This is a genomic window from Billgrantia ethanolica (assembly GCF_021404305.1).
GTDB classification, from domain to species: Bacteria; Pseudomonadota; Gammaproteobacteria; order Pseudomonadales; family Halomonadaceae; genus Halomonas; species Halomonas ethanolica.
The window spans coordinates 54675-111198 of the sequence record NZ_JABFTX010000003.1 but is presented as its reverse complement, the minus strand read 5'-3'; the positions used below and the strand labels follow the sequence as shown (position 1 = coordinate 111198).

The 56524-nt window shown below is 66.1% G+C and carries 53 protein-coding genes (2 of these 53 only partly in view); 16 read left to right on the top strand and 37 right to left on the bottom strand.

The window, feature by feature from the left end:
* Positions 1-658, bottom strand: partial view of a transcription termination factor Rho gene (gene rho, locus HOP53_RS13515; RefSeq protein WP_234270523.1) — the 5' portion only. 602 nt of this gene lie to the left of the window's left edge; 658 of the gene's 1260 nt are visible here — the first part of the coding sequence; its start codon is at positions 656-658; its stop codon lies off the left edge, out of view.
* A gap of 444 nt (positions 659-1102) precedes the next feature.
* Between rho and HOP53_RS13510 the strand changes: the two genes are divergently transcribed.
* The gene (locus tag HOP53_RS13510; RefSeq protein ID WP_338073304.1) at positions 1103-2086 is read left to right on the top strand and encodes a Ppx/GppA phosphatase family protein; all 984 of its coding nucleotides are present in this window, start codon (positions 1103-1105) and stop codon (positions 2084-2086) included.
* An 11-nt stretch (positions 2087-2097) separates the two neighbouring features.
* Here the strand turns inward: HOP53_RS13510 and tilS are convergent, their stop codons facing one another.
* The 18 genes from tilS to rpsB form a co-directional block, all read right to left on the bottom strand.
* Positions 2098-3366, bottom strand: coding sequence for a tRNA lysidine(34) synthetase TilS (gene tilS / locus HOP53_RS13505; RefSeq protein WP_234270522.1), 1269 nt, complete (start codon positions 3364-3366; stop codon positions 2098-2100).
* A 19-nt stretch (positions 3367-3385) separates the two neighbouring features.
* Positions 3386-4339, bottom strand: coding sequence for an acetyl-CoA carboxylase carboxyl transferase subunit alpha (gene accA / locus HOP53_RS13500; protein ID WP_234270521.1), 954 nt, complete (start codon positions 4337-4339; stop codon positions 3386-3388).
* Between the two features lie 292 nt (positions 4340-4631).
* Positions 4632-8135: a DNA polymerase III subunit alpha gene (dnaE, locus tag HOP53_RS13495; protein WP_234270520.1), complete on the bottom strand. Its 3504-nt coding sequence runs from the start codon at positions 8133-8135 to the stop codon at positions 4632-4634.
* Positions 8136-8347: 212 nt separating this feature from the next.
* Positions 8348-8959: a ribonuclease HII gene (gene rnhB, locus HOP53_RS13490; protein WP_086509335.1), complete on the bottom strand. Its 612-nt coding sequence runs from the start codon at positions 8957-8959 to the stop codon at positions 8348-8350.
* Positions 8956-10179, bottom strand: a complete 1224-nt coding sequence (gene lpxB / locus HOP53_RS13485; protein ID WP_234270519.1) for a lipid-A-disaccharide synthase — start codon at positions 10177-10179, stop codon at positions 8956-8958. Before lpxB ends, rnhB begins: the two co-directional genes overlap by 4 nt.
* A 23-nt stretch (positions 10180-10202) precedes the next feature.
* Entirely contained in the window at positions 10203-10970 is a 768-nt protein-coding gene (lpxA, locus tag HOP53_RS13480) for an acyl-ACP--UDP-N-acetylglucosamine O-acyltransferase (protein WP_234270518.1), read from the bottom strand.
* Positions 10967-11410 (bottom strand): 3-hydroxyacyl-ACP dehydratase FabZ, encoded by a 444-nt coding sequence (fabZ, locus tag HOP53_RS13475; protein WP_234270517.1) that lies wholly within the window; start codon positions 11408-11410, stop codon positions 10967-10969. Before fabZ ends, lpxA begins: the two co-directional genes overlap by 4 nt.
* Before the next feature lie 122 nt (positions 11411-11532).
* Positions 11533-12573 carry a UDP-3-O-(3-hydroxymyristoyl)glucosamine N-acyltransferase gene (gene lpxD, locus HOP53_RS13470; RefSeq protein ID WP_234270516.1) on the bottom strand — a complete coding sequence of 347 codons (1041 nt, stop codon included), beginning with the start codon at positions 12571-12573 and terminating at the stop codon, positions 11533-11535.
* A 44-nt stretch (positions 12574-12617) separates the two neighbouring features.
* Positions 12618-13124 carry an OmpH/Skp family outer membrane protein gene (locus tag HOP53_RS13465; protein WP_234270515.1) on the bottom strand — a complete coding sequence of 169 codons (507 nt, stop codon included), beginning with the start codon at positions 13122-13124 and terminating at the stop codon, positions 12618-12620.
* A 25-nt stretch (positions 13125-13149) separates the two neighbouring features.
* A complete protein-coding gene (gene bamA / locus HOP53_RS13460) occupies positions 13150-15492 on the bottom strand; it encodes an outer membrane protein assembly factor BamA (protein ID WP_234270514.1) in 2343 nt (780 codons plus the stop codon).
* A 122-nt stretch (positions 15493-15614) separates the two neighbouring features.
* Positions 15615-16973 (bottom strand): sigma E protease regulator RseP, encoded by a 1359-nt coding sequence (gene rseP / locus HOP53_RS13455; protein WP_234270513.1) that lies wholly within the window; start codon positions 16971-16973, stop codon positions 15615-15617.
* 67 nt (positions 16974-17040) lie between these two features.
* Positions 17041-18234, bottom strand: a complete 1194-nt coding sequence (ispC, locus tag HOP53_RS13450) for a 1-deoxy-D-xylulose-5-phosphate reductoisomerase (RefSeq protein ID WP_234270512.1) — start codon at positions 18232-18234, stop codon at positions 17041-17043.
* 16 nt (positions 18235-18250) lie between these two features.
* The gene (locus tag HOP53_RS13445; protein ID WP_234270511.1) at positions 18251-19051 is read right to left on the bottom strand and encodes a phosphatidate cytidylyltransferase; all 801 of its coding nucleotides are present in this window, start codon (positions 19049-19051) and stop codon (positions 18251-18253) included.
* Complete coding sequence (uppS, locus tag HOP53_RS13440; protein WP_422677613.1) at positions 19044-19820, bottom strand: polyprenyl diphosphate synthase; 777 nt, start codon at positions 19818-19820, stop codon at positions 19044-19046. Before uppS ends, HOP53_RS13445 begins: the two co-directional genes overlap by 8 nt.
* Positions 19821-19878: 58 nt before the next feature.
* Positions 19879-20436, bottom strand: a complete 558-nt coding sequence (gene frr / locus HOP53_RS13435) for a ribosome recycling factor (protein WP_234270510.1) — start codon at positions 20434-20436, stop codon at positions 19879-19881.
* 4 nt (positions 20437-20440) lie between these two features.
* A complete protein-coding gene (gene pyrH / locus HOP53_RS13430) occupies positions 20441-21202 on the bottom strand; it encodes a UMP kinase (RefSeq protein WP_234270509.1) in 762 nt (253 codons plus the stop codon).
* A 115-nt stretch (positions 21203-21317) separates the two neighbouring features.
* Positions 21318-22187 (bottom strand): translation elongation factor Ts, encoded by an 870-nt coding sequence (tsf, locus tag HOP53_RS13425; protein ID WP_234270508.1) that lies wholly within the window; start codon positions 22185-22187, stop codon positions 21318-21320.
* 175 nt (positions 22188-22362) lie between these two features.
* Positions 22363-23109, bottom strand: a complete 747-nt coding sequence (rpsB, locus tag HOP53_RS13420; protein WP_010630160.1) for a 30S ribosomal protein S2 — start codon at positions 23107-23109, stop codon at positions 22363-22365.
* A gap of 322 nt (positions 23110-23431) precedes the next feature.
* Here rpsB and map point away from each other — a divergent pair, with 322 nt between their 5' ends.
* The 7 genes from map to HOP53_RS13385 all read left to right on the top strand — a co-directional run bounded on the left by map (position 23432) and on the right by HOP53_RS13385 (position 31301).
* Entirely contained in the window at positions 23432-24223 is a 792-nt protein-coding gene (gene map, locus HOP53_RS13415) for a type I methionyl aminopeptidase (RefSeq protein ID WP_234270507.1), read from the top strand.
* An 11-nt stretch (positions 24224-24234) separates the two neighbouring features.
* Positions 24235-26916, top strand: a complete 2682-nt coding sequence (locus HOP53_RS13410) for a [protein-PII] uridylyltransferase (protein WP_234270506.1) — start codon at positions 24235-24237, stop codon at positions 26914-26916.
* A gap of 181 nt (positions 26917-27097) precedes the next feature.
* The gene (dapC, locus tag HOP53_RS13405; RefSeq protein WP_234270505.1) at positions 27098-28297 is read left to right on the top strand and encodes a succinyldiaminopimelate transaminase; all 1200 of its coding nucleotides are present in this window, start codon (positions 27098-27100) and stop codon (positions 28295-28297) included.
* On the top strand, positions 28297-28641 hold the full coding sequence (locus tag HOP53_RS13400; RefSeq protein WP_086509349.1) for a Spx/MgsR family RNA polymerase-binding regulatory protein: 345 nt from the start codon (positions 28297-28299) through the stop codon (positions 28639-28641). Before dapC ends, HOP53_RS13400 begins: the two co-directional genes overlap by 1 nt.
* A gap of 44 nt (positions 28642-28685) precedes the next feature.
* On the top strand, positions 28686-29711 hold the full coding sequence (dapD, locus tag HOP53_RS13395; protein WP_234270504.1) for a 2,3,4,5-tetrahydropyridine-2,6-dicarboxylate N-succinyltransferase: 1026 nt from the start codon (positions 28686-28688) through the stop codon (positions 29709-29711).
* Positions 29698-30870 carry a succinyl-diaminopimelate desuccinylase gene (gene dapE, locus HOP53_RS13390; protein WP_234270503.1) on the top strand — a complete coding sequence of 391 codons (1173 nt, stop codon included), beginning with the start codon at positions 29698-29700 and terminating at the stop codon, positions 30868-30870. The genes dapD and dapE overlap by 14 nt, the downstream gene beginning before the upstream one ends.
* Positions 30871-30893: 23 nt before the next feature.
* Positions 30894-31301, top strand: coding sequence for a hypothetical protein (locus HOP53_RS13385; RefSeq protein WP_234270502.1), 408 nt, complete (start codon positions 30894-30896; stop codon positions 31299-31301).
* A 169-nt stretch (positions 31302-31470) separates the two neighbouring features.
* On the opposite strand, the gene HOP53_RS21625 is transcribed toward HOP53_RS13385, so the two are convergent.
* The gene (locus HOP53_RS21625; RefSeq protein WP_276574622.1) at positions 31471-31935 is read right to left on the bottom strand and encodes a cold-shock protein; all 465 of its coding nucleotides are present in this window, start codon (positions 31933-31935) and stop codon (positions 31471-31473) included.
* A 48-nt stretch (positions 31936-31983) separates the two neighbouring features.
* Between HOP53_RS21625 and HOP53_RS13375 the strand changes: the two genes are divergently transcribed.
* Positions 31984-32298: a SlyX family protein gene (locus HOP53_RS13375; protein ID WP_422677612.1), complete on the top strand. Its 315-nt coding sequence runs from the start codon at positions 31984-31986 to the stop codon at positions 32296-32298.
* Positions 32299-32371: 73 nt separating this feature from the next.
* On the opposite strand, the gene trxB is transcribed toward HOP53_RS13375, so the two are convergent.
* A complete protein-coding gene (gene trxB / locus HOP53_RS13370; RefSeq protein ID WP_234270501.1) occupies positions 32372-33325 on the bottom strand; it encodes a thioredoxin-disulfide reductase in 954 nt (317 codons plus the stop codon).
* Positions 33326-33480: 155 nt separating this feature from the next.
* Positions 33481-33690, bottom strand: coding sequence for a zinc ribbon domain-containing protein (locus tag HOP53_RS13365; RefSeq protein ID WP_234270500.1), 210 nt, complete (start codon positions 33688-33690; stop codon positions 33481-33483).
* A 170-nt stretch (positions 33691-33860) separates the two neighbouring features.
* Between HOP53_RS13365 and acnA the strand changes: the two genes are divergently transcribed.
* Positions 33861-36611, top strand: coding sequence for an aconitate hydratase AcnA (gene acnA, locus HOP53_RS13360; protein WP_234270499.1), 2751 nt, complete (start codon positions 33861-33863; stop codon positions 36609-36611).
* Positions 36612-36694: 83 nt separating this feature from the next.
* Here acnA and HOP53_RS13355 read toward each other — a convergent pair whose 3' ends face one another.
* The 11 genes from HOP53_RS13355 to radC all read right to left on the bottom strand — a co-directional run bounded on the left by HOP53_RS13355 (position 36695) and on the right by radC (position 46730).
* Positions 36695-38371 (bottom strand): NAD-dependent malic enzyme, encoded by a 1677-nt coding sequence (locus HOP53_RS13355; RefSeq protein ID WP_234270498.1) that lies wholly within the window; start codon positions 38369-38371, stop codon positions 36695-36697.
* Positions 38372-38495: 124 nt separating this feature from the next.
* A complete protein-coding gene (locus HOP53_RS13350; RefSeq protein WP_234270497.1) occupies positions 38496-39698 on the bottom strand; it encodes a YeeE/YedE family protein in 1203 nt (400 codons plus the stop codon).
* Positions 39699-39863: 165 nt separating this feature from the next.
* Positions 39864-40889 (bottom strand): tryptophan--tRNA ligase, encoded by a 1026-nt coding sequence (locus HOP53_RS13345; RefSeq protein WP_234270496.1) that lies wholly within the window; start codon positions 40887-40889, stop codon positions 39864-39866.
* Between the two features lie 110 nt (positions 40890-40999).
* Positions 41000-42112: an alanine dehydrogenase gene (gene ald, locus HOP53_RS13340; protein WP_234270495.1), complete on the bottom strand. Its 1113-nt coding sequence runs from the start codon at positions 42110-42112 to the stop codon at positions 41000-41002.
* A 182-nt stretch (positions 42113-42294) separates the two neighbouring features.
* Positions 42295-42735, bottom strand: coding sequence for an acyl-CoA thioesterase (locus HOP53_RS13335; protein ID WP_234270494.1), 441 nt, complete (start codon positions 42733-42735; stop codon positions 42295-42297).
* 19 nt (positions 42736-42754) lie between these two features.
* Positions 42755-43069, bottom strand: coding sequence for a putative signal transducing protein (locus HOP53_RS13330; RefSeq protein WP_234270493.1), 315 nt, complete (start codon positions 43067-43069; stop codon positions 42755-42757).
* A gap of 1 nt (position 43070) precedes the next feature.
* A complete protein-coding gene (locus tag HOP53_RS13325) occupies positions 43071-44261 on the bottom strand; it encodes a class I SAM-dependent rRNA methyltransferase (RefSeq protein WP_086509016.1) in 1191 nt (396 codons plus the stop codon).
* A gap of 22 nt (positions 44262-44283) precedes the next feature.
* Positions 44284-45120: a bifunctional DNA-formamidopyrimidine glycosylase/DNA-(apurinic or apyrimidinic site) lyase gene (mutM, locus tag HOP53_RS13320; RefSeq protein WP_234270492.1), complete on the bottom strand. Its 837-nt coding sequence runs from the start codon at positions 45118-45120 to the stop codon at positions 44284-44286.
* A gap of 132 nt (positions 45121-45252) precedes the next feature.
* A complete protein-coding gene (gene rpmG / locus HOP53_RS13315; RefSeq protein WP_086509014.1) occupies positions 45253-45408 on the bottom strand; it encodes a 50S ribosomal protein L33 in 156 nt (51 codons plus the stop codon).
* Between the two features lie 26 nt (positions 45409-45434).
* A complete protein-coding gene (gene rpmB / locus HOP53_RS13310) occupies positions 45435-45671 on the bottom strand; it encodes a 50S ribosomal protein L28 (RefSeq protein ID WP_010630182.1) in 237 nt (78 codons plus the stop codon).
* A gap of 384 nt (positions 45672-46055) precedes the next feature.
* On the bottom strand, positions 46056-46730 hold the full coding sequence (radC, locus tag HOP53_RS13305; protein WP_234270491.1) for a RadC family protein: 675 nt from the start codon (positions 46728-46730) through the stop codon (positions 46056-46058).
* A 132-nt stretch (positions 46731-46862) separates the two neighbouring features.
* Here radC and coaBC point away from each other — a divergent pair, with 132 nt between their 5' ends.
* The 5 genes from coaBC (at position 46863) to slmA (ending at position 51774) form a co-directional block, all read left to right on the top strand.
* Positions 46863-48122, top strand: coding sequence for a bifunctional phosphopantothenoylcysteine decarboxylase/phosphopantothenate--cysteine ligase CoaBC (coaBC, locus tag HOP53_RS13300; protein ID WP_234270490.1), 1260 nt, complete (start codon positions 46863-46865; stop codon positions 48120-48122).
* 41 nt (positions 48123-48163) lie between these two features.
* Positions 48164-48646 carry a dUTP diphosphatase gene (gene dut / locus HOP53_RS13295; RefSeq protein ID WP_234270489.1) on the top strand — a complete coding sequence of 161 codons (483 nt, stop codon included), beginning with the start codon at positions 48164-48166 and terminating at the stop codon, positions 48644-48646.
* Between the two features lie 102 nt (positions 48647-48748).
* Entirely contained in the window at positions 48749-50146 is a 1398-nt protein-coding gene (locus HOP53_RS13290; RefSeq protein ID WP_234270488.1) for a phosphomannomutase/phosphoglucomutase, read from the top strand.
* A gap of 31 nt (positions 50147-50177) precedes the next feature.
* Positions 50178-51098, top strand: coding sequence for an acetylglutamate kinase (gene argB / locus HOP53_RS13285; RefSeq protein ID WP_086509007.1), 921 nt, complete (start codon positions 50178-50180; stop codon positions 51096-51098).
* Between the two features lie 61 nt (positions 51099-51159).
* Positions 51160-51774: a nucleoid occlusion factor SlmA gene (slmA, locus tag HOP53_RS13280; protein WP_234270487.1), complete on the top strand. Its 615-nt coding sequence runs from the start codon at positions 51160-51162 to the stop codon at positions 51772-51774.
* A gap of 121 nt (positions 51775-51895) precedes the next feature.
* Here slmA and rpoH read toward each other — a convergent pair whose 3' ends face one another.
* The 4 genes from rpoH to ftsY form a co-directional block, all read right to left on the bottom strand.
* Entirely contained in the window at positions 51896-52762 is an 867-nt protein-coding gene (gene rpoH / locus HOP53_RS13275; RefSeq protein ID WP_234270486.1) for an RNA polymerase sigma factor RpoH, read from the bottom strand.
* A 113-nt stretch (positions 52763-52875) separates the two neighbouring features.
* Positions 52876-53880 carry a permease-like cell division protein FtsX gene (gene ftsX, locus HOP53_RS13270; RefSeq protein ID WP_234270485.1) on the bottom strand — a complete coding sequence of 335 codons (1005 nt, stop codon included), beginning with the start codon at positions 53878-53880 and terminating at the stop codon, positions 52876-52878.
* Entirely contained in the window at positions 53877-54545 is a 669-nt protein-coding gene (gene ftsE, locus HOP53_RS13265) for a cell division ATP-binding protein FtsE (RefSeq protein ID WP_234270484.1), read from the bottom strand. The genes ftsX and ftsE overlap by 4 nt, the downstream gene beginning before the upstream one ends.
* Positions 54542-55879 carry a signal recognition particle-docking protein FtsY gene (gene ftsY, locus HOP53_RS13260; RefSeq protein ID WP_234270483.1) on the bottom strand — a complete coding sequence of 446 codons (1338 nt, stop codon included), beginning with the start codon at positions 55877-55879 and terminating at the stop codon, positions 54542-54544. The genes ftsE and ftsY overlap by 4 nt, the downstream gene beginning before the upstream one ends.
* 90 nt (positions 55880-55969) lie before the next feature.
* Here ftsY and rsmD point away from each other — a divergent pair, with 90 nt between their 5' ends.
* Positions 55970-56524, top strand: the 5' portion of a protein-coding gene (gene rsmD, locus HOP53_RS13255; RefSeq protein ID WP_234270482.1) for a 16S rRNA (guanine(966)-N(2))-methyltransferase RsmD. The gene runs 78 nt beyond the window's last position; 555 of the gene's 633 nt are visible here — the first part of the coding sequence; its start codon is at positions 55970-55972; its stop codon lies beyond the right edge, outside the window.

Sequence of the window (56524 nt, the reverse complement as noted above, 5' to 3'; positions counted from 1 at the left end):
ACATCTCGGTCACTTCTTCCGGGCGCTCGTCGATCAGCAGCACGATCAGGTGACACTCGGGATTGTTGCGTGTGATCGAGGTGGCGATGTTCTGCAGCATCAGCGTCTTGCCCGCCTTGGGCGGCGAGACGATCAGGCCGCGCTGGCCTTTGCCGATGGGTGCCGTGAGATCGATGATGCGGGCGGTGAGATCCTCGGTGGAGCCGTTGCCGATCTCCATGCGCAGCCGCTCCTGGGGGAACAGCGGCGTGAGGTTCTCGAACAGGATCTTGTGCTTGGCGTTTTCCGGCTTGTCGAAGTTGATCTGGCTGACCTTGAGCAGCGCGAAGTAGCGCTCCCCTTCCTTCGGCGGACGGATCTTGCCGGAGATCGAATCGCCCTTGCGCAGGTTGAAGCGGCGGATCTGCGACGGCGAGACGTAAATGTCATCGGGACCAGCCAGGTAGGAGCTGTCGGCGCTGCGCAGGAAGCCGAAGCCGTCCTGGAGGATTTCCAGCACACCGTCGCCATAGATGTCCTCGCCGCTCTTGGCATGCTTCTTGAGGATGGCGAAGATGATGTCCTGCTTGCGTGAGCGGGCCAGGTTGTCGATGCCCATTTCGCGGGCGAGCTCCAGGAGCTCTGGCACGGTTTTTTGCTTGAGTTCGGTAAGATTCATCGGTGTGTTCGGAAGTTGCTCATGTCAGCGTGGCGGCACGGCGGCCGTAGGAGTGTGCGAATAAAGAACGGTACGCCGCTTGGGTGCGTTCAGAGCCCGATGGAGCTGCCGCTCATGAGCGATGCTCGTTGCGCTACGACCGCTCTGCGCAAGGGGTCGAGGCACGGTATCGTGTAAGAGGGAGCAGCGCTTCGTGTCGCATGGATTCATCGCCTGTGCGTTTCAAGTGCCACATGGCTTCGGCACATGACAACGAGCGACAAGAAGGGGCTGTCTGACGACTTGATGTTGACCGCGACGCGGTCGGAAAGCATTCGGAACAGGCGAACGTCTCGATGTTAGTCAAGGCCGGCGACGAACGCAACCCCATCGATCAACCCCCGCGCGATTGACACGCTCGCGCCGGCGCCGCAACCTTTAGCCATCCTCTATCAGGACGCTTCGATGACTGCACCCAAGGATCGGCCTCAAACCGCCAGCGATGACGCCGCCATGCACCAACGGCAAGACCCACGGCAACTGGCAGCCATCGATCTGGGCTCCAACAGCTTTCACCTGCTGGTCGCCCGCTATCAGGACGACCGGCTGCAGGTGGTGACGCGCTGCGGTGAAAAGGTGCAACTCGCTGCCGGACTGGATAGCCGCAATCATCTGGACGATGCCGCTATCCAGCGTGCGCTGACCTGCCTTGGCCGCTTCCTGCCCTACCTGGCGGGCGTGACCCGCGACCGTCTGCGCGTGGTGGGCACCAGCGCGCTGCGCACGGCACTCAATCGGCAGTCCTTCGTCGAGCGTGCCGAAGCCTTGCTGGGCTGTCGCGTCGAAGTCATCTCCGGCGAGGAAGAGGCTCGCCTGATCTACCTGGGGGCATCCCACACGCTGGCCGCGAACGGGCGCCGACTGGTCGTCGACATCGGTGGCGGCTCTACCGAGTTCATCATCGGGGATCCATCGGGGCCCCTGCTGCTGCAGAGTCTCGACGTTGGATGCGTCACTCACACTCGCCGACACTTCAGCGACGGTACGGTCAACGAGGCCAACATGCGTCGGGCGGAAGCGGACGTGCGGGCTCGACTCGAGGTCATTCAGGCCAACTATCGCGAGCTGGGCTGGAGCGAAGCGTTGGGCTCCAGCGGCACCATCAAGGCGGCCGCCTCGGTGCTGGCCACCAGCGGCGGCCAACCGGACGTCATAACCCGCAGCGGCTTGCAGACGCTACGCCAGCGCCTGATCGAGTGCGAGCGCTTGGACAACGTCACACTGGCGGGACTCAAGCCGGACCGCTCGCGCATCTTCCCCGCAGGCGTGGCCATTCTCGGGGCCATCTTCGAGACATTCGAGCTGACGACGATGACCTATGCCGATGGTGCCCTGCGTGAAGGTGTGCTGCACGACATGCTGACTTGCGCACCGTTGCAGCAGGCATAGCGCAACACCGCTTACTCCGCTCTCGCCGCAGAACACCACCCCGCCGCCACGGCCAGCCAGCGCCCTTCCGGCAGCAGTAGCGCCGCTACCGGCGTCTGCTCGTGCCACACCACCGCGACACGCTCCCGCGCCCAGGGCGGCACCTGGGCCTCCTGCAGCAGACGCTTGAGGTCGCGGCTGCCGCGCCCGGCAAGGCGCAGCCGCTCGCCGCCCTGGCGAGCCTTGAGCGTCAGCCGCGCCGGATGGCCCTCGACGGGTGCCAAGCCGACGTCGATCTCGCCCCAGGGTGACAGCAGCGGTGCCCCGCCGTCCCATTCGACAGTCCATTCCGGCATCAGCGAATCCCTAGGGGGCAGCAGGTAGAGCTGGCCGCGCCAGATGCGCGCCTCGGCGCCGCTCCAACTCACCCGTACCTGGGCGTCGCTGCGCGCCTCGAGCTGCTCGAGCAGCGTTTCGAGGCGGCCTGCCGGCGGCGTGGGCAATCCCAGCCGGCGGCAGGCGTGACGCAGCAGCGAGCGCCGCCGCGGCGTAGCAAGCGCCAGCAGCGCCTCAACGTCGAGGCACCCCGGGTCGTCGCCCAGGGCAGCGAGGTCGCCCGCGGCCAGCTCCTCGAGCAATTGCTCCGCCTCGCCGGCAAGCCGGGCGCTGCCGGCCAGGGCGGTGGCCGCCTGGGGCCACCGCGACTGCAGCAGCGGCAACACGCTGCGACGCAGGAAGTTGCGATCCAGCGCCTCGTCGGTGTTGCTGGGGTCGTCAGCCCAGCGCAGCCCGAGACGCGCCGCCTCGGCTTCGAGCTCGTTTCGTGAGCATGTCAGCAGCGGGCGCACGAGGCGTCGCCCTTGCCACTCGCGCTCCGCCGGCATTGCCGCCAGGCCGCGGACGCCGCTGCCACGCAGGGCGGCGAGCAGGAAGGTCTCGGCCTGGTCGTCACGATGCTGGGCCAGCCACAGCGTCTCGCCCGGCGCCACACGGCGGGAGAACGCCGCGTAACGCGCCTGCCGCGCTGCTCCTTCAAGCCCCAGCCCAGCGTCGAGCTCGACCGCCACGCGCTCGACGAAGTGCGGCACGCCGAGCCGGGAGGCAAGCCGACGGCAGTGCCGCTCGAAGCCGTCGGCGGCACTCTGAAGGCCATGATGAACGTGCAGTGCGTAAAGCGGGCGAGGGTGACGCCGACAGGCCTGGGCCGCCAGCGTGAGTAGCAGGCTCGAATCCAGCCCGCCGGAGAGTGCAACCCAGACGACACGCCCCGGCGGGGTCTCCGCCAGGGCGTCGTCGATCATGACTTGCAGCGACTCTCTCTTATGCCGGGGCGCCATAGCTCATCAGGCGCTCATACCGGCGCTCCAGCAGGGCGTCGGTCTCCATCGCCTCGAGCCGATCCAGGCTCGCCAGCAGCGACTCCTTGACCCGCTCGGCGGTGACGAGAGGCTGACGGTGAGCGCCGCCCAGCGGCTCCTCGATCAGGGTATCGACGAAGCCCAGCTCCTTGAGACGTTCGGCGGTAATGCCCATGGCCTGAGCCGCATCAGCGGCTCGCTCGGCGCTCTTCCACAGGATCGAGGCGCAGCCTTCCGGCGAGATGACCGAGTAGGTGGAGTACTGCAGCATGGCGAGCTCATCGCACACGCCGATGGCCAGGGCGCCACCGGAGCCTCCCTCGCCCACCACGGTGGAGAGGATCGGCGTCTTGAGCCGCGACATCACCGCCAGATTGTAGGCGATGGCCTCGCTCTGGCCGCGCTCCTCGGCGTCGATGCCGGGGTAGGCGCCGGGGGTGTCAATGAAGGTCAGCACCGGCATCTTGAAGCGTTCGGCCATCTCCATCAGGCGGCACGCCTTGCGATAGCCCTCGGGACGCGGCATGCCGAAATTGCGCCGCACCTTCTCCTTCACCTCACGCCCTTTCTGATGGCCGATGACCATCACCGGACGCCCCTCGAGACGGGCGACTCCGCCGACGATGGCCGGGTCGTCGGCGAAGCGACGGTCGCCGTGCAGCTCGTCGAAGTCGGTGAAGACGTGCTCGAGGTAGTCGAGGGTGTAGGGGCGCTGGGGGTGACGCGAAATCTGCGAGACCTGCCAGGGGCTGAGGTCCTTGAAGATCGACTCGGTGAGCTTGCGACTCTTCTCCTCCAGGCGACTGATCTCGTCGCTGAGGTTGAGCTGGCTGTCGTTGCCGACCAGGCGCAGCTCTTCGATCTTGGCCTGGAGTTCGGCGATGGGCTGTTCGAAATCGAGGTAGTTGGGATTCATAGTGGCTGGGCCGCCTTGTCATTGCTGTCGCCGGGGCATGATGAACGCTGTTCGTCCCGGAAGCCATAAAATCGAGTGTCGGGCATTATCGCACCCTCAACGCACGGCGCAAGGCAACGTATGCGGACTTCGCCAGCATCGAGGGATGCCGGGGACAGGCCGAAGAGGAGGTCTTTTGCCATGGATGGCAAAAGTAGCGCCCAGGGATGGGTTCACAGCGCCTCCTCGCAGGCCTGTCGCCGGTCAGCCCCGGCGGCCTTGACGAGCAGCCGCCGAAGCCAAGGTGATGGACCTAACGGTATTTGAGACGCACACCATCCTGCCCCTCCACTTCGCGCAGCGCGATCAGCAGCTCGTCACTGGGGGCCACGCGCCACTGCGCGTCCAGCTCCAGCCAGCCGGCGGCGGCCTCGTTGCGGTAGCGCAGGCGCACCGGCAGACCGCCGTCGTCGCGGTGCGGCACGAGGCTCTCGCGCAGGCTCTCCACCAGCCGGCCGTTGACCCGGGTGCCATCGAGCGACAGCTCCACCGCCTCGCCGTAGCGGGCGCGGGCGGCTACCATCGGCGTGACTTCCTTGCCACGCAGGCGCAGGCCGCCGGAGAAGTCGTCGCTGGAGACCTCGCCCTCGACGATCAGCACCTGGTCGGCCTCGATCTGCCCGCGCAGCTGATCGTAGAGCTCGCCGAACAGCGAGGCCTCGATCCGTCCGGTACGGTCGTCCAGGGTGATGAAGGCCATGGTGTCGCCGCGCTTGGACTTCATGGTGCGCACCGCCACCACCAGGCCCGCCACCCGCTGCGGCTCCCGCGACGGCTTGAGGTCGCTGATGCGGGTGGAGACGAAGCGGGCGAGCTCCTTCTCGTACTCGTCGATGGGGTGGCCGGTGAGGTAGAGCCCCAGGGTCTCCTTCTCGCCGGCCAGGCGCTCCTTGTCGGTCCACTCGCGGGCGCGGCGGTAGGCCTCGTAGGGGTCGCTCTCGGCCTGGTCGTCGGCGAAGGCCTCGCCGAACATGTCCATCATGCCCAGGCTCTGGTTGCTCTGGGTCTGCGCCGCGGCCTTGAGGGCATCCTCGAGGGCGGCGCTGAGCACCGCCCGGTTGGGTCCCAGGTTGTCCAGCGCGCCGGAGCGAATCAGCGCCTCCAGGGTGCGCTTGTTCATGCGCTTGGGGTCGACCCGGCGACAGAAGTCGAACAGGTCGCTGAACGGGCCGTCGGCCTCACGGGCTTCGACGATGGCGCCGATGGGCCCCTCGCCCACGCCGCGAATGGCCCCCAGGCCGTAAACCACACGGCCCTCGGTATCGACGGTGAACTTGTAGCCGCCGATGTTGACGTCCGGTGGGGTCACGGTGAGGCCGATGCGCCGCGACTCCTCGATCAGTGGCACCACCTTGTCGAGGTTGTCCATTTCGGTGGACATTACCGCAGCCATGAACGGGCCGGGGTAGTGGGTCTTGAGCCATGCGGTCTGGTAGGAGACCAGGCCATAGGCCGCCGAGTGCGACTTGTTGAAGCCGTAACCGGCGAACTTCTCCACCAGGTCGAAGATGTTGCCCGCCAGCTCCTTGTCGATGCCGTTGGCTGCACAACCTTCCATGAAGCCGCTGCGCTGCTTGGCCATCTCCTCGGGCTTCTTCTTGCCCATGGCACGCCGCAGCATGTCGGCCTGACCCAAGGTGTAGCCGGCCAGCACCTGGGCGATCTGCATCACCTGCTCCTGGTACAAGATGATGCCGTAGGTGGGCTCCAGCACCGGCTTGAGCCACTCGTGCTGATAGTCCGGGTGGGGATAGGCGAGTTCGGCGCGGCCGTGCTTACGGTTGATGAAGTCGTCGACCATACCCGACTGCAGCGGGCCCGGGCGGAACAGGGCGACGAGGGCGATCATGTCCTCCAGCGAGTCGGGCAGCAGGCGCTTGATCAGCTCCTTCATGCCGCGGGATTCGAGCTGGAACACCGCCGTGGTCTCGGCGCGCTTGAGCATCTCGAAGGTGGGACTGTCATCGAGCGGGATACTGTCGATGTCGAGCGGCCCTTCGCCCTTGACTGCGCGGACCTTGTCGACCATCTCCAGCGCCCAGTCGATGATGGTCAGGGTGCGCAGACCGAGGAAGTCGAACTTGACCAGCCCGGCCTCCTCGATGTCGTTCTTGTCGAACTGTACGACCAGGCCATTGCCCTCCTCGTCACACAGCAGCGGCGAGAAATCGGTAAGCTTGGTCGGCGCGATCACCACGCCGCCGGCATGCTTGCCGGTGCCGCGGGTGATGCCCTCGAGCTTGATCGCCATCTCCCAGATCTCGGCGGCTTCCTCGTCGTTCTCGACGAAATCCTTCAGCGCCGGCTCTGCCTCGATGGCCTTGGCCAGGGTCATGCCGACCTCGAAGGGGATCAGCTTGGAGAGCTTGTCACCGAGCGAGTACGGCTTGCCCTGAGCACGGGCCACGTCGCGCACCACCGCCTTGGCCGCCATGGTGCCGAAAGTGACGATCTGCGACACTGCGTTGCGACCATAGCGGTCGGCCACGTACTCGATCACCCGGTCGCGCTTCTCCATGCAGAAGTCGACGTCGAAGTCGGGCATCGAGACCCGCTCGGGGTTGAGGAAGCGCTCGAACAGCAGGTCGTACTCCAGCGGATCGAGGTCGGTGATCTTCTGCGCGTAGGCCACCAGCGAGCCGGCACCCGAACCGCGCCCCGGCCCCACCGGCACGTCGTTGTCCTTGGCCCACTTGATGAAGTCCATCACGATCAGGAAGTAGCCGGGGAAGCCCATCTGAATGATGATGTCGAGCTCGAAGTCCAGCCGCTCGCGATAGCGCTTGTCGATCTCGGCGTACTCGGCGCCGTCGCGGGGGTACTTCTCGGCCGGGTAGAGGAAGTCGAGACGCTCGTCGAGGCCATCGTGGGAGACCTTGCGGAAGAATTCGTCCTGGGTCATGCCCTCGGGGATCTCGAACTCCGGCAGGAAGATCTCGCCGAGACGCACGTCGACGCTGCAGCGCGCGGCGATCATGACGCTGTTTTCGAGCGCCTCGGGGATGTCGGCGAACAGCTCGGCCATCTCCGCCGGGCTCTTGAGGTACTGCTCCTCGGTGTACTTGCGCTCGCGACGCGGGTCGTCCAGCGCCTTGCCTTCGCCGATGGATACCCGGGTCTCGTGGGCCCAGAAGTCGTCACGCTCGAGGAAGCGCACGTCGTTGGTGGCCACCACCGGCGTGCCCGAGGCCACCGCCAGCTCCACCGAGAGGTGCACGCACTCCTCCTCCAGCGGCCGCCCGGTGCGGGTCAGCTCCAGGTAGAAGCGCTCAGGAAAGGCCGCCTGCCACTCCTCGAGCAGCATGCGCGCCTCGTCGCGATGGTCGGCCAGCAGATGGCGGCCAATCTCTCCTTCGCGGCCGCCGGACAGCGCGATCAACCCCTCGCTCTGCGCCAGCACCCAGGCTTTCTCCAGCACTGCCCTGCCCTGGCGCTGCCCCTCCATCCAACCCCGCGAGATCAGCTCGGTGAGGTTGCGATAGCCGGTGTCGTTCATCGCCAGCAGCGTCAGCCGGTAGGGGTGCGTCTCGTCATGCGGGTTGGCGAGCCACAGGTCGGCGCCGATGATCGGCTTGAGCCCGCTGCCCTGGGCGCCGCGGTAGAACTTGACCAGGCCGAACAGGTTGGCCTCGTCGGTCACGGCCAGCGCCGGCATGCCCTGCTCGGCGGTGGCCTTGATCAGCGGCTTGAGCCGGACCAGACCGTCGACCAGGGAGTACTCGGTGTGAACGCGAAGGTGTACGAAGGGCGTGGTCATAAGAGGCTCGGGGCTTGGCGGTAAATGGGCGACACGAAAAACAGGCTATCGGGCCTGCGATATAACTCAAATCCGCTCGGGCTGATCCGGCGATAGGCCTTCGCGGGGGCGCTGTGAATACATCCTTGTAAGCTACTTTTGCCTTCCCTGGCAAAAGACCCCCGCTACGACCTATCCCCGGCGCCCTCGCTGTAGTGGGAGCGGCTCATGGGCTAAAGCAGCTCGAGTTGTCCTTTCAGCGGGGCGAAGGAGCGACGATGCTCGGGCAAGGGCCCGAGGCGCTCCAGTGCGTCCAGATGCTCGGGCGTGGCATAGCCCTTGTGGCGGGCGAAGCCGTACTCGGGGAAGAGCGCGTCGAGCGCCACCATCTGGGCGTCGCGGGCCACCTTGGCCAGGATCGAGGCCGCGGCGATGGCCGGATGGCGGGCGTCGCCCTTGACGACCGCCTGACCGGGTACATGATGCCCAGGCAGTCGATTGCCGTCCACCAGCAGGTACTCCGGTATCAGCGGCAGCGCATCGATCGCGCGACGCATGGCCAGGTGGGTGGCATGGTAGATGTTCAGCTCGTCGACCTCGGCGTGGGACGCCTCGGCCACGGCGAAGGCCAGGGCCTTGTCGCGGATCTCCACATCCAGCTCCGCACGCCGCTGGGGGGTGAGCTTCTTGGAATCGGTCAGGCCGGCGATGGGGCGCAGCGGATCGAGGATCACCGCCGCAGCCACCACCGCGCCGATCAGCGGTCCGCGGCCCACCTCGTCGACGCCGGCCAACAGATGGCCCTGATAGTCGATGATCAGTTGGGGAAAGGGAGACTCGCTCATGTCTCGCTCCTCCTGGCCTCTACCTCGGGTTCGGGTGTCATGGTATCGCTTGCCACCGACTCGGGCAGCGGCCGCCCCGCCACCACGGCTTCGATGGCCTCCACCGCCCTGGCGCTGGCGTTACGCTGCAGCCCGGCGTGCATGGCGGCGAAACGCGCCTCGAGAACGGCGCGCGCCTCGCCGTCGTCGAGCAGCGGACCGATGCGCGCGACGATTGCCTCGGCCGTGAGCGCGTCCTGGATCAGCTCGGGAATCAAGGTCTCCTGAGCGATCAGATTGGGCAGCGAAATCCACGGCGTCTTGACCAGACGCTTGGCCAGCCAGTGGGTCAGCGGCGCCATGCGGTAGCCCACCAGCATCGCGCGATGACACAGCATGCCCTCCAGCGCCGCCGTGCCGGAAGCGAGCAGCACGGCATCGCTGGCCACCATGGCCGGGCGTGCGCGACCGTCGAGCAGTAGAGCGCGCTCACTCAGCAACGGTCGGTGTTCGAGCAGCGCTTCGAGCTCGGCGCGGCGCAGCGGGGTGGCCGCCGGTATCACGACCCGCAAGTCGGGGCGTTCGCGGCACAACCGCTCGGCGGCGTCGAGAAAGGTCTCGCCGAGAAAGCGGATCTCGTTGGCCCGGGAGCCCGGCAGCACGGCCAGCACCGGCCCGCTGAGCGGTAAGCCGATTTCCTCTCGTGCCGCACCGCGATCGTTGGCCAGCGGCAGCTCGTCGGCCAGCGGATGACCGACGAAGGCCACCGGTAGATCGTGCTTCTCGTAGAAGGCGGCTTCGAAGGGCAGAAAGGTGAGCATGGCATCCACCGAGCGGACGATGCCTTTGACCCGCCCCTGACGCCAGGCCCACACCGTGGGGCTGACGTAGTGCACAGTGGTGAGCCCCGCCTCGCGCAGCTGACGCTCGAGGCCGAGATTGAAATCGGGCGCGTCGATACCGATCATCACGTCCGGCTGCCAGGCCAGGGCATCGGCGCGCAGCGCACGGCGCACCCGGATCAGCTCCGGCAGGTGCTTGAGCACCTCGACCAGGCCCATGACCGAGAGCGTCTCGAGAGGAAAACGGCTGTCGATGCCCTCGACGATCATCCCCGGGCCGCCGATACCGCGGAACTCGACACCGGGGTGACGCGCCTTGAGCGCCCGCATCAGGCTGGCGCCGAGCAGGTCGCCGGACATCTCGCCGGCGACGATGTAGACACGCGCTAACTGGCTCATATCGGACCCGTTTCGATGTCCGCTCAGCGAAGGATGCCGCGCGTCGAGACTTCGATGGAAGCGGCAAAGGCCTCGGTTTCCGGCAGGGCGAAGCGGTTGCGGATCTCGTCCAGCGCCTGGGCCACGGTCAAGCCCTGACGGTAGACCAGCTTGTAGCATTCGCCCAGCGCCTTGATCGCCTCGGCCGAGAAGCCGCGGCGCTTGAGGCCGACCAGATTGAGCCCGTGTGGGCTGGCCGGGTTGCCGTTGATCATCAAGAACGCCGGCGTGTCCTTGGTGATGATCGAGCCGCCGCCGGCCATGGCATGGTCGCCGAAATGGCAGAACTGATGGATGGCCGACAGCCCACCGAGTATGACGAAGTTGCCCAGGGTCACATGCCCGGCAAGCGTCGCCTGGTTGGCCAGCACGCAGTCGTTGCCGATGACGCAGTCGTGCCCGACGTGCACGTAGGCCATGAACAGGTTGCGTGAGCCGATGGTGGTCTCGCCACGATCCTGAGCGGTGCCGCGGTGCAGGGTCACGCCCTCGCGGATGACGTTGTCGTCACCCATCACCAGCCGCGTCGGCTCGCCGGCGTATTTCTTGTCCTGGCAATCCTCGCCTACGGAAGCGAACTGGAAGATCCGAGTCCGGGCTCCCAGCACGGTCGGGCCCTTGATCACGACATGCGGGCCGATACGACTGCCGGGACCGATCTCGACGTCCGGTCCGATCACGCTGAAAGGACCGACTTCCACGTCCTCGGCAAGGCGAGCCGAAGGATCGACGATGGCGGTGCTATGTATCAAGAAACCTTCCTCTCGGCACAGATGATGTCGGCCTCGCAGGCCAATTCACCCTCTACGGTAGCACGACAGGCGAACTTCCAGATGCCGCGCTTTTCACGTTCGACCTTCGCCTCCAGCTTCAGGCGGTCGCCCGGCATTACCGGCCGCTTGAAGCGCACGTTGTCGCTACCCACCAGATAATAGACGTAGCCGTCGGCCGGCAACTTGTTGACGGTCTTGAACCCGAGGATCCCGCACGCCTGGGCCAGCGCTTCGAGCACCAGCACACCGGGCATGATCGGATGGTGAGGGAAATGACCGTTGAAGAACGGCTCGTTGATGCTGACGTTCTTGTAGCCCACGATGGATTCGCCAAGGCTCAGCTCCGTCACCCGATCTATCAGCAGAAAGGGGTATCGGTGCGGCAGATAATCACGAATCTCGTTGATGTCCATTACCATCGTAGCGACCTCTGAAATGAAGTAGGGAAGCCTTGGCGAACGTCCAGCAAGCGTCGCGCCCGGCTTCCCGAAAACCGCCTGCAAGCGGCAGGCGGGGAATTATAACGCCGCCCGATCCTGCCTCAACCCTGCTGATCGCGCTTCTCGAGACGCGCCAGACGCCTGGCCATGTCGTCGAGCTGTTTGAAACGCACCGCATTCTTGCGCCACTGGGCATTGGACATGGCACCGGTACCCGACGAGTAGACTCCCGGTTCATGGATCGAGTTGGTGACCAGGCTCATGCCGGTGACCTGCACGCCGTCGCAGATCGTCAGGTGCCCGGAGAGCCCCACGCCGCCGCCCAGCATGCAGTTCCTGCCGACCCGGGTGGAGCCGGCGATGCCCACGCAACCGGCCAGGGCGGAGTGGTCGCCGATACGCACGTTGTGAGCGATCTGCACCTGGCTGTCGATCTTGACGTCATTGCCGATCACGGTGTCGTCCAACGCGCCCCGATCGATGCTGGAACAGCTGCCCACCTCGACGTCGTCACCCAGCACCACCCCACCCAACTGGGCGATCTTGTGCCAGCGACCGCCGTCATGGGCGAAGCCAAAGCCGTCACCACCGATCACGCAGCCACTGTGCAGAATGGCCCGCTTGCCGACGGTCACGCCATGACAGACGGTGACGTTGGCATGCAGTCGCGACTGGTCACCGATGCATGAGCCCGCCCCGATGAAGCTGCCGGCCCCCACCACCACCTCGTCGCCGAGTTCTACCCCGGCTTCGACCACGGCATTGGGGCCGATCTCGACCCGTGCCCCGAGCACCGCGTCCTCCGCCACCACCGCCGTGGGGTGGATCCCCCCCACGGGAGCGGCCAGGAACGGGTCGAACAGCTGAGACAGATGGGCATAGCCGAGATAGGGATTGGCCAGCTCCAGGCGCGCCACCGGGCAGGCCGCACCGTGCTCGGGGTGGAGCAGCACCGCCCCGGCCCGACAGTTGGCGAGGTCCTTGATGTAGGAACGATTGGCGACGAAAGCCACCTGGTCGGGGCCGGCCTCCTTGAGAGTCGCCAAACCGCTGATGCGGCGACTGCCGTCGCCGACCAGTTGGGCACCGAGCCGCTCGGCGAGCTCGGTCAATGTGTATTGCGGAGTAGCAGGGTGCGTCATGGAAACCCGTATCGACAACGTTCGGCAGCGCGCTGCCGAGTGGATCAATTGAGCGAGTTGAGTATTTCGATCACTTCACCCGTCAGGTTGGGCAAGTCCCGCTCGGAGTGCAGCACGCCCTGGGGCTCTACCAGCACCTGCACATTGTGCCGCGAGATCACCTGCTCCACGGCCCGCTCCAGCTTGGGCTCGGCTTCCTGAAGGAAGTTCTGCTCGGCGCGCATCTGCTCTTCCATGATCTGCTGGCGCAGCTGTTCGAAGCGGCTGCCCTTCTGCTGAAACTCCTGGATCAGCGAGCGACGCTGATCCTCGGGCAGGCTGTCGCCCTCCTGCTGCAGGCGCTGCTGCAGCTGGGACAGCTCCTGCCCCAGCGACTGCGCCTCCTGCTGCTGACCGGCAAGCCGGCTCTCGAGCTGCTCCATCGAGCGCTGGGCGGCATCTGAGGAGAGCAGCGCGCCTCGCCAGTCGAGAACGGCCACCTCGGTCGAGTAGGCCGGCGCAGACAGCGCCGCGAACAGACCCATGCACAAAAAGAGCGTTAACTTGCGCATTCAAATTACTCCTTGAGGAGCCGGATCAGAAGGTCTGTCCCAGCGAGAATTGGAAGAACTGGGTATTGTCGCCGCTCTTGTCGTTGAGCGGCTCGGCGATGCTGAAGGTCAGCGGACCCACGGGCGTCAGCCAGGAAAGCCCCACACCGATGCTGTAGCGCAGCTCGCTCAGGTCGACGCCAGAGGAGCAGTTCGACGGCCCGTCGCCTTCCATGATGTCATAGCAACTGGTCAGGAAGGTGTTGCCAGCATCGAGGAAGAAGCCGGTCTGCAGCGAGCGCTGATCCTCGACGAACGGCAGCGGGAAGAGCAGTTCGGCACTGCCTTCGATCAGTACGTTGCCGCCCAGGGTGCGGTCGCGACCGGCCTCTCGCGGGGTGGTACGCTCGCCCAGGGTGTTGGCGGTGAAGCCACGCACCGACCCCAGACCGCCGGCGAAGAAGTTCTCGTAGAACGGATAGGGATCACTGCCGATGCTGTCGGCGTAGCCCAGGGTGGTGCCGAACTTGAGCGCCCAGGTCTCCTCCTCGTTGAGGGCGAAGAGCTGCTGGGCGCGGGCGCGCAGCTTGTAGTAGTCGGCGTCGCTGCCCGGCGCGGCGGTCTCCAGCGACAGGCGCTGATAGTTGCCCGAGGTGGGCATGATGCCACGGTTTAGGTTGTTGCGCGTCCAGCTGGCGGTGAGCTTGAGGCTCTGGGCGTTGTCGCCCTGATCCTCGACGTAGCGCACGATTTCCGACGCCGTGTCGCGATAGGTCTTGACCGTCAGGTCCTCGATGCTGGCGCCGAAGTTGAGGCGCGACAGCTCGCTGACCGGATAACCGAAGTTGATCCCCGCGCCGTAGGAGTCGGTGGAGTAGGTCGAGATGTCCGAGTCTTCGAAATCGGTCTCGCGATAGAAGAGGTTGTAGCCGCGCGAGATACCGTCCAGGGTCCAGTACGGGTCGGTGAAACCGAAGTTGACGCTGGTGAAGGTGTCGCTGCGCTGGGCGCCGATGTTGACCCGGTTACCGGTGCCGAGGAAGTTGTTCTGGGCCAGCGAGGCGCCGTAGATCACCCCGGCGCTCTGCGAGAAGCCGATGCTCGCCGAGATCGAGCCGGAGGGCTGCTCCTCCACCGTGTAGGTGACGTCGAGCTTGTCCGGCTCGCCGGCCACCGGCTGGGTCTCCACCTCGACCTGACGGAAGAAGCCCAGACGCTCCAGGCGACGGCGCGACTGGCTGATCGAGTCGGTAGAGGCCGGCGCCCCCTCCATCTGGATCATCTCACGGCGCAGCACCTCGTCCTGGGTGGTGGTGTTGCCGATGAAGTTGATCCGCCGCACGTAGGCACGACGACCCGGGTCGACACGCACGGTCAGGTCGACGGTGGAGCCGTCGGCCCGCGGCTCGGGTATGCCGTCGACCCGGGCGAAGGCAAAGCCCTCGGCGCCCAGGCGCGAGCGCAGCGCCTCGGTAGAGGCGGTGACGTCACTGCGCGAGAAGATCTCGCCGCTCTCCACCTGCAGCAGGTTGCGTGCCTCACGCTCGCCGATCTGCAGGTCGCCGACGAAGCGCACATCGCCCAGGCGGTACTGGCTGCCCTCCTCGACGTTGACGGTGACGAAGATCTGCGACTTGTCCGGGCTGATCGAAACCTGGGTCGAGGTGATGTCGAAATTGACGTAGCCGCGGTCGAGGTAGAACGAGCGCAGCCTCTCCAGGTCGCCGGCCAGCGCCTCGCGAGAATATTCGTCACGGGAGAACCAGCCGAAGAAGCGCCCGGGCCGGTCGTTGAGCTCGAACACGTCGCGCAGCTCGTCGTCACTGAACTGACGATTGCCGACGATGTTGATCTGGCGAATCTTGGCCACGGCACCTTCGTTGATCTCGATGTCGACCTGGACGCGGCCTTCGTCGATCTCGCGCACGTTGGTCTCGATCCGCGCGCTGTAACGGCCCTGCGCCTGATAGACCCCTTCGAGCTCGCGCTGAATGTCCTCCAGGGTGGAGAGCTGCAGCACCTGCCCTTCGGCCAGGCCGCCCTCGCGCAGACCGCGGCGCAGGTCCTCTTCGGAGAGCCGACGGTTGCCGCTGATGTTCAGGCGCGAGATGGTCGGCCGTTCGACGACCTGGATGACCAGCACGTCACCGTCGCGAGCAAGCTGAATATCGTCGAACAGACCGGTGGCGAACAGGCTGCGCGCCGCCTCGGCCAGCTCGCGATCGTCCACTCGGTCTCGTGCGCTGATGGGAAAGGCGTTGAAGACGGATGCGGCGGATACCCGCTGCAGCCCTTCCACGCGAATGTCGGTTACTTCGAAGGATTCGGCCAGCACCGTACCGGAACCGGCCAGCAGCAGAGCCGCCAGTCCAAGGGTCTTGATATTCATGCAGTCGCTTCGCTCGCGTTGATCCGCCTGCCTGTACAGACAGGCACCATATACATATGTGCGGGTGACTGACAAGGCGGAGCGTAACTCCGCCTCCCTGTGCCCCCAGTGGGAGGCGCACGCTACCAGAGACGCATCAGATCGAAATAGAGCGCCATCAGCATCAGAGTACCGACCAGCGCCAGCCCGATTCGCAACCCCAGCGCCTGAGTCCGCTCCGATACCGGCCGGCCGCGGACGGCTTCGACGAAATAATAAAGCAGGTGGCCACCATCGAGCACCGGTATCGGCAGCAGATTGAGCACCGCCAGGCTGATGGAGAGATAGGCCATGAAGCTGACGAAGGTCTCCAGCCCCGTGCGTGCCGTATCCCCTGCCATCTGGGCGATCGTGATGGGTCCGGAAAGATTGGTCGGCGAGATCAGCCCCACCAGCATCTTGCGGATCGCATCCAGCGTCAGCACCGTCATCTCGCCGGTGCGGCTGACGGCCTGCCCCAGCGCGGCCACGGGTCCGTAGCGGATCTCGCGCCGGAACTCCTCGGGCCACTCCACCGGCTCTACCCCGGCGCCCACATAGCCGATGGCCCCGCCCGTCTCGAGCTCGCGGCTGCCCGGCGTGAGCGTCACCGTCAGCGGCTCGCCGTCGCGCTGCACCTCGAGCTCCAGCGTTTCGCCGGGATTGGCCCGCACCACGCTGACGAAATCCATCCACTCGCCGATGGGCGCCCCGTTGACGGCCAGCACTTCGTCGCCCGGTTGCAACCCCGCCTCGGCGGCAGCCTGGCCATCCAGCACCTGCCCCAGCACCGCAGGAATACGCGGCTGCCAGGGCGTGATGCCCAGCGTGGCCAGCGGCTGGGGTGGGTCCTGGCGCACCAGGTAGTTCTCCACCGGCAGGCGGTACTCCTGCGCGCTCGAGCCGGCGTCGTCACGCGCATCGATGGTCAGCTCGCCGCTGGCCCCGATGTGGGCGATCAGGCGCAGGTTGATCTCGTCCCAGGAGCGTACGGCATTGCCCTGCACCGAGACGATCTCCTGACCGCTCTGCAGGCCGCTACGGGCCGCCGGCGAATCGGGCGCCACCTCGCCCACCACCGGTGCCACCGTGGTGGTGCCGGCGACGAACAGCGCCCAGTAGGCGACGATGGCAAGCAGGAAGTTGGCCAGCGGTCCGGCCGCGACGATGGCGATACGCTGCCATACCGTCTTGCGGTTGAACGTTTCGTGGAGCTGATCGTCGGGTACCGGCGCCTCGCGCTCGTCGAGCATCTTGACGTAGCCGCCGAGAGGAATTGCCGCCACGACGAACTCGGTCCCGTGACGGTCGGTACGGGACCAGATCGCCTTGCCAAAGCCCACCGAGAAGCGCAGCACCCTGACACCGCAGCGGCGCGCCACCCAGTAATGACCGAACTCGTGGAAGGTGATCAACAGCCCCAGCACCACGATGACGGCCAGCACGTTCTGGATCAGGCCCAATACAGCCTCCTTGAAATGACTACTACGTCGTCGGCGAAAAGCGGCTCAGCCTCTCTTCAACCCCGATTCAGCCCCGCTCCAGCCAAGTGTGCGCCGCCTGCCGCGCCCGGGCGTCGGCACCGAGCACGGTTTCCAGGTCGTCGCCACGCTCCGCCGGCAGTGCCGTGAGAACCTCGCCCACCAGCTCACCGATTCCCGGAAAGCTCAAGCGCCCCGCCAGGAAAGCGTCGACGGCCACCTCGTTGGCGCCGTTGAGGATTGCCGGTGCCGTACCGCCCTCCCGCATTGCCTCGCGGGCCAGCCGCAGGCAGGGAAAAGCCGTCTCGTCGGGCGCCTCGAAATCGAGCCGGGCGATCTGGAAAAGATCCAGCGCCTCGACGCCGGCGTCGATCCGCTCCGGCCAGGCCAGGCCATAGGCGATCGGCGTGCGCATGTCCGGATTGCCGAGCTGCGCCAGCACCGAACCGTCGCTGTAGGCGGCCATGGAGTGAATCACGCTCTGCGGATGCACTACCACCTGCACCTGCTCCGGCCGGGCATCGAACAGCCAGCAGGCCTCGATCAGCTCCAGCCCCTTGTTCATCAGGGTGGCGCTATCCACCGAGATCTTGCGCCCCATCGACCAGTTGGGATGAGCGCAGGCCTGCGCCGGCGTCACCGCTGCCAGGCGCTCCCGCGACCAGCCGCGAAACGGGCCTCCCGAAGCCGTCAGCAGCAGCTGCGTCACGCCGTGACGCGCCAGGCCGCCACGGTGCTCGGGTGGTAGACACTGGTAGATGGCATTATGTTCGGAATCGATCGGCAGCAGCGTGGCGCCATGGCGCGATACGGCATCCATGAACAGCGCCCCGGACATCACCAGGGCCTCCTTGTTGGCCAGCAGCACACGCTTGCCGGCACGCACCGCGGCAAGCGTCGGCAACAACCCCGCGGCACCGACGATGGCCGCCATCACCACGTCCGCCTCGGCGTCGCTGGCCACCTCGCTGAGCGCCTGCTGGCCGGCTCGCACCTCGGTGGCCAGACCCGCCTGCAGCAGGCGCTCGCGCAGCCAGGCGGCGTCGCGCTCGTCGTCGAGCACGGCCAGGCTGGGCCGATGGCGCTGACACTGAGCCAGCAGCGCCTCGCGCGAGCGGTGGGCAGTCAGCGCATGCACCCGGTAACGTTCGGGGTGGCGGGCGATCACGTCCAGCGTGCTGGTGCCGATGGAGCCGGTCGCCCCCAGCACCGTCACGCCCTGCTGCCGGCGGGAGTCGCTCATCTCACGGCGCTCCACGCTAAAGAACCCCGAGCGAAAGCAGCGCGAACAGCGGCACCGCGGCGGTCAGACTGTCGATGCGGTCGAGCACGCCGCCGTGGCCCGGCAGCAGGTTGCTGGAGTCCTTGATGCCGCGGAAGCGCTTGAGCATGCTCTCGAACAGGTCACCCATCACCGAGACCAGCGTCACGATCGCCGTGACCACGACCAGCCCCAGGCCGGCCGCCGCACCCAGCCCCTGCCAAGTGGCAAACACCAGCGCCAACACCAGCGTCACCGCCAGCCCGCCGGCCACGCCTTCCCAGGATTTCCCCGGGCTGACCGCCGGCGCCAGCTTGCGCCTGCCCCAGGCACGACCGCTGAAATAGGCACCGATATCGGCCCCCCACACCAGCAGCAGCACATAGAGCAGCCAGATGGCGCCGGTATCGCGCAGCACGTTGAAGCCGACCCAGGTTGGCAGCAGTACCCACAGCCCCATGCTCAGGCGCATGGCCATGGACTGCCACTGCTCGCTACGCGCAGGGTATTGAACGATCCAGTAGAGATTGACCAGCCAGCCTGCCACGGCCAGCCACAGGAGCCCGACCGACAGCGCGATACCTGCAGCCCACAGCACGAGCATCAGCAGCGCCATGCCTGCGACCAGGGCCAGCCGCCGAAGCGTTTCGCTCACCCCGGCCAGATTGGTCCACTCCCAGGTGGCCAGTAGCACGATGCCGCCCGTGAAGAGGGCAAAGGCACCGCCCGAAAGGCCGAACAGGCCGGCCAGCATCAGCGGCGCCAGCCACGCCGCCGTAATGACTCGCTGTCTAAGCACCTTCAGCCTCGATCTGTTCGTCAGTCATACCGAAGCGGCGCTGCCGTCGGCGGAAGTCGTCCACTGCCAGGTCGAAGGCAGCGCCATCGAAATCGGGCCACAGCAGCGGGGTGAAATAGAGCTCGGCATAGGCCATCTGCCACAGCAGGAAGTTGGAGATGCGCTGTTCGCCGCTGGTGCGGATGCACAGATCTACCGGCGCCTCATCGGCCAGGCAAAGCTCGCTCTGGACGGCGTACTCATCGACCGTGGCCGGATCCAGCTCCCCGGCCGCAGCACGTTCGGCCAGGCGGCGCGACGCCCTGGCGATATCCCAGCGGCCGCCATAGTTGGCCGCGATCACCAGATGCATGCGCTGGTTGTCGCGGGTCAGCGCCTCGGCCTTGTCGATATACTTCTGGATCGAGCTGGAGAAGGCCGTGCGATCGCCGATCACCGAGAGTCGGATGCCGTTCTTGTGGAGTTTCTTCACTTCGCGCTTGAGCGCGATCAGAAAAAGCTCCATCAAAGCGCTCACTTCAGCCTCGGGGCGACGCCAGTTCTCGCTGGAGAAGGCGAACATCGTCAGGGTCTCGATGCCACGCTCGGCGGCGCGTCGGATCACCGCCCGCACGGCCTCGACGCCAGCATGATGGCCGCGGATGCCGGAGAGCCCTCGCGCACGTGCCCAACGGTTGTTGCCGTCCATGATGATTGCCACATGGCGCGGCAGGCCGTCGCCGGGGGGCTTCGGTGGCATCTTCGATGCAGAGGTCTGCGCTGACGTCATGATGTCTCGCAATAGCGGTGGGAGGTCCGGGTGGCCTGGTCGTGCCACCCGGCGCTGCTCAGACCTGCATCAGGTCGTGTTCCTTCACTTCGAGCTGCTTGTCGATCTCGCCGATGTACTTGTCGGTCAGCTTCTGGATCGCGTCTTCGGCACGATGCTGCTCGTCCTCGGAGATCTCCTTCTCCTTGAGCAGGGCCTTGATGTCGTTATTGGCATCGCGACGCACGTTGCGCACCGCCACGCGGGCATTCTCGGCCTCGGAGCGAGCCTGCTTGATATAGCCTTTGCGGGTCTCTTCGGTGAGCATCGGCATCGGCACGCGGATCACGTTGCCGGCGCTAGACGGGTTGAGGCCCAGATCGGAGGTCATGATCGCCTTCTCGATCTTGGGCACCATGTTCTGCTCCCAGGGCACCACGGAGAGGGTGCGGGCATCTTCGATGTTCACCGACGCGACCTGGTTGAGCGGCACCTGACTGCCGTAGTAGTCCACGGTGACCGAATCGAGGATGCTGGAGTGAGCACGCCCGGTACGGATCTTGTTGAAGTTGGCATGAAGGGCGTCGAGGCTCTTCTTCATGCGACTTTCTGCATCTTTCTGGATGTCATTGATCACGGTGTCAACCTCTGTCTATCAGCGTGCCTTCCTTGCCGCCCACCACCAGATTCAGCAGGGCGCCCGGCTTGTTCATGTTGAATACGCGAACCGGCATGTCATGGTCCCGCACCAGGCAGATAGCGGTCAAATCCATGATACCGAGCTTCTGATCGAGCGCATCATCGTAGCTCAGATGATCGTACTTGACCGCATCGGCGTACTTGACCGGATCCTTGTCGTAGACCCCATCCACCTTGGTGGCCTTGACCACCACGTTGGCATCGATCTCGATGCCGCGCAGACAGGCGGCGGAGTCGGTGGTGAAGAAAGGATTGCCGGTACCGGCGGAGAACAATACCACGTCGCCGGAGGTGAGGTAGCGAATCGCCGTACGGCGGTCGTAGTGCTCGACCACGCCACTCATGGGGATGGCCGACATCACCCGCGAGCGGATGTTGGAACGCTCCAGCGCGTCGCGCATGGCCAGGGCATTCATCACCGTGGCCAGCATGCCCATGTGATCGCCGGTGACCCGGTCCATGCCCGCCGCGTTGAGCGCCGCGCCGCGGAACAGGTTGCCGCCGCCGATGACGATACCGACCTGTACGCCGATACCCACAAGTTGGCCGATCTCCAGCGCCATACGATCGAGCACCTGCGGATCGATGCCGAAGTCGTGCTCGCCCATCAGGGCTTCGCCGGAGAGCTTGAGCAGAATGCGCTTGTACTTCGACTTGTCGCTACGGGGCTTGGCGGGGTTATCGACGTTATCGGATGTGGGCATGGCGTCTCTCCTGGCGTCAAGGGGATGAAGCTACTCTACTACGTCCGGCGCGGGGGCCGGATACGAGAAGGCGTGCGCTCTCGCGCACGCCGTTCTCGAGCTGGAACCTCTGACCTTAGCGACGGCCAGCCTGTTCCATGACTTCCTTGGCGAAGTCGACCTCTTCCTTCTCGATGCCCTCGCCCACTTCGAAGCGGGTGAAGCCAAGCACCTCACCGCCGGCAGCCTTGACGAACTCGGCCACGGACTGGTTCGGATCCTTGACGAAGGGCTGCTCGGTCAGGCTGTTCTCGGCCAGGTACTTCTTCAGGCGGCCTTCGACCATCTTCTCGGCGATCTGCTCGGGCTTGCCGGCCATGTCGGGCTGAGCCAGGATGATCGCCTTCTCCTTGTCGAGCTGCTCCTGAGGCATGTCCTCGGGCAGCGCCACGGCCGGATTGATCGCGGCCACGTGCATGGCGACGTCCTTGGCCACTTCGCTGTTACCGCCCTTGAGCACGGTGAGCACGCCGATGCGGCCGCCGTGGACGTATTCGCCCACCAGCGCACCTGCCGGCGCCTCGACGACGGCGCAGCGACGCACGCCGATGTTCTCACCGATCTTCTGCACCAGCTGCTCGCGAGCAGTCTCGAGTTCACCAGCCGTCACGGCAGCCACGTCCTCGCTCTTGGCGGCGAAGAAGGCGTCGGCGACCTTGTCGGCGAAGGCCTTGAAGTTGTCGTCGCGGGCGACGAAGTCGGTCTCGGAGTTGATCTCGACCACCACGCCATAGCTGCCGTCTGCGGCGACGCGGGTCACCACGGTGCCTTCGGCGGCGGTACGGCCGGCCTTCTTGGCGGCCTTCAGGCCGGAGCTCTTGCGCAGGTTCTCGATGGCGAGTTCGATGTCACCATCCGCTTCGGTGAGTGCCTTCTTGCACTCCATCATGCCGAGCCCGGTACGCTCGCGCAGCTCCTTGACCTGGGAAGCGCTGATCGCTGCCATGGTAATTCACCTCTTGGTAAGTGGAACCCGGGTTGATCCAGGTTCGACCTGGGAATAAGGGCGCCGGGCCCGAAGGCCCGGTGAACACTCGCTCCGCCGTGGCGGAACGGTTGCGGGCAGTCGCACTGGGCGACCGCCCTGCCGAGCCGGCACGGCCGGCTCGAGCGACGCGCCGTTACTCGGCGGCGGCAGTAGCGTCGCCGCTTTCACCCTCGGTGACCTCGACGAACTCGTCGGGACGACCTTCCTTCGCACGCGCGCAGGCGTCGGCAATCGCCTTGACGTAGATCTGGATGGCGCGGATGGAGTCATCGTTGCCGGGAATCACGTAGTCGACGCCGTCCGGATCGGAGTTGGTGTCCACCACGCCGATGACCGGGATACCGAGCTTGTTCGCCTCGTTGATGGCGATGCGCTCGTGGTCGACGTCGATCACGAACAGCGCGTCGGGCAGACCACCCATCTCCTTGATACCGCCGATGGAACGCTCGAGCTTGTCCTGCTCGCGAGTTGCCATCAGGACCTCTTTCTTGGTCAGCTTGTCGAAGGTGCCGTCCTCGCGCATGGTCTCGAGGTCGCGCAGACGCTTGATCGACTGCCGGATGGTCTTGTAGTTGGTCAGCATGCCACCGAGCCAGCGGTGGTTGACGAACGGCATGCCGACGCGGTTGGCTTCTTCCTTGATGATCTTGCTCGCGCTGCGCTTGGTGCCGACGAACAGGATCTTGTTGTTGGAAGCGGCCATCTTCTCGACCACGTCGATCACCTCGTTGAGGGCCGGCAGGGTGTGCTCGAGGTTGATGATGTGGATCTTGTTACGCGCGCCGAAGATGAACTTGCCCATCTTCGGGTTCCAGTAACGGGTCTGGTGACCGAAGTGTGCGCCTGCCTTGAGCAGGTCACGCATGTTGACGTGTGCCATGGATGACTCCTGAAAATCGGGTTAGGCCTCCACGCACCCCATGGATCCGACCGCCGGGAAGAACCGCGGCAGCACCCGGGACCATGTGCCGGTACGTGTGTGTTTTCAAGGCTGTTGAGTTAACGGCTCGAGTCGCGCAGCGCCAAGCGCTGAGCGATTCGCCGCCGACGCCGTCGCTGCCTCGCCGGCCGGCCGTTCGGCCTGGACCCCGACGATTGCAGGAAAGCGCGCGGCTTTATACCATAGTTCATCCACGAGATGAAGTCGCCCGCCGCCCTTACCCCATGCTGCCGGCACTGCCATTCCTCTGATACGAGACTCCATGAACATAGCCATCAAGACGCCCGACGAGATCGAGAAGATGCGCGAGGCCGGTCGCCAGGCCGCCAGCGTGCTGGAGATGATCGCCCCCCACGTCCAGGCCGGCGTGACCACCGGCGAGCTGGATCGCCTGTGCCACGACTACATCGTCAACGAACTGGGCTCCACTCCGGCACCGCTCAACTATCACGGCTTTCCCAAGTCGATCTGCACCTCGCTCAACCACGTGGTCTGCCACGGCATTCCCGATCCGGACAAGAAGCTGAAGAAGGGCGACATCATGAACGTCGATGTCACCGTGAAGACCGCAGACGGCTACCACGGCGACACCAGCGTGATGTTCATCGTCGGCGAGAACATCCAGGGTGAACGGCTGTGCCGGGTGACCCAGGAGTGCCTCTACAGGAGCATCGCCCTGGTGCGGCCGGGCGTGCGCCTTTCCGAGCTGGCCCGCGCTATCCAGGGCCATGCCGAGGCCAACGGCTACTCGGTGGTGCGCGACTTCTGCGGCCACGGCATCGGCGCCACCTTCCACGAAGACCCCCAGGTGCTGCATTATGATGGCTACGCGCCCGAGGCCGACGCCACCCTGGCCGCCGGCATGTGCTTCACCATCGAGCCGATGATCAACGTCGGCGGGCACCAGACCAAGGTGCTGCGCGACGGCTGGACCGCGGTGACCCGGGACAAGAGCCTGTCCGCACAGTGGGAACACACCCTGCTGGTCACCGACACCGGCGTCGAGGTGCTCACGGCGCGCCACGAGGAAGATTTCTCCTTCCTCGACCACTGAGTCGAGCCAACATGCTGCTGCACCACTACCGTTTCGTTCCCGATGAGACGCTGTTCGATGCTGCCACCTTCCGCAGCGAGCTCGCCGGCACCCGCTCGCCGATAGCGCCGTTCAAGGCGGCGCTGCGCGACATTCAGCAGCGCCTGGACGAGCGCTTTCACGCCGGGGCCGATATTCGCGACCTGGTGCACGGTCGCGCCTGGTGCCTCGACCAGCTGCTAGGCGTGGCGTGGTCGCTGCAGGAGTGGCCCGACGACGGCGTGGCGCTGCTCGCCGTGGGCGGCTACGGACGCGGCGAACTCCACCCCCGCTCCGACATCGACCTGATGCTGTTACTAGCGGACGATGACGACTCGCCCTATCGCGAGCCGCTCACCGCCTTCATCACTCTGCTGTGGGACATCGGCCTGGAGATCGGCCACAGCGTGCGCTCTCTCTCCGACTGCGAACGCGAGGCCGGCGCCGACATCACCATCATCACCAACCTGATGGAGTCGCGCACCCTGGCCGGCCCCGAGTCGCTGCGCGAGGCAATGAAGGCGCGCATCGCCCCCGAGCGCATGTGGCCCGCCGACCGCTTCTTCGAAGCCAAGTGGCAGGAGCAGATCACCCGTCATCACCGCTTCAACAACTCCGAATACCACCTCGAGCCCAACATCAAGAGTTCGCCGGGTGGCCTGCGCGACATCCAGATGATCGGCTGGGTGGCCAAGCGCCACTTCGGCAGCCAGCGCTACGGCGACCTGGTGGCGAACGGCTTCATGAACGACGCCGAGCTGCACATCCTGAGCCAAGGTCGGGCCTTCCTGTGGCAGGTGCGCTATGCCCTGCACATGCTCACCGGGCGCGCCGAGGATCGCCTGCTGTTCGACCACCAGCGCACCATCGCCGAGCTGTTCGGCTTTCGCGACACCCCCGAGCGCCTGGCCGTCGAGCAGTTCATGAAGCGCTACTACCGCCACGTCACGGCGCTAGCGGGGCTCAACGACATGCTGCTGCAGCACTTCGACGAGGCCATTCTGCGCGGCGGCGAAAAGCTCGAGATCACCGACCTCAACGAGCGCTTCGTGATCGAAGGCAGCTACATCAAGGCGCGTCATCGCTCGGTCTTCCGCGAGCACCCCTACGCGCTGCTGGAGCTGTTCCTGCTGATGGCGGAGCATCCCGAGATCGAGGGCGTCCGCGCCGACACCATCCGCTTGATTCGCGACAACCGTCATCTCATTGACGACCTCTACCGCGACGACGCCCAGCACCAGCACCTGTTCATGTCGCTGCTGTGCTCGAGCGGCAACGTGGCGCGTCAGCTTAGGCGCATGAACCGCTACGGCGTACTCGGCAAGTACCTGCCGGAATTCGGCCAGGCGGTAGGGCTGATGCAGCACGACCTGTTCCACATCTATACGGTGGATGCCCATACCCTGCGCCTGCTCAAGTTCATTCACCAGTTCCGCAAGCCCGAGGCCCGCGAGGAGTTCCCGGTGGTCGCGGAACTAGTGCACCAGCTGCCCAAGCTGGAGCTGCTGTGGATCGCCGGGCTCTATCATGACATCGGCAAGGGCCGCGGCGGCGACCACTCGATTCTCGGCGCTCAAGACGTAGAGCGCTTCGCCGAGCGTCACGGCCTGTCGAGCCGCGACACGCGGCTGGTCAGCTGGCTGGTGGAGAATCATCTGGTGATGTCGATGGTGGCCCAGAAGCGCGACATCACCGACCCCGACGTGATCCGCGAATTCGCCGCCCACGTGGGCGACGAGACCCGCCTGGACTATCTCTACGTGCTGACGGTGGCCGACATCAACGCCACCAATCCGACGCTGTGGAACGGCTGGCGAGCCTCGCTGCTGCGCCAGCTCCACGCCGAGACCAAGCGCGCCCTGCGCCGCGGTCTGGACAATCCCCTCGACCGAGAAGAGTGGGTCGCCGAGACGCGCAATGAGGCGCGCTCGCTGCTGGCGGCCGTGGGCGCCGACCTGGAACGGGTCGAGCGCCTGTGGGAACTGCTCGGCGAGGAGTACTTCCTGCAATACGCCCCCAGCGAGATCGTGTGGCAGACCATGGGCATTCTCGCCCATGGCGGCTCCGAGCTGCCGCTGATCCTGATCAGCGCCCCCACAGACGACATGTCCGACGGCGGTACCAAGGTGTTCATCCACACCCGCTCGGTGGACGACCTGTTCGCCGCCACTGCCGCCGCCATGGAGCAGCTCGGGCTGTCGATCCACGATGCCCGCATCGCCACCTCGAGCAACGACTGGACGCTCAACACCTTCATCGTGCTCGACGATCTGGGGCGAGCCATTCGAGACCCGGGACGCATCGAGGAGATCCGCGCGCACCTGGTCGAGGAGCTCGACGACCCTGACGATTACCCGCAGATCGTCACTCGCCATACGCCGCGCCAGCTGCGCCACTTCAAGGTGCCCACCGAGGTGCTGATCGAACAGGACCCGGCCAACGAGCGCACCCTGCTGGAGCTGACCGCCCCGGACCGCCCCGGCCTGCTGGCCCGGGTCGGGCGCATCTTCATGGAGCAGGACATCTCGCTTTCGGCGGCCAAGATCGCCACCCTGGGCGAGCGGGTGGAGGACGTCTTCTTCATCACCGACAAGTCGGGCGCACCGCTGACCGACCCCGAGCGCCAGCAGCGCCTGCGCGAGCGGCTGGTCGAAGTGCTGGACGTGGCGGGCTGAGGCCCGCCGCGCTCGGCACCAGGCGAACGCGGTCGTTTCGAGGCGAACGCGATTGGTTCGAGCCGAACGCGATTGGTTCGAGCCGAACGCGATTGGTTTGAGGCAAGTCAGGGGCTTCCCTATAATCGTCGGTCTGCCCGCAGCCACGACAACGACGCCGCCTACCGGCGCCTGGACACCGATGAACCCCGATCTCGACGCCCTCAAGCCCTATCCCTTCGAGAAGCTCGCCACGCTCAAGGCCGGTGTGACGCCGCCCGCGCAGCTCACGCACATCCCGCTGACCATCGGCGAACCGCAGCATGCGCCCTTCGCCGGGGCGCTGGCGACGCTGCATGCGCACCAGCTCGATTTCGCCCGCTATCCGGCCACCGCCGGCATCCCCGAGCTGCGCGGCGCCATCGCCGCCTGGGCCCGCCGTCGTTTTCGTCTCGACGGGCTCGACCCCGAGCGTCAGGTGCTGCCGGTCAACGGCACCCGCGAGGCGATCTTCGCCTTCGTCCAGGCCGCGCTGGACCGCAGCCTCCCGGCACGGGTGGCGGTGCCCAACCCCTTCTATCAGATCTACGAGGGCGCGACCCTGCTCGCCGGCGGCCAGCCGCTCTACCTAGACTGCCGGGCCGAGAGCGGCTTTCGCCCCGACTTCGACGCTGTGCCGGCCGAAGTGTGGCGCGAGGTGCAGATTCTGTTCCTCTGCTCGCCGGGCAACCCCACCGGCGCAGTGACGCCGCTGGCCGAGTTCGAGAAGCTGATCGCCCTGGCCGACGAGTTCGACTTCATCATCGCCTCCGACGAGTGCTACTCCGAGCTCTACCTCGACGAGGACTCACCGCCACCGGGGCTGCTGGAGGCCTGCGCAGCGATGGGCCGCCACGACTACCGTCGCTGCCTGGTGTTCCATTCGCTCTCCAAGCGCTCCAACCTGCCCGGGCTGCGCTCGGGCTTCGTTGCCGGCGACGCCGAACTGATCGCCCCGTTCAAGCGCTACCGCACCTACCACGGCTGCGCCATGTCGCTGCCGCTGCAGCACGCCTCGATCACCGCCTGGAACGATGAGGCCCACGTGCGTGACAACCGCGATGCCTACCGCGCGAAGTTCGCCGCAGTAACCGAAATTCTCGCCCCAGTGCTTGAATTTCCCGCACCCGAAGCCAGTTTCTACCTATGGCCGGCGGTACCGGGCGGTGATGACGAAGCCTTCACCCGCGACCTGTTCGCCGCCGAGCACGTCAGCGTACTACCCGGCAGCTATATGGGTCGCGAGGATAGTCGGGGCCTGAACCCCGGCGCCGGGCGCATCCGCCTGGCGCTGGTGGCCGAACTCGAGCCCACCGTCGAGGCCGCTGGCCGGATTCGCCGTTTCATCGAAAGGAGGGCATGATGGCAACCCTGTTCGTGATCAAGAGCTGCGACACCTGCCGCAAGGCACGCAAGGCGCTGGACGAGAAGGGCCTGCCCTATCAGGTCCACGACCTGCGCGAGGACGGCCTCTCCGCCGCCCTGCTCGAACACATTCTCGCGCGCGTGCCGGTGATGGAGGCGCTCAACCGGCGCAGTACCACCTGGCGCAATCTCCCCGAAGAGGACAAGCAGGATCTCGACGCCAACAAGGCCCGCACCTTGATCATGGCCAACCCCACCTTGCTCAAGCGCCCGCTGCTCGATACCGGCGACGAGATTCGCGTCGGCTATCGCGACGGCGACTACGACGATCTCAAAGGCTGACCCCCTTACCATAAAGACTTACCATCAAGAAACGAGGACACCCCATGTTGAGTTTTGCCTTCGGAATCGGCACCCAGAACACCCAGGGCGACTGGCTGGAGATCTATTATCCGGCCCCGCTGTTCAAACCGGATGCCAGCCTGGTGGATGCCGTCGGCAAGGTGCTCGACATCCCCAACGGCAACGGCGCCGTCAGCTTCCTGCCGGAGCACTGCGGCGACATCGCCGAGGCGCTCAAGGCCGCAGGCCACGTGGCACAGGCCGAACTGGCCGAGGCACTGGCGGACAGCCAGCGCCCGCTGGTCGCCACCTTCATCGACAGTGACGTGCCGCCGCAGAGCGTTCCCGAGGTGTACCTCAAGCTGCACCTGCTGTCGCACCGCCTGGCCAAGCCCCACGGGCTCGATCTCACCGGCATGTTCGGCCTGCTGCGTAACGTGGCCTGGACCAGCGAAGGCCCGATCGACATCGACGAGCTGCCCGCCCGGCGCCTCAAGGCGCGCCTCGAAGGCCGCGCGCTCTCGGTGGACTGCGTCGACAAGTTCCCCAAGATGACCGACTACGTGGTGCCCAGCGGCGTGCGCATCGCCGATACCGCCCGGGTACGCCTGGGCGCCTATCTCGGCGAAGGCACCACCGTGATGCACGAGGGCTTCGTCAACTTCAATGCCGGCACCGAAGGCCCCGGCATGATCGAAGGGCGCATCTCCGCCGGCGTGCTGGTGGGCAAGGGCTCCGACCTGGGCGGCGGCTGCTCCACCATGGGCACCCTCTCCGGTGGCGGCAACATCGTGATCAAGGTCGGCGAAGGCTGTCTAATCGGTGCCAACGCCGGTATCGGCATCCCCCTGGGCGACCGCTGCACCGTGGAAGCCGGCCTCTACATCACCGCCGGGGCCAAGGTCACCCTGCTCGACGACCAGGGCCAGGAGGTCAAGACCGTGGCGGCCCGCGAGCTGGCCGGCCAGAGCGACCTGCTGCTGCGCCGCAACTCGCAGAACGGCCGCATCGAGTGCCTGACCAACAAGAGCGCCATCGCGCTCAACGAGGCCCTGCATGCCAACAACTGAGCCACAGGGGCTCTCCCCGACCCTGCAGCTCGCCATGGAGCTGATCCGCCGGCCCTCGGTCACTCCCGACGACCTGGGCTGCCAGGCGCTGATGATCGAGCGCCTGGAGCGGCTCGGCTTTCACATCGAGCGCCTGCCCTTCGGCGACGTGGAAAATTTCTGGGCCACCCACGGCCACCACGGCCCCGTGCTGGCCTTCGCCGGTCATACCGACGTGGTACCGAGCGGGCCGCACACTTATTGGGAGTACCCGCCCTTCGAGCCCTGCATCGATGACGATGGCATGCTGCGGGGCCGCGGCTCCGCCGACATGAAAGGCAGCCTGGCGGCCATGATCACCGCGGTGGAGCGCTTCGTCAGCGCCCACCCCGACCACCATGGGCGCATTGCCTTCTTGATCACTTCCGACGAGGAAGGCCCGGCGGTGGACGGTACCCGGGCCGTGGTGGAGCACCTGCGCGAGCGCCACGAGCGGCTCGACTACTGCGTCGTCGGCGAGCCTTCCTCCACTGACGTGCTGGGCGACGTGATCAAGAACGGCCGCCGCGGCTCGCTGGGCGGCGTGCTGCACATCAAGGGCATCCAGGGCCACGTGGCCTATCCGCACCTGGCGCGCAATCCCATCCACCAGGCGATGCCTGCGCTCGACGCCCTGGTGCGCGAACACTGGGACTCGGGCAACGACTTCTTCCCCGCTACCAGCTTTCAGATCTCCAACATTCGCGCCGGCACCGGGGCCACCAACGTGATCCCCGGCGACGTGGAGGTGGTGTTCAACTTCCGTTTCTCCACCGAGGTGACCCACGAGCAGCTACGCGAGCGCACCCAGGCCATTCTCGACGCCCACGGCCTCGAGTATCAGCTCGACTGGACCCTCAACGGCGAGCCGTTCCTGACCGCCGAAGGCGAACTGGTGGATGCCGCCCTGCACGGCGTCGAGGCCGTACTCGGCCGGCGCCCCAAGCTCTCCACCAGCGGCGGCACCTCGGACGGACGCTTCATTGCCACCCTGGGCAGCCAGGTAGTGGAGTTGGGGCCACGCAACGCCACCATCCACCAGACCAACGAGCGCGTGCGTGCCGCCGATCTGGACGACCTGAGCCAGATCTACGAAGCGATTCTGGGCAAGCTCTTCGTCAACGGCTCCGCCCAGCCCTGAATACGCCAAGGAAAGAGTTCACCATGCCCGACTCGCACGACAGCCAGCTGCACTATCCGGACATCGAGGTCTACCTGCGCCAGGCGCCGCTCGAGGCCATCGACGCCTGGTTGGGCGAAACGCTGGACGCTGCCCCGCTGCGTGCGGCCGGGCGCAACAAGTGGCAGACCCGTGGCCATTTCGACGGGCAGGTCGTGCCGGTACTGCTGGTGGAGAAAGCCGCCGACGGCTTTGCCAGCCTGTGGTTCGACAGCGACCGTACGCCCTGGCCGCGCGACTGCGACTGCGCCCGCGACGCCGCCGCCCGGCTCGGCTGCGAAGTGCGCTGCTCGCTGGGCGGCTGGCAGCCCGGCGACGACCCCGACCGCTTCTGGCAGGTGCTCCCGGACGGCAACGAAGGCGCCATCGACTGGCCCGACTCCGGCCAGTGACCCGAAACGACATCGCCCCGCGAAAGCGGGGCGATGTTCTTGAGCCTGACCAGCTGGCGAGCGATGGCCAGGCTAGGCGGGATTGCAGCGAGAGAGCGGAGTTTACTTTAGTAAATGAGCATCTCGCGCTGCAATTCCAACAACGCCTGGTCGAGCGCAGGCGCTTCGTTCAAGTAATGACGGTGACGTCGTCGGCCTGCAGCCCCCGATCGTTTTCTATCACGTGGTAACGCACCTTCTGGCCCTCGGCCAGGGTACGGTGACCACGACCGCGAATGGCGCGAAAATGGACGAACACGTCTTCACCCGTCTCGCGCTTGATGAAGCCATAACCCTTGTTGACGTTGAACCACTTCACTTCGCCGATTTCGCGGTCGTCGTTCTCCACCTCGGCCAGTACCGCAAGCCGGGGGCTGAAGGCGTGAAGGGTGAGAGTGGCGATCAGCAGCAGCACGAAGGCGGCGGCAGCCACGGCAAGATAGCCCGGCGCCACGCCGCCGCCCTCCAGAATGAGGAACAGCTGAGCGGCCAGCTCGCCGACGAACAGCGAGAGAAAAAGGACGATCAGCAGCGGTGCCGGCAGTGCCAATAATAGGCTGATCAACGTACAGCGAAAGATAACCTTGCGATTCATGGATCCGTATTGCTCACTTGTTATGTGGAATGTTGAAACGAGATATCTATGACGACACGACCCGAGGCCTCGTCGACCGATGAAGGTGTCACGATGAACAGCGACACGCAGCGCGACGATTCTAGCATGAGCCCCGAGAATGCGCTCGCTGCACGCCTGGAGGCGCTGGAAAGCCGTATCGCCTACCAGGAGCACTGGCTCGACACGCTGGATCAGGCTGTCGCCGGCCAGGAACGGCGCCTGGCCCAGTTGGAGCGCATCAATGCGCTGATCCAGGAGAAGCTGCGCGACCAGCAGCAGGCGCTGCAGGAAGCGGAGATGGCGGCACCGTCACCGCAGGATGAGGTGCCGCCGCACTATTGACCGGTTCTGTACCAAGGACTGGCGAGGTTGGCTCACGCCTTTACCGGCGCTCGCCTCTACCTAGCGTCACCGCTCAGCCGAGATCGTCCAGGTAGCGCTCCGCATCCAGCGCCGCCATGCAGCCGGTGCCGGCGGAGGTCACCGCCTGGCGGTAGACGTGATCCATCACGTCGCCGGCGGCGAACACGCCGGGAATGCTGGTGGCGGTGGCATTGCCCTCGAGGCCGGACTTCACCTTGATGTAGCCGTCATGCATCTCCAGCTGACCCTCGAAGATGCCGGTATTGGGGCTGTGGCCGATGGCGATGAACACGCCGGGCGCCTCGATCTCCTTCACGCTGTCGTCGAGGGTGGAACGGATACGCACGCCGGTCACGCCGCTGGCGTCGCCCAGTACCTCTTCCAGCACGTGGTTCCACTCGAGCACCACGTTGCCGCTCGCGGCCTTCTCGCGCAGCTTGTCCTGCAGGATCTTCTCGGCACGCAGGCTGTCGCGGCGGTGCACCAGGGTCACCTTCGACGCGATGTTGGAGAGGTACAGCGCCTCTTCCACGGCGGTATTGCCGCCGCCCACCACCACGACCTCCTTGTTGCGATAGAAGAAACCGTCGCAGGTGGCGCAGGCCGACACCCCCTGGCCCATGAACTGCTGCTCCGAGGGCAGCCCCAGGTAGCGTGCGCTGGCGCCGGTGGCGATGATCAGGGCGTCGCAAGTGTAGCTGCCGCTGTCGCCCTTCAGGGTGAAGGGCCGGTTGCGCAGGTCGACTTCATGGATATGGTCGAACAGCACTTCGGTATCGAAGCGTTCGGCGTGGCGCTTCATGCGCTCCATGAGCTCGGGCCCCTGCACCCCGGCATCGTCGCCGGGCCAGTTGTCCACGTCGGTGGTGGTGGTCAGCTGACCGCCGGCCTGAATACCGGTGATCAGCACCGGCTTGAGATTGGCCCGTGCCGCATAGACGGCGGCGGTATAGCCGGCCGGGCCGGAACCCAGGATGATCAGGCGTTCGTGACGCGCTTCGCTCATGAAGAGATCCTCGCTGTTCGAAAACGCAAAGAGGGGGAGTTGACTCGCTCCGGTCGCGGTCATTGCCTGTTGCCGGAGAGACGATTGCCGCCATTGTACCAGCCCATGGCTCGCGGTGGTGCCTCCTAACTCGGTCCGCTGATGCACGGGCCTGGCTACAACACCTCGTCATCGCGGCCCAGCATCAGGCTCTCCAGTTCCCCATCCATGGGCGAGACGTCAATCCGCACCTGGATCGGCGCGCAGCAGAACGGGCAGTCTTCCCAGGTCTGGTGGCTGCCCTGTGAGAGGTCCAGCGGCAGGTCGAAGGGCATGCTGCAGTAGGGGCAATGAACGGAATGGCTGTCGAGGCGCTCTTCATGCATGACGAAACTCCTGGCGCCAGCCCCTCCCCCGGCGGAGCCTCGGCGCGCTGCAACGGATTTTCCTTCAGCATAGAAACCTTGGGCAGCGCTTGAAAGGGGGACCTATCATGACCATGTGATAAAGACGAGAGTACGAAAAGGATCGTTCACCACCGTGACAGGAGGCCTCCATGAGCCGTGACGAGATGCCGGATACGCTGCAGACCCTGGTCGCAGACGGCACCACTTATCACTACTACTCGCTGCCCAAGGTGGCCGAGGAGATGGGTAACATCGACCGGCTGCCCAAGACGCTGAAGATCCTGCTGGAGAACCAGCTGCGCTTCGCCGACGACCCGAGCGTGGCGCGCGAGGACATCCAGGCATTGATCGACTGGCAGCAGGGCGGACGCTCGAATCGCGAGATCGGCTATCGCCCGGCGCGGGTGCTGATGCAGGACTTCACCGGCGTTCCCGGCGTGGTGGACCTGGCCTCGATGCGCGCCGCGGTGGAAAAGCTCGGTGAGGATCCGTCACGCATCAACCCGCTGTCGCCGGTGGATCTGGTCATCGACCACTCGGTGATGGTGGACAAGTTCGGCAACCCCACCGCCTTCAAGGACAACGTCGCCATCGAGATGGAGCGCAACCGCGAGCGCTATGAGTTCCTGCGCTGGGGTCAGGACGCCTTCGACAACTTCAGCGTGGTGCCGCCGGGCACCGGTATCTGTCACCAGGTCAACCTGGAGTACCTGGGCCGCACGGTGTGGACCAAGGAGGAGAACGGCAAGACCTTCGCCTACCCCGACACCCTGGTAGGCACCGACTCCCACACCACCATGATCAACGGCCTCGGCGTGCTCGGCTGGGGGGTCGGCGGCATCGAGGCCGAAGCCGCCATGCTCGGCCAGCCGGTGTCGATGCTGATTCCCGAAGTGGTCGGCTTCAAGCTCACCGGCAAGCTCAAGGAAGGCATCACCGCCACCGACCTGGTGCTGACGGTGACCCAGATGCTGCGTAGCCGCGGCGTGGTAGGCAAGTTCGTCGAATTCTACGGCGACGGCCTGGCCGACCTGCCGCTGGCCGACCGCGCCACCATCGCCAACATGGCGCCGGAATACGGCGCCACCTGCGGCTTCTTCCCGGTCGACGACGAGACCCTGGCCTACCTGCGCCTGACCGGCCGAGACGACAGCCTGATCGCTCTGGTGAAGGAGTATTGCCAGGCCCAGGGGCTGTGGCGAGAGCCCGGTGACGAGCCAATCTTCAGCGACACCCTGCACCTCGACCTGAGCGACGTCGAGGCCAGCCTGGCCGGCCCCAAGCGGCCTCAGGATCGGGTGGCGCTCAAGGACATGAAAGCCACCTTCGAGAAGCTGATGCAGGGGGAAGAGAACGGCAAGGCACCGCCCAGCGAAGAGAAAGGCCGCCTGTTCTCCGAAGGCGGGCAGACCGCCGTCGGCGTGCAGGAGAGCTACGAGCATCACGACAGCCAGAACGTCGAGCTGGACGGCGAGCAGTTCAAGCTCAACCCTGGTGCCGTGGTCATTGCCGCCATCACCTCCTGCACCAACACCTCCAACCCCAGCGTGATGCTGGCCGCCGGCCTGCTGGCGCGTAATGCCCGCGCCAAAGGGCTCACCACCAAGCCGTGGGTCAAGACCTCGCTGGCGCCGGGCTCCAAGGTGGTCACCGAATACCTGGCCGCCGGTGACGTGCAGGACGATCTGGATGCGCTGGGCTTCAACCTGGTGGGCTACGGCTGCACCACCTGCATCGGCAACTCCGGCCCGCTGCCGCCGCCCATCGAGAAGGCAGTCGAGGATGGCGACCTCACCGTGGCCTCGGTGCTCTCCGGCAACCGCAACTTCGAAGGGCGCATCCACCCGCTGGTGAAGACCAACTGGCTCGCCTCGCCGCCGCTGGTGGTGGCCTACGCCCTGGCCGGCAACGTGCGCCTGGATCTGACCCAGGATCCGCTGGGCGAGGACCAGGACGGCAACCCGGTCTACCTGCAGGACATCTGGCCCTCCCAGGCCGACATCGCCAGCGCGGTGGAGAAGGTCAAGACCGAGATGTTCCGCAAGGAGTACGCCGAGGTGTTCGAGGGCGACGAGACCTGGAAGGCACTGCAGGTGCCCCAGAGCCAGGTCTACGAGTGGTCGCCCTCTTCCACCTACATCCAGCACCCGCCCTTCTTCGATGGCATGGGCCGTACCCCGGAGCCGATCGAGGACGTCAAAGACGCCCATATCCTCGCCATGCTGGGCGACTCGGTGACCACCGACCACATCTCGCCGGCCGGCTCGATCAAGCCCGACAGCCCTGCCGGTCGCTATCTGCAGGAGCGCGGTATCAAGCCGGTGGACTTCAACTCCTACGGCTCGCGGCGCGGCAATCACGAAGTGATGATGCGCGGCACCTTCGCCAACGTGCGTATCCGCAACGAGATGCTCGACGGCGTGGTGGGCGGCGAGACCCGCCACGTGCCCACCGGCGAGCAGATGGCGATCTACGACGCCGCAATGAAGTATCAGGAGAAGGGCACGCCGCTGGTGGTGGTGGCCGGCAAGGAGTACGGCACCGGCTCGTCGCGGGACTGGGCGGCCAAGGGCACACGGCTGCTCGGCGTGCGCGCGGTGCTGGCCGAGTCCTACGAGCGTATCCACCGCTCCAACCTGATCGGCATGGGCGTGGTACCGCTGCAGTTCCCCGAGGGCGAGAGCCGCAAGACGCTCGGCCTGACCGGCGACGAGACGATCTCCATCGAGGGGCTGGCCGACCTCACCCCGGGTGGCCAGGTCACGGTCACGGTGAAGAGCGCCAAGGGCGAGAAGAAGATCGAAGCCCTGTGCCGCATCGACACCGCCAACGAACTGGAGTACTACCGCCACGGCGGCATTCTCCACTACGTGCTGCGGCGGATGATCGGCGCGGCGTAGGCCTCTACCAACCTGCCCTCACGCAAAGGCCCTGCCGGATATCCGGCAGGGCCTTTGCCATTGCAGGGGCTAGTGCTTCTGGTTCAGAACGAGCGCCGCCGATAGCTGCGATACTCCGGCGTCCAGCTGCTGCGCTCGATGGCCTGACGCAGCTTGATGCCGTCGGTGCGCAGCGCCATCCCCTCCTGCTGGGCCTGAGCGGCGACTTCGAAGGCAATGGCCTTGGACAGCTCGCGGATGTGGGACAGCGGCGGCAGCAATGCTCCCTTGCCCTCCTTCACCAGCGGCGCCTCGCGGGCCAGCGCGCGGGACGCGGTCATCAGCATGGTATCGGTGATGCGCTTGGCACCGCTGGCCACCACGCCGAGGCCGATGCCGGGGAAGATGTAGGCGTTGTTGCACTGGGCAATGGGATAGATCTTGCCCTCGTACTCCACCGGCGGGAAGGGACTGCCGGTGGCCACCAGGGCCTGGCCGTTGGTCCACGCGATCACGTCGGCCGGCACGGCTTCGACGCGGGAGGTGGGGTTGGAGAGCGGCATGATCACCGGGCGCTCGCAGCCGGCATGCATGGCGCGAATCACCTCCTCGGAGAACAGCCCCGGCTGGCCCGAGACACCGATCAGCACGGTGGGCTTGATATGGCGCACCACCTCGAGCAGCGACTGGTCCTGCCACCCCTCGACCAGCGCCGGGTCGTGGGCCAGGCGGCGCTGGAAGTCACGCAGCCACTCCTGATCGCTGGTGACGAGCCCCTCGCGGTCGACCATGAAAACCCGCCGCCGTGCCTCCTTCTCGCTGAGCCCTTCGGCCTGCATGGCGATGACGACCTGCTCGGCGATGCCGCAGCCGGCGGAGCCGGCGCCGACGAACACCACGCGCTGGTCGGCGATGGTCTCGTCGCGGGCCTGGCAGGCTGCCATCAGGGTGCCCACGGCCACCGCCGCAGTGCCCTGCACGTCGTCGTTGAAGCAGCACAGCTGGTCGCGATAGCGCTCCAGCAGCGGTACCGCGTTGGCCTGGGCAAAGTCCTCGAACTGCAGCAGCACGTTGGGCCAGCGCCGTTTCACCGCAGCAATGAACTCCTCGAGGAAGGCGTCGTACTCCTCCTGGGAGATACGCGGGTGGCGCCAACCCATGTACATGGGGTCATCGAGCAATGCCTGATTGTTGGTGCCCACGTCGAGCATGATCGGCAGCGTGTAGGCTGGGCTGATGCCGCCACAGGCGGTATACAGCGCCAGCTTGCCGATGGGGATACCCATGCCGCCGATGCCCTGATCGCCGAGACCGAGGATGCGCTCCCCATCGGTGACCACGATCACCTTGACCTTGTCCTTGGTGGCGCTGCGCAGGATGTCGTCCATCCGCTCGCGGTCGGGGTAGCTGATGAACAGGCCGCGGTGACTGCGGTAGATATTGGAGAACTCCTCGCAGGCCTGCCCCACCGTAGGGGTATAGATGATCGGCAGCATCTCCTCGAGATGCTCCATGACCATGTGGTAGTAGAGCGTCTCGTTGTCGTCCTGGATCGCCCTCAGGTGGATGTGCCGTTCCAGATCGCCATGGCACTGCTGGTACTGGCGGTAGGCCCGCTCGGCCTGTTCCTCGATGGTCTCCACGTTCTGCGGCAGCAGGCCGACCAGGTTGAATTCGAGCCGCTCCTCGCGGGTGAAGGCGCTGCCCTTGTTGAGCAGCGGCATCTCGAGCAGCGAAGGACCAGCGTAGGGAATGTAAAGTGGACGTTTGCTTTCAGGCATCTCTTGTCTCGATACGGTGACTGGAACCGGGCCGTAGGGAAACGCTCGACAGGCGGGCTTCCCGAGCGCTCTGGCGGCGCTTTGGCGTAACTCTACCACGCCTCCCGCACCATGGCGCCCCGCCTCAGCCGCTCTTGGCCCGGGATCCTTCGCTGGGGCGCTCGAAGAACAGCGGGCGCAGTCGTATGCCGACCGCATTGCCGGCGAAACCCGCCACCAGCCACACCCAACCGTGCAGGCTGCCGGAAGCGATGCCGCTGAAGTAGGCGCCGATGTTGCAGCCGAAGGCGAGCCGCGCGCCATAGCCCAGCATCAGCCCGCCGATCACCGCCGCCATCACCGAGCCGAGCGGAATGCGCAGGGTCGGCGCGAAGCGCCCGGCCAGCGTCGCGGCCATCATGGCACCGAGGATGATACCCACGTTCATCACCGTGGTGATGTCGCTCCACACGCTGGCGCGCAGCGCGGCGGCATTGTCGGGGCTCTGCCAGTAGCCCCACTGGCTCACGTCGCCGCCGATGAACTCGTAGACCTTGGCCCCCCACAGGGCAAAAGCGGAGGTGATGCCCCAAGGGCGCCCGGCAAGCGCCAGGGTGGCGAAGTTGAGCAGCGCCAGCGCCACGGCACCCAGCAGCAAGGGCCAGGGCCCGGTGAGCCAACGCCCCTGGCTGAAGTTGGCCCGCGGCGCCTCCTCCAGACCGCCGTGACGGCGCTTCTCCAGCAATATGGTGAATGCGGCAACGGCAGCGAACAGAGTCAGGCTCACGGCGATACCGCCGCCGGCGCCGAAGGTGTGCACCAGCGATACCGGCTGGAAGGCCGGCAAGCCCATCCACCAGGTGAAGTGAGCGCTGCCGATCACCGAGCCGACGATGAAGAAGATCAGGGTGATGACCATGCGGGCGTTACCGCCGCCGGCGGTGAACAGCGTGCCCGAGGCACAGCCACCGCCGAGCTGCATGCCGATGCCGAACAGGAAGGCGCCCACCACCACCGAGATGCCTATCGGCGAGACGAAGCCGGTCACACTCTGGCCCCACAGGGTGTCCGCCCCCAGCGCAGGAAAGAACAGCAGCACGGCGATGGCCAGCATCACCATCTGGGCACGCAGCCCGCGCCCGCGTCGCTCGCTGATGAAGACCCGCCAGGCGGCGGTGAAACCGAAGGCGGCGTGATAGAGCGACACGCCGAGCAGTGCCCCGACGATCAGCAGCAGCCCCAGGCGCGTGCCGTAGGCCAGACCGATCAGCACAGCGCCTGCCAGCAGCAGTGCCCCCAGCGTCAGGGAGATCTGCCGGGGCCGTTTCGCTTCCAGTGCAGTGGCCATGAAACTCCTCCTTTCGATTCACCCCTGCAGCTTGGCAAGTTCGGCCGCACTCCGCCAGCGTGGACACAACGCAACGGGGCGCCCGCAGGCGCCCCGTTCACTCCCTTCAAAGATCAGCTTCCAAGGTCAGCTTCCAAGGTCAGCTTCGAAGGTCAGTTTCGCAGGCTAGACGAAACGTCCCAGGCCGACGGCCTGGCGCAGCTTGTCCATGAACGGCGCGGCCTCGGCGCGGGCCCGCTCGGCGCCCTTCTGCAGCACGCTCTCGATGTGGCCGGGGTCCTCCATCAGTGCCTGGTAGCGCTCCCGCGGTTCGCGCAGCTGAGTGTCGAGCTGCTCGAACAGGCGGTTCTTGACCTCGCCCCAGCCGATGCCGTTGGCGTACTCGGCACGCATAGCTTCGCGCTCCTCGCGGCTGGCGAAGGCGGAGTAGATCTGGAACAGAGTGCAGCCTTCCGGGTCCTTGGGCTCGCCGGGCTCAAGCGAGTTGGTCTTGATCTTGCGCACCAGCTTGAGCAGCTTCTTCTCGGAGACGAACAGCGGGATGGTGTTGTTGTAGCTCTTGGACATCTTGCGTCCGTCGAGACCGTTGAGCACCGCCACCTCGTCGTCGACCACCGCCTCGGGCAGGGTGAAGTACTCGCCCTTGAACAGGTGGTTGTAGCGCCCGCCGATATCCCGGGCCATCTCGATGTGCTGGATCTGGTCACGTCCCACCGGCACCTTGTGGGCGTTGAACATGAGGATGTCGGCGGCCATCAGCACCGGATAGCCGAACAGGCCCATGGTGATGCCCTTGTCGGGGTCCTGGTTGCCGGCGGCCTCGTTCTCGGCCACCGCCGCCTTGTAGGCGTGGGCGCGATTCATCAGGCCCTTGGCGCACACGCAGGAGAGCATCCAGGTCAGCTCGGGGATCTCGGGAATGTCCGACTGGCGGTAGAAGATGGCGTTGTCGGTATCGAGCCCCAACGCCAGCCAGGTGGCGGCGATCTCCAGGCGCGACTCCTGCACCCGCTGCGGGTCCTGGCACTTGATCAGTGCATGCAGGTCGGCGAGAAAGTAGTAGGACTGCACGCTCGGGTCCTGGCTCGCGGCGATGGCGGGCTTGATGGCGCCGACATAGTTGCCGAGATGCGGGGTACCGGTGGTGGTGATACCGGTGAGAACGCGTGTCTTCTGGGAAGCTGCACTCATGGAAAGCGGACTCTGCTTGTCGGAAATGCCCGCTATGGTAACGCGAGGGGGCGGTCAAGGCGACCGCCCCGGCGCCGCTCACCGAAGCGATTCGCTCGCGCAGACATTTGTTACACCAAACGCGCCGGATCGACGCTTTCCAGGTCGAACGCCTCGGCTACGGCGCGGTAGGTGATCTGTCCGTCGTGGACGTTGAGCCCGGGCAGGAAGTGGGCATCGTCGGCCAGCGCCCGCTTCCAGCCCTTGTCGGCCAGGGCGATGGCGAACGGCAGGGTGGCGTTGGTCAGCGCCTGGGTCGAGGTACGCGCCACCGCACCGGGCATGTTGGCCACGCAGTAGTGGACGATACCGTCGACCACGTAGGTCGGTTCGGCATGGGTGGTGGGCTTGCTGGTCTCGAAGCAGCCGCCCTGGTCGATGGCGACGTCCACCAGCACGCTGCCGGGCTTCATGTCGGCGAGCATGGCGCGAGTGATCAGCTTGGGCGCGGCGGCGCCGGGAATCAGCACGGCACCCACGATCAGGTCGCTCTCGCGCACCGCCTCGTCGATGGCATCGGCGGTGGAGAAGATGGTCTTCATGCGGCCTTGATAGCGGTCGTCGAGCACTTCGAGGCGCGCAATCGACTTGTCCAGCACGCTGACCTCGGCACCCAGACCCAATGCCATGCGCGCGGCGTTCTCGCCCACCACACCGCCGCCGATCACGGTCACCCTGCCCGGCGCCACGCCGGGCACGCCGGGCAGCAGCACGCCGGAGCCGCCCTGGGCCTTCTCCAGGCTGTGCGCGCCGGCCTGAATGGCCATGCGACCGGCCACGGTGCTCATGGGTGCCAGCAGCGGCAGGCCGCCCTGACGGTCGGTCACGGTTTCGTAGGCAATACAGGTGGCCCCGCTCTCCATCAGGCCGCGGGTCAGCTTCTCCTCGGCTGCCAGATGCAGGTAGGTGAACAGGGTCTGGCCGCGGGAGAGCCGCGCCACCTCTTCCGGCTGGGGCTCCTTGACCTTGAGGATCAGCTCGGCCTCGCCCCACAGGGTATCGACGTCGGCCTCGAGCCGGGCGCCTGCCGCTTCATAGTCGGTATCGGCGAATCCCGCTCCCTCCCCGGCCCCCACCTGAACGGCCACCGAATGGCCACGCGTCGCCAGCTCCCGCGCTCCGGTGGGAGTCAGGGCGACGCGATACTCATGGTTCTTGATTTCCTTCGGCACGGCGATCTTCATGGGGAACCTCCAACGGCGCTGTCTTGTTAGGGATCGTCCTTGTCAGGGGATCGTCATGCCCATTACAGCACAGTCAGTCCATACACGAAGTACCAACGGTAAAGAACGGCAAAAATCCATTCTCAAGGCCAGAGCAGCAGAAAATCGTTATTTTTAAGAGCGTGATGACAAAAAATCACGCCTCACTCGGCCACCAGCGCTCCACCGTAGATCGCCACGTACTCCTCGGGCAGGCGGCGTGGCCGACCGCTGGAGAGTTCGATACAGGCGAAGCGGGTGCGAGCGCGCAGCAGAGTGCGACCGTCGGCGGGTCGAACGAGCTGGAAGCGGCGGGTCAGGGTCAGGCGGCCGTCGCAGCCGACGATCCAGGTGGCAAGCGCCAGGCGCTCTCCCTCGAAGGCAGGCACCAGGTAGTCGAGTTCGTGGCGGTGCACGGCCATGGCCCGGTCCAGCTCACGATAGCGCGCCAGATCGAGGCCGAGATGCTCCGAATGCGCCCAGCTCACCTGCTCGACCCAGCGCAGGTAGGCGGCATTATTGGCGTGACCGTACTCGTCGATGGCCGAGGCCTGCACCTCGAGTTCGATCACGAACGGATCGGGAAGGTCCCACTCCTGTGTCATGGTGCACTCCCTTGCGGGTTCAGGGTTTGGACGTGCCGCAGCGCCAGCAGGTATCGAATACGCCCTCAAGCGCTTCGCCGCAGTTGGGGCAGCGCCACGCCGGTGCATCGGCAGCACCGGACATGGCCACCTGGATCAACGCCTCGGCGCGCTCGCGGTTGTGCGCCGCCACCCACACCTCGGGTTCGCACTCGCCCAGCGGCAGCTCGCCCGCACCGCCGCCCAGCACCATGTTGCGCAGTTCCACGGGGATGCCCGCCGCGTCCAGCACGTTGCGCACGTGACTGACCAGCAGCGCATTGGAGTGGGCGAAGACGCGTACGTAGCCGCCCATTTCAATCCCGGAAGACGCGGACGCCCAAAGCCTTCAGGTAAGCGGTTTCCGGGATCGCCGGATGCACCGGGTGGTCCGCCGCCTGATGGCCCTGATAGACGATCTGACCGTGACGGTCCTGGTGGCGCACCGCACCGCGCACCACGTCCACCAGCCGCTCGGGGGCCAGGTGCATGGAGCAGGAGGCCGAGAGCAGCAAACCGTCGCGGCCCAGCAGGCGCATCGCCTCGCGGTTGAGCCTGGCGTAGGCGCGTTCGCCGTTGGGGATGTCCTTGCGCTTCTTGATGAAGGCCGGCGGGTCGAGGATCACCACGTCGAACTGTTCACCGTCGGCCTTGAGTGAGCTCAGCGCCTCGAAGGCATCGGCTTCGCCCACCGCCACCTGCTCGTGCAGGCCGTTGAGGGCCGCGTTCTCGGCCACCCGCTCCAGGGCCTGGGCGCTGGCGTCCACGCACAGCACCTCGCGAGCGCCGTGAGCCGCCGCCTGCACGCCCCAGCCGCCGATGTAACTGAACAGGTCCAGCACCCGCTTGCCGGCCACCAGGCCGTTGAGCCAGGCACGGTTGGCGCGGTGATCGTAGAACCAGCCGGTCTTCTGGCCGTCGAGTACCGGGGCGTGGAAGCGTACGCCGTTCTCCTCCATCAGCACCGGGCCGTCGAGTTCGCCCTTGGCCAGGGTGACCTGACGCTCGAGCTGCTCCTGGCGCCGCCCGGAGGAGTCGTTCTTGAACACGATGACCCGCGGCGACACCACCTTGTCCAGTGCGGCGACGACCTCCTCGGCGAGGCGTTCCATGCCCAGGGTATTGAGCTGCACCACCAGCACGTCGTCGAAGCGATCCACCACCAGCCCCGGCAGCAGGTCGCCCTCGCCGTGCACCAGCCGGTAGAACGGCTTGGCATAGAGGCGTTGACGCAGCGACAACGCCTGGTTGAAGCGATGCACCAGCAGCGAACGGTCGAGGCGCATGTTGGGGTCGCGCGAGACCACCCGGGCGCAGATCAGCGAGTTGGGATTGACGTAGGCCACGCCCATGGCCTTGCCGTTCGCCGCTTCGACCACCACCTGGGCGCCCGGCTCGAGGCCCTTGAGCGGCGTGGCCTCGATGTCGACCTCGTTGGAGTAGAGCCACAGGTGACCGGCCTTGAGGCGGCGGTCGGCGTTCTTCTTGAGGCGCAGGGTCTGGGTCATGGTCGGTCTCGTGGAATGGGGATCATTTTTGGCAGAGAGGGCAGAACACACTGGCGCGCTGGCCCAGCGTCACCAGTCGCAGCTCGCCGTGGCAACGCCGGCAGCCCTGGCCATGACGGCCGTAGACGTTGAGACGCTGCTTGAAGTAGCCCGGCTCGCCGGTGCCGCTGACGAAGTCGCGCAACGTCGTCCCGCCCTGGGTGATCGCGGCGGCCAGCACCTCGCGAATGGCAGCCGCCAGACGCTCGTAGCGCTCGCGGGAGATACGCCCCGCCGCCCGGCGCGGATCGATGCCGGCCAGGAACAGCGCTTCGCTGGCGTAGATGTTGCCCACGCCCACCACCACGGCATTGTCCATCAGGAATGGCTTGACTGCCATGCGCCGGCCGCGGGAGAGGTGGTAGAGGCGTTCGCCGTCGAAGGCATCCGACAGCGGCTCGGGCCCCAGGTTCGCCAGCCGCGGGTCGCGTTCGGCGCTGCCAGCCAGCCAGTCGACGAAGCCGAAACGGCGCGGGTCGTGATAGCGCAGGATGGCGCCGTCGTCGAACACCAGATCGACGTGGTCGTGCTTCTTCGGCAGCTCACCCAGCCGGGCGATGCGCAGGCTGCCCGACATGCCCAGATGCCAGATCAGGCTGCCGGCGCGCACCCTCTCCTCCCCGCCTTCGATCGGCAGCAGCAGATACTTGGCGCGACGCGACAGGGTGCCGATGCGCGATCCCACCAGGCGCTCGATGAAATCCTCGGGCACCGGTACGCGCAGGCGCGGCTGGCGCACGATTACCTCGACGATCTCGCGCCCTTCCACGTGGGGGGCGATACCGCGCCGGGTGGTCTCGACTTCGGGAAGCTCGGGCATGATGCAAAATCCCGGGAATAGATACGCCTGAACCCGGTAAAAACCGGGTTCAGGAGGACAGGTCTTGCTACCTGCGGCTGGAAGCCGTCAAGTCGCCAGGGCGCCCGTCTTGGCGACGGACGCCGGATCGGCTTACTTGATCTTGGCTTCCTTGTACATCACGTGCTTGCGGACGACCGGGTCGAATTTCTTGAATTCGAGCTTGTCCGGAGTGTTCCGCTTGTTCTTGTCGGTGGTGTAGAAGTGACCGGTACCGGCACTGGACACCAGCTTGATCTTGTCACGCATGACTGCTTACTCCCTGATCTGGTCGCTTAGACGGCTTCGCCGCGCTTGCGGATGTCGCTGAGCACCGCGTCGATGCCCTTCTTGTCGATGATGCGCATACCCTTGGAGGAGACCCGCAGCTTGACGAAGCGGTTCTCGGACTCCACCCAGAAACGGTGGGTGTGCAGGTTCGGCAAGAAACGACGACGGGTCTTGCGCTGGGAGTGTGAAACGTTATTACCAGTCACCGGGCGCTTGCCGGTAACCTGACATACTTTGGACATGGGAGCCTCCAACCGCTTGGCCAGGTGGTCAAACCTGAGTGTTCAAAACCTGTCGGGCAAACCGGGAACGACCCCGTTGTCATTTGACCCAAGGGAATTCAAAGGCTGCACTTTATAGCAGAGTGCGCCCCTACAGGCAAGTAGCCGCGTATTCTACACTCCCTTACCCCCTCTCCCGCAAGCTTTCCTCTCTTATGGGCTTTGCCGGCGGCAAAGGTCGGCGAGAAGGCGCTGTGAATCCATCCCTGGACGCGACATTTGCCATCCATGGCAAATGACCTCCTCGCCGACCTGCCACCGGCGCCCCTCAGCGTCATCGAGAGTGGTATCGGCATTGCGAAGCAAGGTTCAACGCCGCATGGCCGAGGGCAGCCGGTTCCCCATCTAGATCCACCCTCGTTCTGCAAATGAGACAACCTCCCCGTCACCCACGACGAAGTGATCCAGCACGCGGATCTCGAACAGCGAGAGCGCCTCACGCAGCCGCTCGGTGATGCGCCGGTCGGCATCGCTGGGTTCAGCCACGCCGGAGGGGTGGTTGTGGGCGAAGATGATCGCACCGGCGCCCAGCTCCAGCGCCCGGCGCGCTACCTCACGCGGGTAGACCGAGGCGCTGTCCAGGGTGCCACGGAACAGCGACTCGAAGCGGATCACGCGGTGCTGGGTATCGAGAAACAGCGCGGCGAACTCCTCGTGGCCAAGATGGCGCAACTGGGTGGCCAGGTAGGCGCGCACCAAGGTGGGGGAGGTCAGCGCATTACCGCGGGCCAGCTGAGCGGCAAGGTGGCGCTTGGAGAGTTCGAGAGTGGCCTGTAGCTGCACGAACTTGGCCGACCCCAGGCCGCGTTCGGCGCAGAAGCGCGTCTGGTCGGCTTCGAGCAGCTGACGCAGGCCGCCGAAGGCCGTGAGCAGGTCGCGGGCGAGGTCCACTGCCGAACGCCCCGCCACCCCCACACGCAGGAAGATCGCCAGCAGTTCGGCATCGGAGAGCGCCTCGGCCCCCAGCGCCAGCAGTTTTTCCCGCGGGCGCTCGCCCTCGGGCCAGTCGCGAATCGACATTCCCTGTCTCCTTGCTACGCTTCCTTTGAACGGTAGGCCGCCATTGTAACCGACCTTCACCGCAGGCGGCGGCTGCGCAACTTCAACGGCAGTGGTAAGGTAGGCGGTCGGGTTTCAGTTCAGGAAATTCTCATGGCAACGCAGTCCGCCAATCGGCTTGCCGGCCGGCGCATTCTGCTCGGCATCAGCGCTGGCATCGCTGCCTACAAGAGCGCTCAGCTCGCCCGCTTGCTCAAGCAGGCAGGCTGCGAAGTACGCGTGGTCATGACCGAGGGCGCCCAGGCCTTCATCACCCCGCTGACGCTACAGGCACTCTCCGGCGAGCCGGTGCGAACTTCGCTGCTCGACCCCGAAGCCGAGGCCGGCATGGGGCATATCGAGCTGGCCCGCTGGGCCGACATCATCCTGATCGCTCCGGCCACCGCCGACCTGATGGCGCGCCTGTCTCAAGGCATGGCCGACGACCTGCTCACCACCCTGTGCCTGGCCAGCGAAGCCGATAAAGTCATGGCGCCGGCCATGAACCAGGCCATGTGGCGCCACGTCGCCACCCAGCGCAATGCCGAGCGCCTGGCACAGGACGGCTGGCGGCTACTGGGGCCTGACACCGGCGATCAGGCCTGCGGCGACGTCGGCCCCGGGCGCATGCTCGAGCCCGAGGCAATCGTGGCCGATCTGCTTACGGCATCCGGCAAGGAGCCGGCAGTCGCCCCGGGGCTGCATATCGCGATCACCGCCGGCCCCACCCGCGAGCCGCTGGACCCGGTGCGCTACCTCTCCAACCACAGCTCGGGAAAGATGGGCTTCGCCCTGGCCGCGGCTGCCGTGGAGCTCGGCGCCAAGGTAAGCCTGATCAGCGGCCCGGTCAGCCTGCCGACGCCGGCGGGCGTGACCCGCATCGAGGTGGAGACGGCGCTGCAGATGCACGAGGCGAGCCAGCAGTTGGCTGGCGAGTGCGACATCTTCATCGGCTGCGCGGCGGTGGCCGACTACCGTGCCGAGACGGCAGCGGAGCACAAAATCAAGAAGCGTGAGGGGGAAGAGACCCTGACCCTCAGGCTGATCAAGAATCCGGATATCATTGCCGCCGTGGCCGACCGACGCGACGCGGCAGGCGGGCGCCCCTTCGTGGTCGGTTTCGCCGCCGAGACCCGTGACCTGGAGGCCTATGCCCGCGACAAGCTCGAGCGCAAGCGGCTCGACATGATCGTGGCCAACGACGTCTCGACCGCGGGTCTTGGATTCGGCGCCGACGACAACGCCGCCCTGCTGATGTGGCGCGACGGCGACGGCGAAGGCGGTGAGAGCCTGCCGCCGCAGCCCAAGCTCGAACTCGCCAGGGCCGTGCTGAAACAGGCCCTGAGCCGCCTGGCCGAGCAGCCCGTTCACTAACGCGATTCACCCAGCCATTCAGCCAACCTGACGGAACGACCATGTCCGAGTCCCAGCCAGTCCGCCAAGCCCAAAAGCCGCGCCTCGAGGTCAAGCTGCTCGATGAGCGTCTGCGCGATTTCCTGCCCCAATATGCCACCCTAGGGTCTGCCGGCATGGATCTGCGCGCCCTGCTCGACGCGCCGCTGACCATCGAGCCGGGCCAGTGCGAGCTGGTGCGCACCGGCCTCGCCATCCACATCGGCGACCCGGGCCTGGCCGGCGTGATCCTGCCGCGCTCGGGCCTCGGTCACAAGCACGGTATCGTGCTGGGCAACCTGGTGGGGCTGATCGACTCCGACTACCAGGGCGAGCTGATGATCTCGACCTGGAACCGTGGCAACAGCCCGTTCGTACTGGAGCCCTTCGAGCGTCTGGCCCAGTATGTGCTGGTACCAGTGGTCCAGGCCGAGCTGGAAGTTGTCGACGACTTCGAGGCCAGCCTGCGCGGCGCAGGCGGCTTCGGCAGCTCGGGGCGCCACTGACGACCGACACGACGCTGCCGCACACGGCCCAAGGAGAGGGCCTTACGGCAGGGTCTTCGCAACCAGGCACATGAATTCACTCTTGTTCGACAAGGAACCGTTATGAGCCAAGCCACCAACAGCAACGTACCGGCCTCCATCTTCCGCGCCTACGACATTCGCGGCATCGTCGACGACACGCTCACCGAGGCGACCGTGGAGCAGATCGGCCGCGCCATCGGCTCGGAAGCCGCGGCGCGCAACGAGTCCACCGTGGTCGTGGCCCGCGACGGCCGGCTCTCCGGCCCGCGACTCAGCGAGGCGCTGATGCGCGGCCTGACCGCCGCCGGCCGCGACGTGATCGACATCGGCATGGTGCCCACGCCGGTACTCTACTTCGCCACGCACATTCTCGAAGGCACCGCCTCCGGGGTGATGGTTACCGGCAGCCACAACCCGCCGGACTACAACGGCTTCAAGATCGTGCTGGGCGGCGAGACCCTCTCCGGCGAAGCGATCACCGCGCTGTACCGGCGTATCGAGTCCGGCGATCTGACCGAGGGCCAGGGCAGCGTGCGCCATGAGGACGTGCGCGACGCCTATCTCGAGCGCATCGTCGGCGACATCGAGCTGGCCCGCCCGCTCAAGGCGGTGGTCGACTGCGGCAATGGCGTGGCCGGGGAGCTCGGACCCAAGCTGATCGAGAAGCTCGGCGCCGAGACGGTGCCGCTGTTCGCCGAGATCGACGGTACCTTCCCCAACCATCACCCCGACCCGGGCAAGGTGGAAAACCTGCAGGACCTGATGCGCGCAGTGAAGGAGACCGGCGCCGACATCGGCCTGGCCTTCGACGGCGACGGCGACCGCCTCGGCGTGGTCACGCCGAGCGGCAAGCTGATCTACCCCGACCACCTGATGATGGCCTTCGCCGAGGACATGCTGTCGCGCAATCCCGGTGCCCGGGTGATCTTCGACGTCAAGTGCACAGGCAACCTGGCGGGCGTGGTCGAGCGGGCCGGCGGCACGCCGGAGATGTGGCGCACCGGCCACTCACTGATCAAGGCACGCATGAAGGAGACCGGCGCCCAGCTCGCCGGCGAGATGAGCGGCCATATCTTCTTCCAGGAGCGCTGGTACGGCTTCGACGACGGCATCTACGGTGCCGCCCGGCTGCTGGAAATCCTCGCCAAGCAGGACGATGATGCCGATGCCTTCTTCGCCCGCTATCCGCAGGATCTCGGCACCCCCGAGATCAACGTTCACGTCACCGACGAGAACAAGTTCGAGCTGGTGGAGCAGCTGGCTCGCGAGGGCGACTTCGGCGACGATGGCATCAAGACCACCCTCGACGGCATTCGCGTCGATTATCCGGACGGCTGGGGCCTGTGCCGCGCCTCCAACACCACCCCGGTGCTGGTGCTGCGCTTCGAGGGCAAGAGCGATACGGCGCTCGAACGTATCCGCAACCGGTTTGCCGACGCCCTGAAACAGGTCGACCCGGCGCTGACGCTGCCGAGCTGACGGCAGCGCTTCGTTCATTGAAGGAAGGACCATGACCGAAACGACTCGTGACCCGCGCCTGGTAGTGGAAGTGCTTTCCGAGGCGCTTCCCTACATCCAGCGCTTTTCCGGCAAGACCGTGGTCGTCAAGTACGGCGGCAATGCCATGACCGAGGATACCCTGATCGACTCCTTCGCACGCAACATGGTGCTGATGAAGGAGGTGGGCATCAACCCGGTAGTGGTGCACGGCGGCGGGCCGCAGATCGGCGACCTGCTGGCCAAGCTGAAGATCGAGTCGCGCTTCGTCAACGGCATGCGGGTCACCGACTCGGAGACCATGGACGTGGTGGAGATGGTGCTCGGCGGGCTGGTCAACAAGGAGATCGTCAACCTGATCAACCAGTGCGGCGGCAAGGCCATCGGCCTCACCGGCAAGGACGGCGCCCAGATTCGTGCGCGCCAGCTCAAGGTCGAGCACCAGACGCCGGAGATGACCGCCCCCGAGATCATCGACATCGGCCACGTGGGCGAGGTGGAGCACGTCTCAACCGACCTGATCGAGATGCTCGCCGAGCGCGACTTCATTCCGGTGATCGCACCCATCGGCGTCGATGCCAAGGGCAACAGCTACAACATCAACGCCGACCTGGTGGCAGGCAAGGTGGCCGAGGCGCTGGGCGCCGAGAAGCTGATGCTGCTGACCAACGTGGCCGGCCTGATGAACGCTGAGGGCGAGGTGCTGACCGGGCTGACCACCGCGCAGGTGGACGCCCTGATCGCCGATGGCACCATCCATGGTGGTATGCTGCCCAAGATCCGCTGCGCGCTCGATGCCGTGAAGGGTGGCGTGCGCAGCGCCCATATCATCGACGGGCGTGTACCCCATGCCACGCTGCTGGAGATATTCACCAACGCGGGGGTCGGCACCCTGATCACCGATGCCGACCGTCAAGGGAACGACAACGCCTGAGCAGCTATCCGCCCGGCAATGCCGGGCGGACGGCGCCGGCCATGAATAACAGAAGACCCAAATGACGCAGGCTACACAGATCACCAGCCGGCGCGAGCAGATCCTGCAGGCGCTCGCCCTGATGCTGGAAGAAGACAGCGGCAAACGCATCACCATCGCGGCGCTGGCGCGCCAGGTGGGCGTCTCCGAAGCCGCCCTCTATCGCCACTTCCCGAGCAAGGCACGCATGTTCGAGGGGCTGATCTCGTTCATCGAGGAGACCCTGTTCGAGCGTATCTCGCGCATTCTCGAAGAGGTGCACGAGGCGGTACCGCGCTGCGGACAGATCCTCGTCCTGCTGCTGGCCTTCGCCGAGAAGAATCCGGGCCTCTCCCGCCTATTGGAGGGCGACGTGCTGACCGGCGAGACCGCCCGGTTGCGACTGCGCATTCATCAGCTCTTCGAGCGCGTGGAGACCCAGCTCAAGCAGGTGCTACGCGAGGCAGAACTGCGCGAACGACGGCGCACCGTGCTACCGGTATCGGCCACCGCCAACCTGCTGATCGCCGTGGCCGAGGGGCGCATCTCGCAGTACGTGCGCAGCGACTTCCAGCGCCGGCCCACCGAACACTGGGACGATCAGTGGGCGCTGCTCTCGGCGCAATTGATGCGCGAGCCGCTTACCCAAAGCGCCTAGGCCACGCCAACGACTAAGCCACGCGCCAACGAGTAGGCGTACCAACGACGAAGCCCCGACCAATGGCCGGGGCTTCGCTGCTTATGTCCTCAGCAGAGCTCGCTGAAAGCAGGCCACCGCGTCAGGCGGCCAGGGTCTCGCCCAGCTGCAAGCGGATCTTCTTCATGGCATTCTTCTCGAGCTGGCGAATACGCTCGGCGGAGACGCCGTAGACATCGGCCAGTTCGTGCAGGGTGGCCTTGTCGTCGGCCAGCCAGCGCTGCTGCAGGATGTCCCGCGAGCGCTCGTCCAGCGCCTCCAGCGCCATCTTCAGGCGGCGGTTGGCGTCGTCTTCCCAGTCGCTGTCCTCGAGCTGCACGGCAGGGTCGGAGCCATCATCGTCGAGGTAGTGCACCGGTGCCTGGTAGGCGGAGTCTTCATCCTCGCTCGGCGAGGCGTCGAAGCCGGCATCGTGGGCCGCCAGGCGCCCTTCCATCTCGCGCACCACCTCGGGCTTGACGTCGAGGTCGCGAGCGATGGCGTCGACTTCGTCGTTGTTGAGCCAGGCCAGACGCTTCTTGGCGCTGCGCAGGTTGAAGAACAGCTTGCGCTGAGCCTTGGTGGTGGCGATCTTGACGATGCGCCAGTTGCGCAGCACGAATTCGTGAATCTCGGCCTTGATCCAGTGCACGGCGAAAGAGACCAGGCGCACGCCCTGGTTGGGATCGAAGCGCTTGACGGCCTTCATCAGGCCCACGTTGCCCTCCTGGATCAGGTCGGCCTGAGGCAGGCCATAGCCTGAATAGCTGCGCGCGATGTGCACCACGAAGCGCAGATGCGACAGCACCAAACGACGCGCCGCCTCCAGATCGCCTTCGTCGTGAAGGCGGAAGGCGAGTTCGCGCTCTTCCTCGGCGGTGAGCATGGGGATGCCGTTGACCGCCTGGATGTACCCATTGAGGTCATGCCCCGGTGAGAGATGGCCCACCGGCAGAAGACTGGTGCTCATTGCAGGTTGTCTCCTTGAAAACCTAATATACGATTCAATCGCCCGTTTAGACGGGCAAAAGTCGATAATGTTCCCTTGTCTGCCGACAGCGTGGCAGATGCTGGGCGCATTCGCTAGCGCGGCCGAACCTCCGCGAGGTGGCGGCTCACGGCGATCCAGGCGCCCAGCCAGCCCAGTAGTGTACTGCACAACAGCAGCGTTGCCGAGCCCTCCGGCCCCAACTGCGGCAGCGTGAAGGTGGCGCCATAGCTGGCCGCCAGCGCACTGACCGGCAGCGCCAGCCATTGATTGCCCAGCGCCAGCAGTCCCCATGCGAGCAGGCCGCCGCCGAGACCGTACCAGGCCCCGCTGTAGAGGAACGGCCGCCGCACGAAACCGTGGGTGGCACCGATCAGCATCACCACCTCGATCTCCTGGCGACGGCTCTCCACCGCCAGGCGAATGGTGTTGCCCACCACCAGCAGCACGCCCAGGCCGAACAGTACGCCGAGCGCCAGCGCCAGGCGGCTGCCCAGCTCGGCCAAGTGGCGCAGGCGCTCGAGCCAGGCCAGATCGAGGCGCACCTCGTCGACACCGCTCAGTGCCTCGAGCTCGCCGGCCAGTCGGCGCACGGCCTCGGGAGCCGGATCCACCGGCACCACCACGATACTGGCCGGCAACGGGTTGTCTTCCAGGCGACCCAGGGCATCGGCAAGCCCCAGCGCCTGCTGGAACTCGGCCATGCCCTCGGCGGCGCTGATCAGCCGGGTACGCGACACCCCCTCGTGGGCATCCACTGCCTCGTCGATGCGCCCGGCCTGGCCCTCGTCGATCTGGTGCTCAAGATAGACGGTCAGGGTCGCGCTCTCCTCCAGCTCGGCATCGAGCAGGCGCGCGCTGTCCAGCGCCAGCCACAGCGCCGCCGGCAGCACCAGGGCAATGGCGATGGCCAGCATGGTCAGCAGACTGCCGATGGGGGCGCGCAGCAGGCGCCGGGCGCTGTCGAGACACATGGCGCGATGGTGGCGCAGCCAGCCGCGGAAGCGGCTCGAGGAGCGGGTGCGCTGGGTCCGGGCGCCGCGCGGCGGCGCAGGCGGCTGGCGGCGGCTCGCGCCACCTTCTTGCGGCTGACGGCTCATGCGGCTTCCTCGTCGGCCACCAGGCGACCCTCGCGCAGGCGCAGCACGCGATGCCGCAGGCGAGCGATCAGTGCCAGGTCGTGGCTGGCGATCATTACCGTGGTACCGATGCGATTGAAGTCCTCGAACAGGGCCATGATGTCGGCCGAGAGCTGCGGGTCGAGGTTGCCGGTGGGCTCGTCGGCCAGCAGCAGCGAGGGCTTGCAGACCACCGCCCGGGCGATGCCCACGCGCTGCTGCTCACCTCCGGAGAGCTCGATGGGCAGCGCCTTCTCGCGGTGCAACAGGCCCACCTTGTCCAGCGCCGCCCGCACCCGCCGCGCCGCCTCGCGCGGTTCGAAGCCGCGAATCTCCAGCGGCAGCGCCACGTTGTGGAAGATGGAGCGGTCGTGCAGCAGTTGATGATCCTGAAACACCACGCCGATCTGACGCCGATAGAACGGCACCTGGCTGGGGTGCAGGCGGCCGATGTCGTGACCGGCAACCAGCACCCGGCCGCGGGTCGGCCGTTCGAGCAGCATGATGAGGCGCAGCAGCGAACTCTTGCCGGCGCCGGAATGGCCGGTGAGAAAGACCATCTCGCCACGTTCTACGCGAAAATCGATGTTGGCCAGCGCCTCGAAGCGCCCGCCGTAGCGCTTCCCCACATGCTCGAAGACGATCATGACGAGGCAGCGGCTCCCTCATCGCCCTGATCGAAGAGCGCATCGACGAAGTCGCGGGCCTCGAAGGGGCGCAGGTCATCCAGGCCTTCACCCACGCCGATGAAACGTATCGGCGTACCGAGCTGCTTGGCCAGGGCGAAGATGATGCCGCCCTTGGCGGTGCCGTCGAGCTTGGTCAGGGTGATACCGGTGACCGGCACCGCCTCGTTGAAGGTACTGGCCTGGGACAACGCGTTCTGGCCGGTGCCGGCATCGAGCACCAGCATCACCTCGTGGGGAGCGGTGTCGTCGAGCTTGCCCATCACCCGGTGCACCTTCTTGAGCTCCTCCATGAGGTGCCCCTTGTTGTGCAACCGGCCGGCGGTATCGGCGATCAGCACGTCGACTTTGCGCGCCTTGGCCGCAGCCACGGCGTCGTAGATCACCGAGGCGCTGTCGGCACCGGTGTGCTGGGCGATCACCGGCACCTTGTTGCGCTCGCCCCACACCTTGAGCTGCTCCACCGCCGCGGCGCGGAAGGTGTCGCCGGCGGCCAGCATCACGCTGCGCCCCTCACGCTGGAAGCGCTGGGTCAGCTTGCCGATGGTAGTGGTCTTGCCCACGCCGTTGACGCCCACCACCAGGATCACGAAGGGACCTTCGCCCTTGGCCGGCAGCGCCAGCGGCTTGGCCACGGTGTCGAGCATCGTGGCGAGCTCGTCCTGCAGGGCGCGGTAGAGCGCCTGGGGATCCTTGAGCTCCTTGCGCGAGACGCGATCGGTCAGGCGATCGATGATCTCAGTGGTGGCCTCGATGCCCACATCGGCCATCAACAGCTGGGTCTCGAGATCCTCGATCAGCTCGTCGTCGATCTGCTTCTTGCCCAGGAACAGCCCGGCGATGCCCTCGGTGAGGTTGGCGCGGGTCTTGCCCAGGCCGGAGCGAATGCGTGCGAACCAGCCCTGCTTCTCGGCGACCGGCTTCTCCTGCAGCGGCGTGCGCTCGGGCTCCGGTTCGGGCTCCGCGATCATTTGAGGTGCCGGCTCGGATTCAGGTTCGGGTCCGGGAGCCAGCGCCTCAGCGCGCAGCACCGCGTTCTCCTCCTCCCGGTCGAGCTTGTCGAACGCCTCGGTGCGCTCATGCGCCTCGTCCGCGGCGGAGCCGGCCATGGCACGCTCTTCGGCGCGCGGGGCATCGACCACGTCCGGCTCGGCGGGCGCCGCTTGGCTGACCGTCGCGTCAGCCGTCGCTTCCTCGGCGGTTCGTCCCTCGCCCGTTCTCTCTTCGACGGGCGGGGTCGGCTGCCGATCCTGCTGCTCTTCCTGCTGCTTCTTGCGCTTGAAAAAACCGAACATGGGGGAATTCAGCCTCACGGGTGAATGATCGCTACATCCTAACACCGCGCATCATGACTGTGGACAAGGCGACGGGTACAATTCGCCCCCATGACCCGACGCCGTCCTCCCCCCCGCTCACACTCCCGCTCCGGCACCCATTCGTCCAAGGGCGGCGGGCGGCTGCGCATCATCGGCGGCGAGTTTCGGCGTCGATTGCTGCCGGTGCTCGACAGCCCCGGGTTGCGTCCCACGCCCGACCGGGTGCGGGAGACGCTGTTCAACTGGCTGACGGCCGCCACCCCGGGGGCACGGGTACTGGACCTGTTCGCCGGTACCGGCGCGCTGGGCCTGGAGGCGCTCTCCCGCGGCGCGACCGAGGCGCTGTTCATCGAGCGTGATGCCCGGGTTGCCCAGGCCCTCGGCGACAACCTGCAAACCCTGGGCGCCGGCGAACGAGGCGCGGTGCGCAGCGCCGACGCCCTCGAGCTGCTCGCCGCCGGCCCGACCGGCCTCGGCCCCTTCTCGCTGGTCTTTCTCGACCCGCCTTTTCGCCAGGGCCTGGCGACGCCCTGCATCGAGCGCCTGGAGCAGGGCTGGCTCACGACGGATGCGTGGATCTATGTGGAGACCGAAACGGGCCTCGACATCGAGGTACCCGAGAGC

Excerpts from the sequence above, each read along its gene's own strand:
- rpmG (WP_086509014.1), bottom strand. The coding sequence starts at position 45,408 with ATGCGTGACAAGATCAAGCTGGTGTCCAGTGCCGGTACCGGTCACTTC.
- rpoH (WP_234270486.1), bottom strand. The coding sequence starts at position 52,762 with ATGAGCACCAGTCTTCTGCCGGTGGGCCATCTCTCACCGGGGCATGAC.
- HOP53_RS13345 (WP_234270496.1), bottom strand. The coding sequence starts at position 40,889 with ATGAGTGCAGCTTCCCAGAAGACACGCGTTCTCACCGGTATCACCACC.
- trxB (WP_234270501.1), bottom strand. The coding sequence starts at position 33,325 with ATGAGCGAAGCGCGTCACGAACGCCTGATCATCCTGGGTTCCGGCCCG.
- HOP53_RS13335 (WP_234270494.1), bottom strand. The coding sequence starts at position 42,735 with ATGACACAGGAGTGGGACCTTCCCGATCCGTTCGTGATCGAACTCGAG.
- ispC (WP_234270512.1), bottom strand. The coding sequence starts at position 18,234 with ATGAGCGACTCCCGCCGGCAGCAGGGCGTGACGGTGCTGGGGGCGACC.
- dapE (WP_234270503.1), top strand. The coding sequence starts at position 29,698 with ATGCCAACAACTGAGCCACAGGGGCTCTCCCCGACCCTGCAGCTCGCC.
- dapC (WP_234270505.1), top strand. The coding sequence starts at position 27,098 with ATGAACCCCGATCTCGACGCCCTCAAGCCCTATCCCTTCGAGAAGCTC.
- dapD (WP_234270504.1), top strand. The coding sequence starts at position 28,686 with ATGTTGAGTTTTGCCTTCGGAATCGGCACCCAGAACACCCAGGGCGAC.
- fabZ (WP_234270517.1), bottom strand. The coding sequence starts at position 11,410 with ATGGTAATGGACATCAACGAGATTCGTGATTATCTGCCGCACCGATAC.
- HOP53_RS13465 (WP_234270515.1), bottom strand. The coding sequence starts at position 13,124 with ATGCGCAAGTTAACGCTCTTTTTGTGCATGGGTCTGTTCGCGGCGCTG.
- rnhB (WP_086509335.1), bottom strand. The coding sequence starts at position 8,959 with ATGAGCGAGTCTCCCTTTCCCCAACTGATCATCGACTATCAGGGCCAT.
- bamA (WP_234270514.1), bottom strand. The coding sequence starts at position 15,492 with ATGAATATCAAGACCCTTGGACTGGCGGCTCTGCTGCTGGCCGGTTCC.
- ftsE (WP_234270484.1), bottom strand. The coding sequence starts at position 54,545 with ATGATCGTCTTCGAGCATGTGGGGAAGCGCTACGGCGGGCGCTTCGAG.
- tsf (WP_234270508.1), bottom strand. The coding sequence starts at position 22,187 with ATGGCAGCGATCAGCGCTTCCCAGGTCAAGGAGCTGCGCGAGCGTACC.
- lpxB (WP_234270519.1), bottom strand. The coding sequence starts at position 10,179 with ATGAGCCAGTTAGCGCGTGTCTACATCGTCGCCGGCGAGATGTCCGGC.
- acnA (WP_234270499.1), top strand. The coding sequence starts at position 33,861 with ATGAGCCGTGACGAGATGCCGGATACGCTGCAGACCCTGGTCGCAGAC.
- HOP53_RS13375 (WP_422677612.1), top strand. The coding sequence starts at position 31,984 with ATGACGACACGACCCGAGGCCTCGTCGACCGATGAAGGTGTCACGATG.
- HOP53_RS13365 (WP_234270500.1), bottom strand. The coding sequence starts at position 33,690 with ATGCATGAAGAGCGCCTCGACAGCCATTCCGTTCATTGCCCCTACTGC.
- HOP53_RS21625 (WP_276574622.1), bottom strand. The coding sequence starts at position 31,935 with ATGAATCGCAAGGTTATCTTTCGCTGTACGTTGATCAGCCTATTATTG.
- mutM (WP_234270492.1), bottom strand. The coding sequence starts at position 45,120 with ATGCCCGAGCTTCCCGAAGTCGAGACCACCCGGCGCGGTATCGCCCCC.
- accA (WP_234270521.1), bottom strand. The coding sequence starts at position 4,339 with ATGAATCCCAACTACCTCGATTTCGAACAGCCCATCGCCGAACTCCAG.
- HOP53_RS13385 (WP_234270502.1), top strand. The coding sequence starts at position 30,894 with ATGCCCGACTCGCACGACAGCCAGCTGCACTATCCGGACATCGAGGTC.
- HOP53_RS13410 (WP_234270506.1), top strand. The coding sequence starts at position 24,235 with ATGCTGCTGCACCACTACCGTTTCGTTCCCGATGAGACGCTGTTCGAT.
- ftsY (WP_234270483.1), bottom strand. The coding sequence starts at position 55,879 with ATGTTCGGTTTTTTCAAGCGCAAGAAGCAGCAGGAAGAGCAGCAGGAT.
- ald (WP_234270495.1), bottom strand. The coding sequence starts at position 42,112 with ATGAAGATCGCCGTGCCGAAGGAAATCAAGAACCATGAGTATCGCGTC.
- HOP53_RS13400 (WP_086509349.1), top strand. The coding sequence starts at position 28,297 with ATGGCAACCCTGTTCGTGATCAAGAGCTGCGACACCTGCCGCAAGGCA.
- argB (WP_086509007.1), top strand. The coding sequence starts at position 50,178 with ATGACCGAAACGACTCGTGACCCGCGCCTGGTAGTGGAAGTGCTTTCC.
- uppS (WP_422677613.1), bottom strand. The coding sequence starts at position 19,820 with ATGACGTCAGCGCAGACCTCTGCATCGAAGATGCCACCGAAGCCCCCC.
- HOP53_RS13350 (WP_234270497.1), bottom strand. The coding sequence starts at position 39,698 with ATGGCCACTGCACTGGAAGCGAAACGGCCCCGGCAGATCTCCCTGACG.
- rpmB (WP_010630182.1), bottom strand. The coding sequence starts at position 45,671 with ATGTCCAAAGTATGTCAGGTTACCGGCAAGCGCCCGGTGACTGGTAAT.
- coaBC (WP_234270490.1), top strand. The coding sequence starts at position 46,863 with ATGGCAACGCAGTCCGCCAATCGGCTTGCCGGCCGGCGCATTCTGCTC.
- rpsB (WP_010630160.1), bottom strand. The coding sequence starts at position 23,109 with ATGGCACACGTCAACATGCGTGACCTGCTCAAGGCAGGCGCACACTTC.
- dnaE (WP_234270520.1), bottom strand. The coding sequence starts at position 8,135 with ATGACCACGCCCTTCGTACACCTTCGCGTTCACACCGAGTACTCCCTG.
- slmA (WP_234270487.1), top strand. The coding sequence starts at position 51,160 with ATGACGCAGGCTACACAGATCACCAGCCGGCGCGAGCAGATCCTGCAG.
- HOP53_RS13355 (WP_234270498.1), bottom strand. The coding sequence starts at position 38,371 with ATGCCTGAAAGCAAACGTCCACTTTACATTCCCTACGCTGGTCCTTCG.
- HOP53_RS13330 (WP_234270493.1), bottom strand. The coding sequence starts at position 43,069 with ATGGGCGGCTACGTACGCGTCTTCGCCCACTCCAATGCGCTGCTGGTC.
- map (WP_234270507.1), top strand. The coding sequence starts at position 23,432 with ATGAACATAGCCATCAAGACGCCCGACGAGATCGAGAAGATGCGCGAG.
- pyrH (WP_234270509.1), bottom strand. The coding sequence starts at position 21,202 with ATGCCCACATCCGATAACGTCGATAACCCCGCCAAGCCCCGTAGCGAC.
- HOP53_RS13290 (WP_234270488.1), top strand. The coding sequence starts at position 48,749 with ATGAGCCAAGCCACCAACAGCAACGTACCGGCCTCCATCTTCCGCGCC.
- HOP53_RS13325 (WP_086509016.1), bottom strand. The coding sequence starts at position 44,261 with ATGACCCAGACCCTGCGCCTCAAGAAGAACGCCGACCGCCGCCTCAAG.
- ftsX (WP_234270485.1), bottom strand. The coding sequence starts at position 53,880 with ATGAGCCGTCAGCCGCAAGAAGGTGGCGCGAGCCGCCGCCAGCCGCCT.
- radC (WP_234270491.1), bottom strand. The coding sequence starts at position 46,730 with ATGTCGATTCGCGACTGGCCCGAGGGCGAGCGCCCGCGGGAAAAACTG.
- dut (WP_234270489.1), top strand. The coding sequence starts at position 48,164 with ATGTCCGAGTCCCAGCCAGTCCGCCAAGCCCAAAAGCCGCGCCTCGAG.
- tilS (WP_234270522.1), bottom strand. The coding sequence starts at position 3,366 with ATGATCGACGACGCCCTGGCGGAGACCCCGCCGGGGCGTGTCGTCTGG.
- lpxD (WP_234270516.1), bottom strand. The coding sequence starts at position 12,573 with ATGACGCACCCTGCTACTCCGCAATACACATTGACCGAGCTCGCCGAG.
- HOP53_RS13510 (WP_338073304.1), top strand. The coding sequence starts at position 1,103 with ATGACTGCACCCAAGGATCGGCCTCAAACCGCCAGCGATGACGCCGCC.